Source organism: Micromonospora sp. NPDC050200 (genome assembly GCF_040656135.1).
Lineage (GTDB): Bacteria > Actinomycetota > Actinomycetes > Mycobacteriales > Micromonosporaceae > Micromonospora.
On sequence record NZ_JBFALG010000043.1, the window covers coordinates 1 to 57671 of the forward strand.

General features: G+C 73.8%; 46 protein-coding genes, 3 pseudogenes and 1 riboswitch. Of the genes and pseudogenes, 32 read left to right on the forward strand and 17 right to left on the reverse strand.

What is annotated here, in order from left to right:
* Positions 1-375: 375 nt before the first annotated feature.
* Positions 376-2745 (reverse strand): ABC transporter permease, encoded by a 2370-nt coding sequence (locus AB0I41_RS24550; RefSeq protein WP_357111856.1) that lies wholly within the window; start codon positions 2743-2745, stop codon positions 376-378.
* Positions 2742-3434 carry an ABC transporter ATP-binding protein gene (locus tag AB0I41_RS24555; RefSeq protein WP_357111859.1) on the reverse strand — a complete coding sequence of 231 codons (693 nt, stop codon included), beginning with the start codon at positions 3432-3434 and terminating at the stop codon, positions 2742-2744. The genes AB0I41_RS24550 and AB0I41_RS24555 overlap by 4 nt, the downstream gene beginning before the upstream one ends.
* 77 nt (positions 3435-3511) lie before the next feature.
* Between AB0I41_RS24555 and AB0I41_RS24560 the strand changes: the two genes are divergently transcribed.
* From AB0I41_RS24560 to AB0I41_RS24570, 3 genes are all read left to right on the forward strand, one after another.
* Positions 3512-4393, forward strand: a complete 882-nt coding sequence (locus tag AB0I41_RS24560; RefSeq protein WP_357111862.1) for a histidine kinase — start codon at positions 3512-3514, stop codon at positions 4391-4393.
* On the forward strand, positions 4390-5112 hold the full coding sequence (locus AB0I41_RS24565; protein ID WP_357111864.1) for a response regulator transcription factor: 723 nt from the start codon (positions 4390-4392) through the stop codon (positions 5110-5112). Before AB0I41_RS24560 ends, AB0I41_RS24565 begins: the two co-directional genes overlap by 4 nt.
* A gap of 358 nt (positions 5113-5470) precedes the next feature.
* Positions 5471-5977: a hypothetical protein gene (locus AB0I41_RS24570; protein ID WP_357111868.1), complete on the forward strand. Its 507-nt coding sequence runs from the start codon at positions 5471-5473 to the stop codon at positions 5975-5977.
* Positions 5978-6243: 266 nt separating this feature from the next.
* On the opposite strand, the gene AB0I41_RS24575 is transcribed toward AB0I41_RS24570, so the two are convergent.
* From AB0I41_RS24575 to AB0I41_RS24585, 3 genes are all read right to left on the reverse strand, one after another.
* Positions 6244-7074, reverse strand: a complete 831-nt coding sequence (locus AB0I41_RS24575; RefSeq protein WP_357111871.1) for an isocitrate lyase/phosphoenolpyruvate mutase family protein — start codon at positions 7072-7074, stop codon at positions 6244-6246.
* A gap of 66 nt (positions 7075-7140) precedes the next feature.
* Entirely contained in the window at positions 7141-8661 is a 1521-nt protein-coding gene (locus AB0I41_RS24580) for a YbjN domain-containing protein (RefSeq protein ID WP_357111998.1), read from the reverse strand.
* A gap of 80 nt (positions 8662-8741) precedes the next feature.
* Positions 8742-9221 carry a YbjN domain-containing protein gene (locus tag AB0I41_RS24585; RefSeq protein ID WP_357111874.1) on the reverse strand — a complete coding sequence of 160 codons (480 nt, stop codon included), beginning with the start codon at positions 9219-9221 and terminating at the stop codon, positions 8742-8744.
* 114 nt (positions 9222-9335) lie between these two features.
* On the opposite strand from AB0I41_RS24585, the gene AB0I41_RS24590 reads away from it, so the two are divergent.
* Complete coding sequence (locus AB0I41_RS24590; protein WP_357111877.1) at positions 9336-11795, forward strand: DNA translocase FtsK 4TM domain-containing protein; 2460 nt, start codon at positions 9336-9338, stop codon at positions 11793-11795.
* Positions 11796-11857: 62 nt separating this feature from the next.
* On the opposite strand, the gene AB0I41_RS24595 is transcribed toward AB0I41_RS24590, so the two are convergent.
* Positions 11858-12172, reverse strand: a complete 315-nt coding sequence (locus AB0I41_RS24595) for an SMR family transporter (RefSeq protein WP_357111880.1) — start codon at positions 12170-12172, stop codon at positions 11858-11860.
* 60 nt (positions 12173-12232) lie between these two features.
* A riboswitch (guanidine-III (ykkC-III) riboswitch) is annotated at positions 12233-12295 on the reverse strand.
* A 91-nt stretch (positions 12296-12386) separates the two neighbouring features.
* On the opposite strand from AB0I41_RS24595, the gene AB0I41_RS24600 reads away from it, so the two are divergent.
* The 7 genes from AB0I41_RS24600 to AB0I41_RS24630 all read left to right on the forward strand — a co-directional run bounded on the left by AB0I41_RS24600 (position 12387) and on the right by AB0I41_RS24630 (position 18710).
* Positions 12387-13310 (forward strand): ornithine cyclodeaminase family protein, encoded by a 924-nt coding sequence (locus tag AB0I41_RS24600; RefSeq protein ID WP_357111883.1) that lies wholly within the window; start codon positions 12387-12389, stop codon positions 13308-13310.
* 74 nt (positions 13311-13384) lie between these two features.
* Positions 13385-14884, forward strand: coding sequence for a 30S ribosomal protein S12 methylthiotransferase RimO (gene rimO, locus AB0I41_RS24605; protein ID WP_357111886.1), 1500 nt, complete (start codon positions 13385-13387; stop codon positions 14882-14884).
* 77 nt (positions 14885-14961) lie between these two features.
* A complete protein-coding gene (gene pgsA / locus AB0I41_RS24610) occupies positions 14962-15549 on the forward strand; it encodes a CDP-diacylglycerol--glycerol-3-phosphate 3-phosphatidyltransferase (protein ID WP_357111889.1) in 588 nt (195 codons plus the stop codon).
* 122 nt (positions 15550-15671) lie between these two features.
* A complete protein-coding gene (locus AB0I41_RS24615) occupies positions 15672-16235 on the forward strand; it encodes a CinA family protein (protein ID WP_357111892.1) in 564 nt (187 codons plus the stop codon).
* A 161-nt stretch (positions 16236-16396) separates the two neighbouring features.
* A complete protein-coding gene (locus AB0I41_RS24620; protein ID WP_357111895.1) occupies positions 16397-16843 on the forward strand; it encodes a helix-turn-helix transcriptional regulator in 447 nt (148 codons plus the stop codon).
* A 197-nt stretch (positions 16844-17040) separates the two neighbouring features.
* Positions 17041-17901 (forward strand): PspA/IM30 family protein, encoded by an 861-nt coding sequence (locus AB0I41_RS24625; RefSeq protein WP_357111898.1) that lies wholly within the window; start codon positions 17041-17043, stop codon positions 17899-17901.
* A gap of 23 nt (positions 17902-17924) precedes the next feature.
* Positions 17925-18710, forward strand: coding sequence for a hypothetical protein (locus tag AB0I41_RS24630; protein WP_357111901.1), 786 nt, complete (start codon positions 17925-17927; stop codon positions 18708-18710).
* A 59-nt stretch (positions 18711-18769) separates the two neighbouring features.
* Here the strand turns inward: AB0I41_RS24630 and AB0I41_RS24635 are convergent, their stop codons facing one another.
* The 5 genes from AB0I41_RS24635 to AB0I41_RS24655 form a co-directional block, all read right to left on the reverse strand.
* Entirely contained in the window at positions 18770-22474 is a 3705-nt protein-coding gene (locus AB0I41_RS24635; protein WP_357111905.1) for a hypothetical protein, read from the reverse strand.
* A gap of 75 nt (positions 22475-22549) precedes the next feature.
* Positions 22550-23365, reverse strand: a complete 816-nt coding sequence (locus AB0I41_RS24640) for a DNA-formamidopyrimidine glycosylase family protein (RefSeq protein WP_357111908.1) — start codon at positions 23363-23365, stop codon at positions 22550-22552.
* A 133-nt stretch (positions 23366-23498) separates the two neighbouring features.
* Positions 23499-23741 (reverse strand): CPCC family cysteine-rich protein, encoded by a 243-nt coding sequence (locus tag AB0I41_RS24645; protein WP_357111911.1) that lies wholly within the window; start codon positions 23739-23741, stop codon positions 23499-23501.
* A gap of 37 nt (positions 23742-23778) precedes the next feature.
* Positions 23779-24567, reverse strand: a complete 789-nt coding sequence (locus AB0I41_RS24650) for an SAM-dependent chlorinase/fluorinase (protein WP_357111914.1) — start codon at positions 24565-24567, stop codon at positions 23779-23781.
* Positions 24568-24848: 281 nt separating this feature from the next.
* Entirely contained in the window at positions 24849-29420 is a 4572-nt protein-coding gene (locus AB0I41_RS24655) for an ATP-dependent helicase (RefSeq protein WP_357112001.1), read from the reverse strand.
* Between the two features lie 221 nt (positions 29421-29641).
* Between AB0I41_RS24655 and AB0I41_RS24660 the strand changes: the two genes are divergently transcribed.
* The 10 genes from AB0I41_RS24660 (at position 29642) to AB0I41_RS24705 (ending at position 40141) form a co-directional block, all read left to right on the forward strand.
* Positions 29642-30016 carry a hypothetical protein gene (locus AB0I41_RS24660; RefSeq protein WP_357111917.1) on the forward strand — a complete coding sequence of 125 codons (375 nt, stop codon included), beginning with the start codon at positions 29642-29644 and terminating at the stop codon, positions 30014-30016.
* Between the two features lie 420 nt (positions 30017-30436).
* A complete protein-coding gene (locus AB0I41_RS24665; protein WP_357111920.1) occupies positions 30437-33274 on the forward strand; it encodes a Na+/H+ antiporter subunit A in 2838 nt (945 codons plus the stop codon).
* The gene (locus AB0I41_RS24670) at positions 33271-33753 is read left to right on the forward strand and encodes a Na(+)/H(+) antiporter subunit C (protein ID WP_357111923.1); all 483 of its coding nucleotides are present in this window, start codon (positions 33271-33273) and stop codon (positions 33751-33753) included. Before AB0I41_RS24665 ends, AB0I41_RS24670 begins: the two co-directional genes overlap by 4 nt.
* Positions 33750-35255 (forward strand): Na+/H+ antiporter subunit D, encoded by a 1506-nt coding sequence (locus tag AB0I41_RS24675; RefSeq protein WP_357111926.1) that lies wholly within the window; start codon positions 33750-33752, stop codon positions 35253-35255. The genes AB0I41_RS24670 and AB0I41_RS24675 overlap by 4 nt, the downstream gene beginning before the upstream one ends.
* Complete coding sequence (locus AB0I41_RS24680) at positions 35252-35842, forward strand: Na+/H+ antiporter subunit E (RefSeq protein ID WP_357111929.1); 591 nt, start codon at positions 35252-35254, stop codon at positions 35840-35842. Before AB0I41_RS24675 ends, AB0I41_RS24680 begins: the two co-directional genes overlap by 4 nt.
* Positions 35839-36102 carry a monovalent cation/H+ antiporter complex subunit F gene (locus tag AB0I41_RS24685; RefSeq protein WP_357111932.1) on the forward strand — a complete coding sequence of 88 codons (264 nt, stop codon included), beginning with the start codon at positions 35839-35841 and terminating at the stop codon, positions 36100-36102. The genes AB0I41_RS24680 and AB0I41_RS24685 overlap by 4 nt, the downstream gene beginning before the upstream one ends.
* A gap of 97 nt (positions 36103-36199) precedes the next feature.
* Positions 36200-36541 (forward strand): monovalent cation/H(+) antiporter subunit G, encoded by a 342-nt coding sequence (gene mnhG, locus AB0I41_RS24690; RefSeq protein WP_357111935.1) that lies wholly within the window; start codon positions 36200-36202, stop codon positions 36539-36541.
* 161 nt (positions 36542-36702) lie between these two features.
* Positions 36703-38061, forward strand: coding sequence for a hemolysin family protein (locus tag AB0I41_RS24695; RefSeq protein ID WP_357111938.1), 1359 nt, complete (start codon positions 36703-36705; stop codon positions 38059-38061).
* Positions 38058-39122, forward strand: coding sequence for a hemolysin family protein (locus AB0I41_RS24700; RefSeq protein WP_357111941.1), 1065 nt, complete (start codon positions 38058-38060; stop codon positions 39120-39122). Before AB0I41_RS24695 ends, AB0I41_RS24700 begins: the two co-directional genes overlap by 4 nt.
* Before the next feature lie 98 nt (positions 39123-39220).
* Positions 39221-40141 carry a sporulation protein gene (locus AB0I41_RS24705; RefSeq protein WP_357111944.1) on the forward strand — a complete coding sequence of 307 codons (921 nt, stop codon included), beginning with the start codon at positions 39221-39223 and terminating at the stop codon, positions 40139-40141.
* Between the two features lie 14 nt (positions 40142-40155).
* Here AB0I41_RS24705 and leuE read toward each other — a convergent pair whose 3' ends face one another.
* Positions 40156-40824 (reverse strand): leucine efflux protein LeuE, encoded by a 669-nt coding sequence (gene leuE / locus AB0I41_RS24710; protein ID WP_357111947.1) that lies wholly within the window; start codon positions 40822-40824, stop codon positions 40156-40158.
* Positions 40824-42068, reverse strand: coding sequence for a bifunctional pyridoxamine 5'-phosphate oxidase family protein/GNAT family N-acetyltransferase (locus tag AB0I41_RS24715; protein WP_357111950.1), 1245 nt, complete (start codon positions 42066-42068; stop codon positions 40824-40826). The genes leuE and AB0I41_RS24715 overlap by 1 nt, the downstream gene beginning before the upstream one ends.
* A gap of 38 nt (positions 42069-42106) precedes the next feature.
* Between AB0I41_RS24715 and AB0I41_RS24720 the strand changes: the two genes are divergently transcribed.
* From AB0I41_RS24720 to rny, 10 genes and pseudogenes are all read left to right on the forward strand, one after another.
* On the forward strand, positions 42107-43447 hold the full coding sequence (locus AB0I41_RS24720; protein ID WP_357111953.1) for an aminotransferase class I/II-fold pyridoxal phosphate-dependent enzyme: 1341 nt from the start codon (positions 42107-42109) through the stop codon (positions 43445-43447).
* Between the two features lie 289 nt (positions 43448-43736).
* Complete coding sequence (locus tag AB0I41_RS24725; RefSeq protein WP_357111956.1) at positions 43737-44468, forward strand: UdgX family uracil-DNA binding protein; 732 nt, start codon at positions 43737-43739, stop codon at positions 44466-44468.
* 20 nt (positions 44469-44488) lie between these two features.
* Entirely contained in the window at positions 44489-45631 is a 1143-nt protein-coding gene (locus AB0I41_RS24730) for an acyl-CoA dehydrogenase family protein (RefSeq protein ID WP_357111959.1), read from the forward strand.
* 74 nt (positions 45632-45705) lie between these two features.
* Entirely contained in the window at positions 45706-47049 is a 1344-nt protein-coding gene (locus AB0I41_RS24735) for an MFS transporter (protein WP_357111962.1), read from the forward strand.
* A gap of 4 nt (positions 47050-47053) precedes the next feature.
* Positions 47054-47254, forward strand: coding sequence for a DUF3046 domain-containing protein (locus AB0I41_RS24740; protein WP_357111966.1), 201 nt, complete (start codon positions 47054-47056; stop codon positions 47252-47254).
* A 185-nt stretch (positions 47255-47439) separates the two neighbouring features.
* Positions 47440-48054: pseudogene (gene recA / locus AB0I41_RS24745) on the forward strand (recombinase RecA); the annotation flags it as partial.
* Positions 48055-48360: 306 nt separating this feature from the next.
* A pseudogene (locus AB0I41_RS24750) lies at positions 48361-49158 on the forward strand (recombinase RecA); the annotation flags it as partial.
* Positions 49159-49590 (forward strand): annotated as a pseudogene (locus AB0I41_RS24755) (recombinase RecA); the annotation flags it as partial.
* Between the two features lie 15 nt (positions 49591-49605).
* Positions 49606-50301 (forward strand): regulatory protein RecX, encoded by a 696-nt coding sequence (locus AB0I41_RS24760; protein WP_357111969.1) that lies wholly within the window; start codon positions 49606-49608, stop codon positions 50299-50301.
* Between the two features lie 803 nt (positions 50302-51104).
* Positions 51105-52871 carry a ribonuclease Y gene (rny, locus tag AB0I41_RS24765; RefSeq protein ID WP_357111972.1) on the forward strand — a complete coding sequence of 589 codons (1767 nt, stop codon included), beginning with the start codon at positions 51105-51107 and terminating at the stop codon, positions 52869-52871.
* A gap of 92 nt (positions 52872-52963) precedes the next feature.
* Here rny and AB0I41_RS24770 read toward each other — a convergent pair whose 3' ends face one another.
* The 4 genes from AB0I41_RS24770 to AB0I41_RS24785 are packed head-to-tail and all read right to left on the reverse strand — an operon-like array spanning position 52964 to position 56382.
* Positions 52964-53947 carry an amino acid ABC transporter permease gene (locus tag AB0I41_RS24770; RefSeq protein ID WP_357111975.1) on the reverse strand — a complete coding sequence of 328 codons (984 nt, stop codon included), beginning with the start codon at positions 53945-53947 and terminating at the stop codon, positions 52964-52966.
* Entirely contained in the window at positions 53944-54651 is a 708-nt protein-coding gene (locus tag AB0I41_RS24775) for an amino acid ABC transporter permease (protein ID WP_357111978.1), read from the reverse strand. The genes AB0I41_RS24770 and AB0I41_RS24775 overlap by 4 nt, the downstream gene beginning before the upstream one ends.
* A gap of 42 nt (positions 54652-54693) precedes the next feature.
* Positions 54694-55569, reverse strand: coding sequence for a glutamate ABC transporter substrate-binding protein (locus AB0I41_RS24780; protein ID WP_357111981.1), 876 nt, complete (start codon positions 55567-55569; stop codon positions 54694-54696).
* Between the two features lie 57 nt (positions 55570-55626).
* Entirely contained in the window at positions 55627-56382 is a 756-nt protein-coding gene (locus tag AB0I41_RS24785; protein ID WP_357111983.1) for an amino acid ABC transporter ATP-binding protein, read from the reverse strand.
* Positions 56383-56579: 197 nt separating this feature from the next.
* On the opposite strand from AB0I41_RS24785, the gene selD reads away from it, so the two are divergent.
* Entirely contained in the window at positions 56580-57569 is a 990-nt protein-coding gene (gene selD, locus AB0I41_RS24790) for a selenide, water dikinase SelD (protein ID WP_357111987.1), read from the forward strand.
* Positions 57570-57671 lie beyond the last annotated feature (102 nt).

The window sequence follows — 57671 nt, forward strand, 5'->3', positions numbered from 1 at the left end:
TGCTCTTCCCTAGACAAGAAGATCATCGACCAAGGGCTGTTTCCGTGACCAGTCAGGGTCCCCAAAGGACCGTCGGAGGTTAAAGATCAAGTTAGGAGTGACTGTCTTGCGGCGAGGCAGGCCGAGCCACGCCAACCTCGGCGGCGAAGCCGACCAGGCAGATTCCCGGCTGTCCGGCCTCCTCACGACCAGCGGGCGCACGGTCTGCCGCAAGACCTCAAGGGCCTGAAGAGTGGAGTGCTGACTCGCCAGCCGCTACCGGAGCCATCCTGCACCAGCAGGCTGACAGAACCCGTTAGAAGAGTGCACTGCCTGCTCTCGACCCTGTCGGCTCGGGGCCTGCGGTATCGCGTCCGGAGGCCCCGAGTCGACGGCTCACTCGTTGTGGAGCACCTTGGCGATCGTGAGCCGGGCCGCGCCGCGGGCCGGGACCAGTGCACCGAGGAGCGCGATCACGACGCCGGCGAGGGCCATGAGCGCGAGCGTCGACGCCTGCCACACCTCCAGCACCGAGTGTGGGATGGCAATCCGGGCCGCGTCGGCGGCGGTCGGCACGATGTACCGGTGCGCGACGATCCCCAGGGGGATGCCGAGCACACCGCCGGCCGCGCCGACGACGGCCATCGACGTCAGCACCATCGTGACGACCTGGCGTGGCGTCATCCCGATCGACTTGAGCATGCCGAGGTCGCGGCGGCGTTCCCGGACGTTGAGTACGACCGTGTTGAAGACGCCGAGGGCCGCGACGGTGGACAGCAGTAGCGAGAGCACCGATGAGAAGCCGATCACGGTCACCGCGAAGTCGCTGAGTTGGGAGGTGTCCCACGCGTCGATCGCCGGGTCGGCCGCCTTGACCGCGGCGACGTACGCCGCGACATCGCCGCCACGCTTGAGCTGGACCTGGTAGTAAACCTCGTGTGGTTTGACGGCGCGGTCCGGCGCGAGGTCGGTGAGGACGCGCCAGTCCACGAACATGCCGGGCGGTCCGGGCGCGCCGTCCATCGTCTCGCCGATCACGGTCAGCACCGTCCGCCGTCCGCCGAGCTCCAGGGTGAGCTTGTCCCCGACGTTCAGTCCGCGCTCACGCATGAGTTCCGACGGCACGACTGTCTCGTCCACCCGCGTCATCCAGCGTCCGGCGGTGAGCTCGTCCTGGTAGCCCATGGACGAGAAGTCACCGCGGACGAAGTTGACGGTCAGCGGCTGGGTCTGCCCAATGGTGGGGACCGGCAGTTTGAAGACGGGGGTGACCCGAGCGACGTCCGGCAGCCCGCGCAGCAGCTGCTCGACCTGGGCGTCGGTCCGAGTGGTGGTGGCCTGCGGCCCCGTGGGCGGCAGCTGACCTTCGGGGGCGATCCGCGTCCGGCCGTCGGACGGCCGGACCCCGATCTGTCCCGAGGCCCGGTCTTCGATCGTGGAGATCCGGGTCAGCGTGTCGGCCAGCCCGGTCGCGAACGTCACGGTGGTCACGCCGAGCAGGACGGCCACGATGGTGAAGGCGGTCCGGCCCGGTCGCGCGAACGGTAGGCCCAGCCCGAGGGTGACCGGACGCGACAGCTGGACACCGGCGAGCCGGCGCTGGATCCGCGTCCCGTGCCCGGTCCGTGGGGAGCTGCCGGCGCTGATCGCCTCGGCGGCTGACAGTCGGTGTGCCCGGACGGCGGGCACGAACGCCGCCAGGGCGACGAGTGCCGGGACGCCGACCAGCCCGGCGACCCAGATCCAGACGCCGACGTTGATGCCGACGTCGAGCCCGAGGCCCTCGAACCCGTCGCTCAGCAGCGGCTGGGCGGCGAGGGTGCCGGCGACGGTGCCAAGGACACAGCCGATGAGGGCGGGTACCGACACCATGACGAGGTAGACGGCGACAACCTGGCGCGGTGTGAATCCGAGCGCCTTGAGGATCCCGATGTGCCGGAAGCTGGAGACGACCGCGCCGCTCACCACGTTGCCCACGATGACGACCGCGACGATCAGTCCGAGCATGCCGAACGTGGCGAGGAACGGCACGTACACGCCGATGTCCGAGGCGACCTTCTCCTTGACGACGAGGTACGGCTGCGCGGCGATCAGCGCGCCCGCTGGCAGGCCGGCCGCGACGGCGGCCAGGTCGGCCTGGACCGCGGCCTTCGTGGACACGTCACCGCTGAACCGGTAGAGCATCTGGGCCGACGTGGGGTGCAGCGCGGTCATCTGTTCCGGTGACACCCAGGCGTCGGCGGTCTGGCTGAGACTGTGGGCCCGGCCGACAACGGTGTACCGCTTGCCGCCGAGGGTCACCTCTCCGCTGTCCGGCGGAAATCCCCTCGAGTCTGCGCCGGGTTGGGGCTGGTTGAGGACGACCTCGCCGGGGGCCGTGGGCCAGCGCCCCTGCCAGAGGTTGAGGCGGTCCACCGAGCCGCCCGGGTCGGCGCGGCCCACGACGGTCAGCGGACCCTGTGGGCCCGGCCCGCCGCCGTCGGTGAGGTCGAGTGTGATCTGCCCGAACGGTCCCGCCGCGGCCGTCACGCCGGTTCGCTGGCCGGTGAGCTGCGCATCCGTGACCTTGGCCGGGTCGTACAGGGCGATCGCGTGTGGGCCCTGCTGCCTGGCGAAGGCGCGGTCGAACGGCGCCGAGGACGCCTCGAGCAGCGCCAGCGCCACGACGATCGTCGTGGTGGAGAGCAGGACGACCAGGCCGATGACGAACGTCTGCACCCGGCGTCGCCGGACCGCGGCCCGCGAGGCCCGCCACACGGCACTCATGCGCGTTCCAGACTGCGTTCGCGGGTGATCCGCCCGTCGGCCAGTTCGACCACGCGGCTGGCGCACCGCGTCGCGAGCCGCTCGTCGTGGGTGACGATGAGCAGGGTCTGCCCGATCTGGTTGAGGTCCAGCAGCAGGTCCATCACCTGCTCGCCGGAGCGGCTGTCCAGGGCGCCGGTCGGCTCGTCGGCGAGCAGCAGTGCCGGGCGGTTCATGAGGGCCCGGGCCACCGCGACGCGCTGGCGCTCGCCGCCGCTGAGGGTCGCCGGAAACGCGTTGCGCCGGTCGGCGATGCCGAGTTCGTCGAGCAGTTCCATGGCCCGCTTGCGTGCCGGGCCTGCCTTGGTACCGGTCAGCTGGGCGGCGAGCGCCACGTTGTCTATCGCCGGTAGGTCGTCGAGCAGGTTGAAGAACTGGAAGATCATGCCGATCCGGTGCCGCCGGAACAGCGCCAGCTTCGTTTCGTTCAGCCTGCCCAGTTCCTCGTCGTGGACGTGCACCGACCCTGATGTCGGCCGGTCCAACCCGGCGATCATGTTCAGCATGGTGGACTTGCCGCAGCCCGACGGGCCCATCACCGCCACCGCCTCACCGGTGCGGATCTCGAGCGACACGCCGTCCAGGGCGGTCGTGTCGCCGTACTTTTTGCGGACGTTGTCCAGCCGCACGACGCAGGTGTCAGTGGTCATGGCAGCACGCTATGGCCGCGGGTAGCGCCCAGTCGTCGGTCCCGGGATGTAAACCAGCCGGGGCTGTCATCCCAGGGATGTACCGGCTGGACACCGGGGATGATGTGGCGCCGGTCCGGGTCTGCGAAAATTCCTGGGTGGGATTGGGGGCGGTGTGGCTGGTCGGCGCGCTCGTCGCCGCCTGCGCGACCGCGGTATGGCTCGGTGTCGCACTCGTCCGGGCCCGGCGCGAGCACCGTCGGGCGCTGGAGGAGCGGGGCTGGCTCCTTGAACGGGAGCGGGAGAGCGCGACCCGTACCGCAGTCGACGCCGAGCGTGCCCGCATCGCCCGGGAGCTGCACGACATCGTCAGCCACAACGTGAGCCTCATGATCGTGCAGGCCTGTGCCGCACGCGAGGTACTCGCGGCCATGCCCGACGAGGCCGCAACGGCGCTGTCGGCAGTGGAGGGCGCCGGACGGACCACGATGACCGAGCTGCGGCACCTGCTCGGCCTGCTGGCGCCCGCGGCGGACGGCGACGATGGCACGGACGGGGCCGACCTGACGCCGCAGCCCAGCCTGAGCAGGCTCAGCCCGTTGATCGACCGAATCGCGTTCGCCGGCCTGCCGGTAGAGGTGCGGATCTCCGGTGAGCCCCGGCCGCTGCCGTCCGGGATCGACGTCACCGCGTACCGAATCGTGCAGGAGGCACTGACGAACGCGCTGAAGCACGGCACCGGAGGGAAGGCGGAGGTGACGATCCGCTACGCCGGGCACTCGCTGCGGGTGGAGGTGCTCACCAGGGGTCCCAGCGTGCTGACGGGCGACCAGCCTGCACCGCGCGGCGGAGACGGCGCCGGGCGGGGATTGCTGGGGCTGCGACAGCGCGTTGCGGTCTACGGTGGCGATCTCGACGCCCGCCGGCGGCTCGGCGGCGGGTACCGGGTCCGCGCCCGCATCCCGGTGGAGCACCCATGAAGGCTCAGCCCGACCCTGCCAGACCGCCCGGGTCCACGCCGCCGGCATCCCCCCGCGTGCTCATCGCCGACGACCAGGAGCTGATCCGTACCGGCTTCCGGCTGATCCTCACCGCCCGCGGCATCGACGTGGTCGGCGAGGCCGCCGACGGCGCCGAGGCGGTGGCGGCCGAGCGGCGGCTGCGCCCCGACGTCGTGCTCATGGACATCCGCATGCCGACGATGGACGGGCTCGAGGCAACCCGACGCATCCTGGACCACAGCCCCCGCTGCCGGGTGCTCATGCTCACCACCTTCGACCTCGACCGGTACGTCTACGGTGCTTTGGCGCTCGGCGCGAGCGGATTCCTTCTCAAGGACGTCACCGCCGACCACCTCGCCGCCGCCGTGCGCCTCGTCGACACCGGCGACGCCCTCCTCGCGCCCTCGATAACCCGGCGGCTCGTCCAGCGCTTCGCCAGCGCGGACCAATCGGCCGGCGACGGACCGACCCCCGCCATCCACCGGGATCTCGCCGCGCTGACGCCGCGCGAACTGGAAGTGCTGACGCTCCTCAGCCGCGGTCTCTCCAACACCGAACTGGCCCAGGCGCTGACCCTGAGCGAGGCGACGGTCAAGACCCACGTGGCGCGGATCTTCGCCAAACTCGCCCTCCGCGACCGTGCGCAGGCGGTCGTCCTGGCCTACGAGACCGGCCTCGTCACGCCCGGCGACACCTGATCGCACCCCACGCATGTGCGACGGCGTGATCGATGGCCCGAAACGGTCGCTATCGGCGGGCCTGTCGGCCTGGAACAGCCCCAGCCACTGGTCGCCCGACCGGCGCGCGTTCTTCGCCAGCCGGGGCTGCTCGCCTCCCACAAGGATTTCAGCTACTTCTCTCGGACAAGTCGTCCAGCGAGTGTCCTGTACTCGGCACGATCGGACGCGCCCAGATCCCGACCGTGCCGAACATGGCCTACAGGCGCGCTGCCGGTCAGCACGCCCGGTCGGCGGCAGAAGAGGACACTGCGACAACGACGGGCTCACTCGGGCCGTCTGGATTTCTATGCGGATGAGTGGCTGCGATGATCTACGGATGGAGTTCGTGCTCGATCCGCCGCACGGGATCGGCCCGCTGCGGCTCGGGATGACTGCCGAAGAGGCGCGAGCGGCGCTCGAGACGCTCGGGCCGCTGACGCCAACGGCCTTCGGTGAGCTGGCGCAGCACCTGCCAAGCGGGCTCGGCTTCAGTGTGGGTTTCGGAGTTGGGCCGGCCCGGGACAGGGTCAACGCGATCGAGGTGTGGCGTCCACACGAGCGGGACGTGGTGCGGTTCCGCGACGTCGATGTCTTTGGGCTGCCCGCGCTGGAGGTCGTGGAGCGGCTGCGTTGCCACGTCGATCTCGCTCCGAATGAGGATGACGACGGTTTTACCGCGCGGGACCTGTACCTGGCGCTGTGGCGGCCGTTCGCGGCGGACGACGACCCGGATGAGGAGCAGGGCCACTTCTTCCAATCGGTACTCCTGGCCCGGCCGGGCTACGACGACACGCCCGCCGAGGCAGCCGCACGGCTGGCCGCTGGCGGAGAATCTGGTTACTGATCCGATGATCGTCCCGACGGTCGTCGAGGTCTGACCACCGGCTCCGCACGCCGGTCCACCGTCCGCGGTGGACCGGCGTCGTCGTGTCCGGGTATGCCCCGCCGGCCACCGCCGCCCCGATCGCCCCGCCGGCCACCGCCGCTCCCAGGCGGAGCCCGACGGCCGCTGGTTCCTCGCGGTACACCCTGGCCTTCTCGACGAGCCGACCCCCACCGCGGCCCCCGACCACCACCGCTCGGTGGTCGGGGGTCGCTCCGCGTCCGCGCTCAGCGCAGCAGCGTGTTCAACTCGCCGTACGACGCGGCGGGCACCAGGGCCGTGTACGTCCCGCCGCCCAGCGCCTCGGTGGCGGCCCGCCGGACCAGTCCGTACGCGGCCTCCGCGAGCGACGAGCCGAGGCTGACCCGGGCCACGCCCAGCTCGGCCAGGGCGGTCACGGTGGGGGCGCCCGGGCCGGCGAGCACGTTCAGCGGCCCGTCCACGCCGGCCACCAGCGCGGCGATCGTCGCGACGTCGACGACTCCCGGCACGAAGATGCCGTCCGCCCCGGCGGCCAGGAACGCGTCGGCCCGACGCAGGGTGTCCGTCCGCCGTTGCGCCGGGCTGCCGACCGCCCGCAGGTAGGTGTCGATCCGGGCGTTGACGAAGAGCGCCACCCCGGCGGCGTCGGCGGCGCGGCGGGCGGCGGCGATCCGGGCGCACTGCTCGGCCGTGGGACGCAGCGCGGTCGGGTCGTCCGGGGTGGCGTCCTCGATGTTGATGCCGACCGCCCCGGCGGCCAGCACCTCGGTCACGGTCCGGGCGACCCCGTCGGGGTCGGGGGCGTAGCCGTCCTCGACGTCGGCGGTGACAGGCACCGTCACGGCCGCGGCGATCCGGGCGAGCGGGGTGAGCGCCCGCTGCCGGTCCAGCGCTCCGCCGTCGGCGGCGCCCAGCGACCAGGCGATGCCGGCGCTGGTGGTGGCCACCGCCGCCGCGCCGCACTCCTCGACCAGGCGGGCGGTGGCGACGTCCCAGGCGTTGGGCAGGACGAGCGGGGAGCCGGGCTGGTGCAGGGCGCGCAGGCGGGCGGCCCGCTGCTGTGGTGGCGTCGTCATGCGGCAAGTCCACCAGGGTCGGCGGCCCACGTCCGGCGGCTATCGGACCTCACCGCCGGGGCCCGGTCAGGGCAGCGCGGCGACCGCGTCCGCGTACGCGACGCCGGTGGCGACCGCCGCGTCGACCAGGACGCCCAGCTGCGCCGGGGCCACCCCGTGCTCCAGGTCGGTGGTGACGTCGCCGGCCAGCACCAGCTCGCCCTCGCCCAGGTCGTGCACGTACGCCTTCGGCAGCAGCCGGTCGTGGTTCCAGGCGTTGCAGAACTCGTACGCCTCGGTCAGCCGCCCCGCCGGCAGCCGCCGGGCCGCCACCACCCGGGCGTGCAGGATCTCGCCGCGCTGCCCGACCTGCCGGAACTGGATCACCGCCTCGTTCCAGCGCCCGACCACGATCCCGCCGTCGTCCACGGCGTAGACGTCGCCCCGGCGGTCCAGCACGGCGATGATCATCGACAGGCTCAACGGGGCCAGCTCGTCGGCCGCCGGGGCGAACGGCGTCGGCTCCGCCGCCGGGTCGCCGGCCTCCTCGTCCGGCAGCGGCACCGGCGTGGCGACGGGCCGCTCCGCCAGCCAGGAGGCGATCCGGCCGGACTGGTGCCCGGTGCCGTTACGCGCGTCGAAGCTGCCGGCCAGCCCGGTGGCCAGCGTCAGCAGATCGGTGCCGAGCGTCTCCACGTCCAGCTCGGCCACCGGCCGGCTGCCGTGCGCCGGTCGGTGCACCCGCCGCCCGGCCAGCCCCGCCTCGGCGGCGAGGGCGCAGACCAGCGCCCCGGCGGCGGCGAACTCCATCGCGGACAGGTCGTCGTACGGGTGGTCCAGCCGGGGCAGCTGCTCGGCGAGGATGTCCAGCCCCCGGGCGGGGTGCCCGGCCAGCGAGCAGAAGCGCAGGTGCGCGGCGAGGTACGGGAAGGCGCCCCGCTCCCGCCGGTGCCGCGGGTACGCCCGCAGGTGCGCCTGCCCGGCCCGCTCCGCCTCCCCGGTGCGCAGCCAGGGCAGCAGCGCCACGGCCAGGGCCCGCTCCGGCGAGTCGGTGCAGTCCACCGCGCCGTCGAGAACGGGACGCAACGTCGCCAGCGCCGCCGTGTCGTCGCCCCACCCGGCGAGCAGTTCCGCCCGCCGGGCGGGCAGGCAGCCGGGGCAGCCGGCGGTCGGGTCGGGTTCGGCGGCGGCCCAGTCGTCGTACCGGCGGCGGGCGGTCGGCTCGTCGCCGAGGTGGTCGGCGAGCCGGCAGCGCAGCTGGGCGACGAGCCCGGTCCGCTCGCCGGCCCGCCGGGCCAGGTCGTCGAGGAGGGCGCGGGCCTGGTCGAGGCCGACCCGCGGGGTGCCGATCGCCGCCTCGACCGCGTACCGCTGGTGCCGGCGCAGCAGCTCGGCGTCACCGGGGCGCTCCGCCAGCAGCCCGGGGGCCCGGTCGACGGCGGCCAGGCAGCGCCGCACCGGCTCGGCCAGCCGCCACCGCTCCCCGTGCAGCAGGTACGCCTCGACCAGCGCGAACCGGGCGTCCAGGCCGGAGTGCGCGTCGCCCAGCGCGTCGGCGCGGGCGGCGATCCGGTCCAGCTCGGCGAAGCGGGCCTCGCCGTCGGGCATGTCCCGGGCGTCGACCAGCGCCGCGACCAGCTCCGGTACGCGGGCGGCCAGTCCCCGCCCGACCGGCTCGCCCCGGCCGGTCACCGGGTCGTCCCGCCGGGAAGCTGGGCGACGGCGGCGGCCAGTTGGCAGCCGGTGGAGATGCCGCAGTCGATGAGCTGATCGAGCTGGTGCGGGGTGACCCCCCGTTCCAGGTCGGTGATCACCTCGCCGCAGACCCGGGCCACCCCCTCGTCGTCGACGTGCACGAACGCCTTGGGCCAGAGCCGGTCGTGGTTCCAGGAGTTGCAGAAGGCGTAGAGCGTCGGGACGTACTCGATGCCGAAGGTCGGCGCGGCCATGGTGCGGACCTGGAGCAGCTCTCCGGCCTCGCCGGGGCGTAGGAACCAGATGAGGTTGTCGTCCCAGCGGCCGACCAGGTCGCCGTCGGCGTCGGCGGAGAACGCGTACCCCCGGGTGCCGAGCACGGCGGCGATCAGCTCGCCGGTCAACGGCCGCAGGGCCTGCGGGTGCCCGGCCAGGGGGTCGTCCGGACCGTCCTCGAAAGCAGGCGACGCCATCGGGCATCCCTTCCTGAGGCGAATAACACGTCTGTGGGCGTGGTCCGTGCTGCGACGCGCGGACACGACCCGGAAAAGCGGCGATCTCCCGGGTCACGCCGTTACGGTGACTGTATGGCGGGCCGTACCTCTCAGGCGAGCCGGCGACGCGGCGCGTCGCCGCGCGGTACCACTAACAGTCGTGCCCGCCAGCCGGCGAAGAAGGCCACCAAGGCGACCGCCCGGCGGCGGCCGGCGGCCCGGCCCGGCCCGGCGGTCTACGTCGGACGCGCGGTCGGCGCACTGTGGATGGGGTTGGCGCACGGCGTGGGCTGGGCGGTCCGGGCCGCCGGCCGGCAGGCCGCCTCCGCCCGTGACCTCGACCCGGAGCACCGCCGCGACGGCGCCGGGCTGCTCCTGTTCGGCCTGGCCATCCTCAGCGGGGTGGGGATCTGGTTCGCCGGCGCCGGCCCGCTCGGGGCCCGGCTCGCCGACACCGTGCGGCTCTTCCTCGGCGCGATCGCGATCGTGGTGCCGGTGCTGCTGATGATCGGCGCCTGGCGGCTGATGCGTACGCCGGCCGACCCGGAACACCGCGGCCGCGGCCTGGTGGGCTGGGGCTCCATGCTGATCGCCACGGCGGCGATGCTGCACATCGGACAGGATCCGGTCGGCCCGGGGCAGCGCGACTACGCCGGCGGGTTGATCGGCGCCGGGGTCGGCGACGTGCTGGCGGCGGCGGTCACCGCCTGGGTGGCGGTGCCGCTGCTCATCCTGCTGCTCGTCTTCGGCCTGCTGGTGGTCACCGCGACCCCGATCAACAAGATCCCCGAGCGGCTGGGCCTGCTCGCCGGCACGCTGGTCGCCCCGCCGGCCGACCCGGAGGCGGAGGAGGAGACCCCGGCGAAGCCGGCCCGCCGCCGCCCGGCCAGGCGGACCGCGCCGTCGCCGATCGACCCGAACGACTTCGACGGCGACTACGACGGTGTCGACCTGCAGGACACCATCGTGCTGCCCCGCAAGTCCCCGGCGAAGGTGCCCGCCACCCGCAAGCCGGTCGAGCCGCCGGAGCACTCGCCGGTGCCCACCCGGGCCGAGCAGCTCGCGCTCACCGGGCTGGCCGGCGACTACACGCTGCCGCCGGCGAACATGCTCAGCGGCGGCGCCGCGCCGAAGACTCGGAGCAAGGCCAACGACGAGGTGATCGCGGCGCTGACCGGCGTCTTCGAGCAGTTCGACGTGGACGCCGCGGTCACCGGCTTCACCCGTGGCCCGACGGTCACCCGCTACGAGGTCGAGCTCGGGCACGGGGTCAAGGTCGAGCGGATCACCCAGCTCTCCCGCAACATCGCGTACGCGGTGAAGTCGCCGGACGTGCGGATCCTCAGCCCGATCCCGGGCAAGAGCGCGGTCGGCGTGGAGATCCCGAACACCGACCCGGAGAACGTCGCCCTCGGTGACGTGCTGCGCTCCCGGGTCGCCACCAGCGACCACCACCCGATGGTGGTGGCGCTCGGCAAGGACATCGAGGGCGGCTACGTGGTGGCCAATCTCGCCAAGATGCCGCACATCCTGATCGCCGGGGCCACCGGCGCCGGCAAATCGAGCTGCCTCAACACCCTGCTCGTCTCGATCCTGACCCGGGCCACCCCGGACGAGGTGCGGCTGCTGCTGATCGACCCGAAGCGGGTCGAGATGACCGGGTACGAGGGCATCCCGCACCTGGTCACGCCGATCGTGACCAACGCGAAGAAGGCGGCCGACTCGCTGGAGTGGGTGGTCCGCGAGATGGACATGCGCTACGACGACCTCGCCGCCAACGGGGTCCGGCACATCGACGACTTCAACCGCAAGGTGCGCAACGGGGAGATCAAGGCCCCGCCGGGCAGCGAGCGGGAGATGCGCCCGTACCCGTACCTGCTGGTGATCGTGGACGAGCTGGCCGACCTGATGATGGTCGCCCCGCGCGACGTGGAGGACTCCGTCGTCCGGATCACCCAACTGGCCCGCGCGGCCGGCATCCACCTGGTGCTGGCCACCCAGCGTCCCTCGGTCGACGTGGTCACCGGCCTGATCAAGGCGAACGTGCCGTCCCGGCTGGCGTTCGCCACCTCCTCGCTGGCCGACTCGCGGGTCATCCTCGACCAGCCGGGCGCGGAGAAGCTGCTCGGCCGCGGCGACGGACTCTTCCTGCCGATGGGCGCCTCCAAGCCGGTGCGGATCCAGGGCGCCTGGGTGACCGAGCGCGAGATCGCCGACGTGGTCAAGTTCTGCAAGGGCCAGCGCGAGCCGGAGTTCCGCCCGGACGTGCTGGCCCCCGCGCAGGACAGCAGGAAGAAGATCGACGAGGACATCGGCGACGACCTGGACCTGCTGGTGCAGGCGGTCGAGCTGGTGGTCACCTCGCAGTTCGGCTCGACCTCGATGCTCCAGCGCAAGCTGCGGGTCGGCTTCGCCAAGGCGGGCCGGCTGATGGACCTGATGGAGACCCGGGGCGTGGTCGGCCCGTCCGAGGGTTCCAAGGCCCGCGACGTGCTGGTCAAGCCGGACGAGCTGGAGGAGGTCCTGGTCGGCCTGCGCGGCGGCGAGGACTGACCGGTCCGGCCTCGGCGGCCGGGGAACCGGGCCGGGGCCACGGGACGCGGCGCCGGGGCAGGTCAGTGGAATAGTTTGAGGCCGACCACGCCGGCGACCACCAGCAGCAGGCAGCCGATCCGGGGGAGGCTGGCCGACTCGCCGAGCGCCACCATCCCGACCAGGGCGGTGCCCACCACGCCGATGCCGACCCAGACCGCGTAGCCGGTGCCGACCGGGATCTCGCGCAGCGCGTACCCCAGCCCGAGCATGCTGAGCACCAGGGTCACCACGAAGACGACTGAGGGGAGGGGTCGGCTGAAGCCGGCGCTGCGGTCGAGCGCGACCGCCCACGCGGTCTCCAGCAGTCCGGATACCACCAGCACGAACCAGGCCATGGATGTCACCTCGGAGGAGCGGGCCCCGGACCACCGGGCCGGGGACGAGTCGGTTGCGGTCGCGGGGCGTCTTTTCCTCACCGGGTACGCCCACCACTCGTCCGGGGCAGCCGAGGCCACCACTGCCGACGCTAACAGGGGCGGGGAACCGTCGAGGGTGATCTCCCCCACCATCGGTTGAGCTGAAGTCAACTTCAGGTTGAAGGCTGGGGGCATGGCCATGCTTGTCACCGACCGGGAGGTCGCCGCCGCCCTGGACGCGCCCGCGACCGTCGCCGCGATGCGGGACGCGCTGCTGGCCGCCCACGCCGGCCGGCTCGTCGCCCCGCCCCGGGCGGCCGCCCCGCTGGGCGGCGGCCGGATGGTGCTCACCGCCGGCCACCTCACCGGCGAGTGGTACGGCTTCCGCTCGTACGACACCTTCGGGCTGCCGGAGTCCGAGCAGCTGGTGGTCCTGCACGACGCGCGTACCGGGGCGGTGCGGGCGGTCGCGGTCGGCGAGGAGTTGGGCTCCCGGCGTACCGGGGGGCTCGGCGGGGTCGCGGTGGACGCCCTGGCGCGCCCGGACGCGGCCACCCTCGGGGTGATCGGCTCCGGCCGGCAGGCCTGGACGCAGGTCTGGGCCACCGCCGCGGTGCGCCCGCTGCGCGAGGTGGCCGTGCACAGCCGCTCGGCCGCCCGCCGGGAGGCGTTCGCCGCCCGGGTCCAGGCCGAGCTGGGCGTGCCGGCCCGGGCGGTGGACCAGGCCCGGGCGGCGGTGCGGGACCGGGACGTGGTGGTGCTCGCCACCACCAGCACGACTCCGGTGCTCGACGCCGCCGACCTCGCCCCGGGCACCCACGTCAACACCGTCGGCTTCAAGCAGGCCGACCGGCACGAGTTCGGCACCGACCTGCTGGACGCGGCCGACGTGCTGGTCACCGACTCGCCGGCCCAGGCGGCCGCGTACTCCCCGCCGATGCTCGCCGCCGTCGAGCCGTACGCGGGGCGGCTGCGTGACCTGGGCGCGGTGCTGGCCGGGGCGGTCCGGGGCCGGACCGGCGCGGACCAGGTCTCCGTCTTCTGCTCGACCGGTCTGGCCGGCACGGAGGTCTTCCTCCTCGACCGGCTGGTGCTCCTCGGCGCGGCGGCGGTCTGACCGGCCGGGGTGTGAGCCGGCCGATGCCGTGGCCCGCCGTTGCCGGCTCCCGCTCCGCCGCCCGGTACCCTCGGATGGTGTCTGCCACCTCCCCTGCCGCCCCCGACGGCCGCCGCGTCGCCCTGCTGACGCTGGGCTGTGCCCGCAACGAGGTCGACTCGGAGGAGCTGGCCGCCCGGCTGCACGCCGACGGCTGGCAGGTCACCACCGACGGCGAGGGCGCCGACGTGGTGGTCGTGAACACCTGCGGCTTCGTGGAGAAGGCCAAGCAGGACTCCATCCAGACCCTGCTCGCCGCCGCCGACACCGGCGCCAAGGTGGTCGCGGCCGGCTGCATGGCCGAGCGGTACGGGCGTGAGCTGGCCGACAGCCTCCCCGAGGCGCAGGCGGTGCTCAGCTTCGACGACTACCCGGAGATCTCCGCCCGGCTGAACGCGGTCGTCGCCGGCGAGGCGGTCGACGCGCACACCCCGCGCGACCGGCGCGAACTGCTGCCGCTCACCCCGGTCAAGCGGCGCGAGGCGGCGGTGTCGCTGCCCGGGCACGGCACCCCGACCCGGGTCGCGGCGGAGACCGACGAGCACACCCCGGCCCACCTGCGTCAGGTGCTGCGTCGCCGGCTCGACACCGGCCCGGTCGCCTCGCTCAAGCTGGCCAGCGGCTGCGACCGGCGCTGCGCGTTCTGCGCCATCCCCGCCTTCCGGGGCGCCTTCGTCTCGCGTACGCCCGACGAGCTGCTGGCCGAGGCGGAGTGGCTGGCCAAGACCGGCGTCCGCGAGCTGGTGCTGGTCAGCGAGAACTCCACCTCGTACGGCAAGGACCTGGGCGACCCCCGGGCGCTGGAGAAGCTGCTGCCGCAGCTGGCCGCGATCGACGGCATCGTCCGGGTGCGGGCGAGCTACCTCCAGCCCGCCGAGACCCGGCCCGGCCTGGTCGAGGCGATCGCCACCACGCCCGGCGTGGCGCCCTACTTCGACCTGTCGTTCCAGCACTCCAGCGAGTCGGTGCTGCGCCGGATGCGCCGGTTCGGTTCCACCGACCGGTTCCTGGAGCTGCTGGCGGGCGCCCGCGCCCTGTCGCCGGAGGCCGGCGCGCGGAGCAACTTCATCGTCGGCTTCCCCGGCGAGACCCGCGCCGACGTCGCCGAGCTGGTCCGGTTCCTGACCGCGGCGCGGCTCGACGCGATCGGCGTGTTCGACTACAGCGACGAGGACGGCACCGAGGCCGCGGGGCTGCCCGGCAAGGTCTCCGCCGCCACCGTCAAGCGCCGGTACGACAAGCTCAGCGCGCTCGCCGACGAGCTCTGCTCGCAGCGGGCCGAGGAGCGGCTCGGGTCGACCGTCGAGGTGCTGGTCGACTCGGTCGACGACGGCGTGGTCGAGGGGCGGGCGGCCCATCAGGCCCCCGAGGTCGACGGCTCGACCACGCTGGTCGCGCCGGTCGGCGGCGGGGTCGACCTGGCCGCGCTGCGTCCCGGCGACCTGGTCCGCGCGACGGTCACCGCGACCGAGGGTGTCGACCTGGTCGCCGTGCCGGATGAGATGATCTCGGCGGCGCCCGGCGCGGAACGGTGACGGCGGGCCCGGAGGAAGCGGGGGTGCCACGTGGTGCGGTGCCAGGTACGCCACGGCGGCCGGAGCAGGGTGCGGCCGTGACCGGTACGACGGAGTCGGCACCGGTGGTCGCCCGGGTGCCGGTGCTCAACGCGGCCAACGCGCTGACCGCGCTGCGGCTGGTGCTGGTGCCGGTCTTCGCGGTGTCGGTGATCGTCTCGGGGACGACCCACCCCCGCTGGCAGTTGGCCGCCTGCCTGATCTTCGTGGTCGCCTCGGCGACCGACCTGGTCGACGGCTGGATCGCCCGCCGGTTCGAGCTGGTCACCTCGGTCGGCAAGGTCGCCGACCCGATCGCCGACAAGGCGCTCACCGGCGCCGCCCTGGTGCTGCTCTCCTGGTACGACCGGCTGCCCTGGTGGGTGACCGCGGTGATCCTGGTCCGGGAGCTGGGCATCACCGCGCTGCGCTTCTGGGTGATCCGGCACGGGGTGATCGCGGCCAGCCGGGGCGGCAAGATCAAGACGGCGCTCCAGATCCTCGCCATCACCTGGTACCTCTGGCCGATGCCGGCCGCGCTCGCCGCCGTCGGCCCGTGGATCATGGCCGCCGCCGTGGTGGTGACGGTGTTCACCGGCTTCGACTACGTCGCCCAGGCTCTCCGCCTCCGCCGCCCCAGCCGCTGACCGGACCCTCCGGGCGCGCGGTTGCCGGCGACGCGCCGGCGATGTCACCGCAACAGCTCCATGATCGACGCCCCGGGGCGGAGGATGGGTAGGGCGCGGCACGCGGGGAAGGGAAGCGGGGAATGGATACGGATGCGAAGAACGAGCGGCCCGTCGGGAGCCCGGCGGCGGCCGTGGTGCACAGCCTGCACGAGCGGCACGAGACGCTGGCCACCGTCGAATCCCTCACCGGCGGGCTGCTCTCCGCGTCGATCGTGGAGATCGCCGGGGTCAGCGGGGTCTACCGGGGTGGCCTGGTGACGTACGCGACCGAGCTGAAGTCGGAGCTGGCCGGCGTACCGGCGGAACTGCTGGCGGAGCGCGGGCCGGTCGACCCCGACGTGGCGCGGGCGCTCGCCGAGGGCGGGCGGCGGCGCTGCGAGGCCGACTGGGGACTGGCCACCACCGGCGTGGCCGGGCCGGAGCCGCAGGACGGCAAGCCGGTCGGGCTGGTCTACCTCGCGGCGGCCGGACCCGCCGGCACGACCGTCCGCCGGCTCGACCTGGACGGTGGCCGGGACCACATCCGGGCCGCCGCGGTGATCGAGGCGCTGCGGCTGCTGGCCGAGCAGATCCAGGCCGCGGGCGACCCGACCGGCGCCGGCGTGGACGAGGGCGTCGCCGCCAGCCCGGCCGGCCGGCGGTGACGGGTGATCGGATTTGACGGGCGGGGTGGGATGTCGCCGGGGCGGGCAACGGGTACGGTTGCGGGAAGGCTCCGGCGCGCGACGCCGGCGGCGGCGCGGGGAACCGCGTCCGGCGCGGGGGAGTGCCCGGGCGACAGGGATTCCCGTCAGGGGGAGGTGCGATGGTTCTGCTACGCCGCGTGATCGGCGACGCACTGCGGGCGCGCCGACAGGGTCAGCATCGCACCCTGCGTGAGGTCTCGACCGCCGCCAACGTCAGCCTCGGCTACCTGTCCGAGATCGAGCGCGGCCAGAAGGAGCCTTCCAGCGAGCTGCTGGCCGCGATCTGCGACGCCCTCGGCGCTCGCCTGTCCGAGCTGCTGCGTGAGGTCAGCGACACGGTCGCCCTCGCCGAGCAGCTGCCGGGGGTGCTGGTGCCGATGCAGGACGAGCCGGCCGAGCCCACGCCGGCCCCGGTGGCCGTGCGCAAGCCCACCAACCGGGGCGTCCGCCAGGTCACCTCGGACGGCAAGGTGGCCGTCTCGGTCCGCCAGGAGTCGCCGCTGAAGGCCACCCTGCGCAGCACCCGGGTCCGTCCCGCCGAGCGGGACGTGGTCTGCGCCGCCTGACACCCCCGCCGTCCGCACCGCATGGCCGCGCTCGCGCCCGCCGCGTAGGGTTGATCGCAGGCCGTACGGCGCACTCCCGCGGTACCGATGCCCGACTGGCATCCGGCTGCCACGATGTGAGGACACCGCGCGGCCGCCGGGTCGGCCGGTCCGTTCCGGTCGAGGCGCAGCGACGCTACTGAGGGGATACCGCGGAGATGGCGAACCCGTTCGTCAAGGGCTGGCACTACCTTATGGCGCTCTTCGGTGCCAAGATCGACGAGCACGCCGATCCGAAGGTGCAGATCCAGCAGGCCATCGAGGAGGCGCAGCGCCAGCACCAGGCGCTGGTCCAGCAGGCGGCCGCGGTGATCGGCAACCAGCGCCAGCTGGAGATGAAGCTCTCCCGGCAGATGTCCGAGGTCGAACGCCACCAGGCCAACGCCCGGCAGGCGCTGGTCCTCGCCGACCAGGCCCGCGCCCGGGGCGACGAGACCGAGGCCGGCCGCTACGAGCAGACCGCCCAGGTGCTGGCCACCCAGCTGGTCTCCGCGGAGCAGGCCACCGAGGACCTGAAGACCCTGCACGACCAGGCGCTCGGCGCGGCCGCCCAGGCCCGGCGCGCGGTCGAGAACAACTCGATGATCCTCCAGCAGAAGCTCGCCGAGCGCACCAAGCTGCTCAGCCAGCTGGAGCAGGCCAAGATGCAGGAGAGCGTGGCCCGCTCGCTGGAGTCGATGTCCGCGGTCACCGCCCCCGGCAACACCCCCTCCCTGGACGAGGTGCGTGACCGCATCGAGCGCCGCTACGCCAACGCGATGGGCCGGGCCGAACTGGCCGGCAACTCCGTCGAGGGGCGGATGCTGGAGATCCAGAAGTCGGCGCTGGACAGCGCCGGCTCCTCTCGGCTGGAGCAGATCCGCGCGAGCATGGCCGGTGACCAGCTCGGCAAGCAGGAACGACCGGCCGTGCAGCAGCAGACCCAGCCGGCCGACCCGGCCGCCGCCGCCCGGCTCGACGAGATCCGGGCGAGCATGACCCGCGACCGTGGCACGGGGGACACCACCGCCGCCGGCTGAGCGGACGGCACGAGGAGGTACGGGTGGCGGACGAGCGAGCGCGACACTTCCGTCGGCTGCGCCGGTTGCGGCGTTCCGCCCGACGGTGGAGCGTCCTGGCCGGCGGGCTCGGCGGCGCGACAGCCGTGCTGACCCCGTACGCGGGGCTCGGGCTGCCCGACGCGGCCTGGGCCGGCGCGGCGGGCAGCGCGGTGGCGCTGGCCGCCTGGCGCTGGATCGACCTGCGGGCCCTCGCGGCCCGGCCCGCACCGCCCGCCCTCGACCCGGCCGAGGCCGCCGCCCGGTCCCGGGCCCGGCTGGTCGCCGCCGTGGAGCGCCTCCCCGTCGGCCCCGGCGTGCTGGCCGAGGTGCGCCGGGTCCGCTCCCGGTTGGCGCTGCGCGGCACCACCGCCGCCGAGGCGTGGGCCCGGCTGGACAAGGCGGCGCTCACCCTGGCCGGGATGGCGCCCCGACTGGCCGGGCTGGCCGAGCCGGCGGTGCTGGAGGCCGCCGCCGCCGACCGCTCGCTGCGTGACCTGGCCGGCCGGGTGGCCAGCGTGGAACGCGCCCTCAAGCTGGCCCCGCCCGAGGCCCGGTCCCCGCTCGCCGAGGCGCACCATACGCTGGTCGGCCAGCTCGACAGCGGGGTGGCCGCGTACGAGGGGCTGGTGGTCGCGGCGGCCGGCTACGTTGCCGAGGACGCCCGCCCCAGCACCGAGCACCCGGCCGCCTCCCGGCTGACCGAGGCGACCGATCTGCTGCACGGCGTGGCCTCGGCGCTGGCCGAGCTGCGTGCCGTCGGCGACCCGCTGCGCGCCCCCACCCGCTGACCGCCCCACCCGGGCGCGACGTCCGCGACCGGGACCTGTCGGCGCGCCCGGCGGCCGGCTCAGTCCGGTGTGGTGACCGGGACCGGCCCGGTGAACGGCGAGCCGCCGACCACGTTGAACGAGCGGATCCGGTAGTGGTACGTCACGCCCCGGGCCAGCCCGGTGTTGGTGAAGCCCCGGCCGGTGACGGTGAAGGTGGCCACCCCCCGGGTGAACGACGGGTCGAGCGCCCGCTGCACGGTGAAGCCCGCGCCCGGCCCGTTCGGCATGCCCGCCGCCCAGTTCAGCACCACCGTGGCGGTGTCCGGCGCGGGGGCGCTCGGGATGGCGGTCACCCCGGTCGGCGTCACCGGGGCCGGCGGGGTGGTCACCGTGGCCACCGTCGACCACGGGGACGCCGCGCCGAGGTACGTGGTGCGCACCCGGTAGTAGTACGTGGTGTCCGGGGCGACCGCCGGGTCGAGGTGGGTGTCGGCCACGCCGACGGCGGTGGTGGCCGGCCCGCTGGTGAACGTCGGGTTGGTGGCCCGCTGCACATCGATCCCGGTGGCGAAGGAGCGGTTGGTCCAGCGCAACGCGATCCGCAGCGGCGCGGCCGGCGGGACGGCCGCGGCGATCCCGGTCGGCGCGGTGAGCCCCACCGACGCGGGGGCGCTGTTGGACCAGGCCGAGCAGCTCACCGCGTTCTCCGCCCGGATGCGGTAGTGGTACGTGACGCCGGGGGTGACTGTCGCGTCGGTGTACCGGGTGGCGGTGGCCGCCACGGTGATCGTGGTGAGCCCGCCGGTGAAGGCGGCATCGGTGGCCCGCTGGAGCAGGTGACTGGTGGCCGGCGGGCGGCTGCCGTTGCCGGTCCAGGCCAGGGCGATCGCCGGCAGCGCGGTCGCCGAGCCGGGCGCCGGCGTGGCGGTGAGCCCACTCGGCCCCCGGGGGGAGACCCGCAGCACCAACGGCCGGCTCATCCCCAGGTCGCGCAGGCCGGCCGCGCCACTGGACCAGCGGTACTCCCAGCCCAGGTTGACCAGTTGGTTCACCACCGTCGCCGGCCGCCCGTCGAGCGGGCTGACCGTGGTGGAGCCGACCCGGGCGCCCGCCGGCCGGGTCGGGTCGAGCAGCCGCAGGCTGTCGCCGATCTTGAACGGCAGCGGGGGCACCACCGGGCGCAGCGCCAGCACCACGTCCTCGGCGGGGTTCACCCGGATCGTCTCCTTCCAGCCCAGCTCCCCGGCGTCGGGAAGCCGGATTGTGCCGTCCCAGCCGACCCGGCTGACCAGCTGCACGTCGCAGCCGCCGATCCGCACCACGTGCGTCTGCCGGCCGGTGCCGCTGATCCGCCAGACCTGGGTGCCGTCGGCCGCCGCGTCCGGCGGCCCCGCCGGGTCGGCGGCGACGAGCACCTCGGTCGCCGGGTCCGCCGGGCCCAGCGGCAGGGACGCCGGGCCGAGCGGCCCCGCGTACGGGTGGGCGACGCCGAGCCGCCCGGCCTGCCGCCCGTGTCCCGGCTCGAAGACCTGCCCGACCGTCTTCACCTCGATCGGCAGGGTCACCGGGGCGGCGGCGCCGGCCGGGGTGAAGCTGACCGTGGTGGCGTGCACCGGCACCTGGGTCCGGCGGGCGGTACCGGTGCCGAACGCCTGGTCGTACTCGGGCTGCGGCACGATCGGCGGTCGCTGGCTGGCCGCGTACGCCCCGGGCAGCCACTCGGCCAGCCGGCCCAGGTCGTACGGGTCGCCCGGGGTGCCGGCCACCCGGAACTGGAGCAGCGTGCGGGTGTTCGGGCCGTACCCGGGGCGGGTGCCGGCCACGCCGCCCTCGGCGCTGCGGTCCGGCGCGTCGGTGTGGTGGTCGTACCGGGGGTCGAAGCAGGGCAGCGGGGCCGGGGCGTCGTTGTAGAGGATCAGCGTGCCGCCGGGCGGGACGGTGGAGAAGTCCACGACCACGTCGGCCCGTTCGCCCGGGGCGAGCAGCAGGGCGTGCCCGTCCACGTTGAGCACGGTCGGGTCACGCCGGTCGTAGCGGTAGCCGACCGGCCGGTTCTGCACCACCACGGGCGCGGGGAGCAACCCGCACTCGTTGCCGATCCGGATCATGCGGGGCCCGGCCGCCCGGGGGTCGGGCACGCCCCCCTCCCGACCGTCGGTGGGCCAGTCGGCGGGCCGTCCCGAGGCGCGCACCGCCTCCACCATCGGCACCTCGCCGGCCCCGGCGTCGGCCAGCGCGCCGTCGGGCCGCCACATCGGGGCGTCCGAGCGGGCCCGGTAGAGCGCCAGGTTGAGGCTGCGGTCGGCGCAGGCGTTGAGGATCCGGAACCGGTACGCCTTCGGCCGCACCGTCAGGTACGGGTACGCGACGCCGTTGACCAGCGGGGTGTCCCCGTACGCCTCGGGCACCGCGGCCGGGTGCGGCACGCCCGGCGCCCGGGGCGGCTCCTCCGGGGCGGCGACCGGGTCGTGGTGCGGGTTGTCCACCGGGCCGGCCCCGACCGGGTCCCCGCCGCCGGCGCCGGGCGTCCACGGGCCGTAGTCCCACCGCCCGGTGGGGTTGCGCCCCGACGGGACGTACGGGTTCTGCCGGGGCTGGTAGACGTGCGGGTGCCAGAGGTTGCCCCGGGCCCCCCACCGGTCCCGGTCCCAGGTCGGGTCCTCCTCGGCCAGCTGGGCGTCGTCGGGGACGAAGGTCTTGTCCTGGATCACCAGCGGGAACTGCTCGGCGGGCAGCACTCCGTCGGCGACCAGCCGTTCCTCGGCCGGGTCGGTTAGCAGGTAGAGCGCCAGCTGCCCGGAGTAGACGGTCAGCCGGGACAGGCCGAGGGTGTTGTCGTGCAGCCACATCAGCCGGCCGCTCTGCTCGTTCGGGAAGTAGAGCGTGGTGGCCCCGAGGCCGGGGGGCGGCATGTCCGGCACGTGGCTCAGCCCCGGCCCGTTCGGGTACGGCGTGATCTCGCCCGCCGGGGTCACCCACTGCCACGGGTTCCCGGCGCTGGTCCAGCCGGTCCGCGCGCCGGCCAGGTGCAGCACCGCCCGGTTCTGCGGGTACGGGGCCGGCCCGTCCAGCGGCCCGGTGCCGGCCCCGTCCAGGCTGGTGTCGACCGGGAGGAAGAGTTCGCCGGCCCGCCCGGTGGGCAGCTGGTTGATGAACTTGACCCGCACCGGCCGTCCCCGCCGCGCGACGATCATCGGCCCCAGGTGGTACGGACGTTCCGGCGGGGCGACCGTGTTGTGCCCGTCGGGGTCGGTGCCGAGGTTGAGCTGCCGGTAGCCGCGCAGCCGGGTGGTGGGCAGGTCGCGGTGCAGCCGCTGGGTGTACTCGCACAGCCCGATCTCGTAGTAGTCGCAGCCGGGGTAGCTGATGGTGTCCGGCACCGCGACGGGCAGGTGCCCGCCCAGCCCGTTGCGCCCCAGCGGGCCGGGCAGCGGCAGCGCGTCGACGAACTTGCGGACGCCAGTGCCCGGGACCACCCGGCCGTGCCCGTCGAGCGCCGGCAGCGGGCTGTGCGCGAAGTTGGGCACCGGGCCGAAGCAGCGCGGGACGGCGGCCGGGTCCAGGCTGGCCGGTGCCGGCCCGGCCGGCTCGGCGGTCCGTGCCGCCGGCACCGTGGGTCCCCCGGCGCGGTCGGCGCGGACCGCGCGGACCGGCCAGCTGGAGCGCAGTCTGCGGAACAGGGCCATGGCTTCCCCCGGGGCTCGGGGCACGACGGCCGCCACCTCGACGTGGCGGGTGATCGCGCCCGGCAGTGACGAACGGTGAGCACTCAACCGCAGCATGCGACCTGGGAGGCCGGTTAGGAATTACCCAATCGTCCCAATCCGGTGCGTGTCTCGTCAGGCGGGAGCCGCAGGTCAGGGCAGCGACGGGTCGGGTGGGGGTTGACACACCGGGCACCAGTAGGTGACCCGCTCGCCCAACTCCTCCTTGCGGATGGCGGTGCCGCAGCGCCGGCACGGCTGCGCGCGCCGGCTGTAGACGTAGCTGGTCCCGCCCCGATGCAGCGAGCCGGTGGTGCTCTGCGTCCAGCGGCCCCGGTTGGCCGCCAGCAGCCGCTGGGCCAGCGCCACCGTGCCGGCCAGGTCGGGCACCGCGCCGACCGGGGTCCACGGCGAGACGCCGCGCAGGAAGAGCACCTCGCACTTGTAGAGGTTGCCGACCCCGGCGAGGTTGCACTGGTCGAGCAGTGCCTCGCCGATGGTGGCCTCCGGGTGCGCGGCGAGCCGGCGGACCGCCTCGGCCGGATCCCAGTCGGGGCCGAGCAGGTCGGGGCCGAGGTGCCCGACCAGGGAGTCCTCCTCGGCCGTGGGCACCAGGGCCAGCTCGTGCAGGTGGTAGCCGACGGCCACCGCGCCGGTGCCGCGCAGCACCGCCCGGATCAGGTGCGCGGGCCGGGCGGTCCAGCGTTCCCCCGGCGTATACGCCCGCCAGGCACCGTCCATCCGCAGGTGCGAGTGGAGCGTCCAGTGCCGGGTGTCGGACCGCCCCTCGGGCGCCGCCAGGCGCAGCAGCAGATGCTTGCCGCGGCTGGCCGACTCGCGCACCGTCCAGCCGGTCAGGTCGGTGGCGGCCATCTGCGGCACCCGGAAGTCGCTGCCGGTCAGCGTGGCGCCGGCCAGCGCCCGGTGCAGGACGCGGGCGGTGTTCCAGACGGTGTCACCTTCGGGCACCCCGCCATTCTCCCTCGTCCCCGCCGTCGCGCTCGCCGCACCGAGGACTGTGCCCGACGCCGCGCCCGGGACCGGCGGGGCGGCGGAGCCCGCCGGGCCGCGCGCTCAGGGCCGCTCGGTCAGGGCCGCCCGGTCAGGGCCGCTCGTCCGGGCGGGGTGCGCGGACCATGTCCTGGTAGCGGGGGTGGCTGGCGCCGTACACGGCGAAGTTCAGCCGGGCATGGGTGAGGCTGAGGTCGCCGTTCGGGCCGCCGCGCACCTCGTCGGCGTCGGCGTCGGCCTGACCGTCGTCGGTCCAGAAGCAGACCGGGCAGGTGCCCCCGCCGGTTCTGGAGGCGCAGCAGGGACAGGCGACCGGAACCCAGAGCTCACCCACCGGAGCAGCATTCCACACCGGGCCGCGCGGCGGCAGGTCAGTGTTCCCCGCCCACCGCGACCAGGTCGCCCGGCGCCACCCCGAGCAGGTCCGCCGCCCGGCCGCCGGGCACCGCCACCGCCAGCAGGCCGGCGGAGTCCACCATGAGCACCAGCGCCCCCGCCGGGGCGTCACCGAAGGTCCGCCCGCGTACGGCGGGCCGGCCGGCGACGCGCACGGCCCCGGGCAGGGCGCGCAGCAGGTCGGCGCCGGCGGCGAGCTGGACATTGCCGAAGTGGTCGACGGTCAGCACCTCGGCGGTGAACCCGTCGGCCTCCCGGCGCAGCACCGGCTCGGGCAGGCGGACCAGGGTGGCCGGGTCGACCGATGGCCCGGCGTCGGCCGGCGGGGCGCCGAGGGCGAGCCGGGCCGCGACCGGCGCGAAGACGTCCCGACCGTGGAAGGTGTGGGACACCTCCGGGGCCAGCCACGCCGGATTGGTCAGCTCCACCGCGGCGGAGACCCCGCCCAGGGCCGCGGCGGCGGGGAGCAGCAGGCCGTTGTCCGGCCCGACCAGCAGCCCGCCCGGGGTGACCAGCGCGATCCCGCGCCGCGCCGTGCCGACACCCGGGTCGACCACCGCCACGTGCACCCCGTACGGCAGGGCCGGCACCGTCTGGGCCAGCACCGCCGACCCCCGGCGTACGTCGGCCGCCGGCACCAGGTGGGTCACGTCGATGACCTGGACCGCCGGGGCGATCCGGGCGATCACCCCGTGGCAGGCGGCCACGAAACCGTCGGCGAGGCCGTAGTCGGTGGTCAGCGAGATCCAGGCGGTCGGCGTCATGGGGGGAGGGTCGCTGATCTGCGTGGCTGGGTCCACCCCGGCGAGACGTTTCCTCGTGAGCGTGATACCTCGGAGGCATTTTGATACCTCTGAGGTATCACGCTCACGGCGGCATCAGCCTCTGGCGGGCGTCCCGCCCCAAAGCGGCACACCGGCAGCGACCCGGTGACGACCTGCCGACGGGGGCGCCACCCCGGTCACGTTCAGGAGGCGGCCGATCCGCCCGGTCGCGGCGACGTCGGCCGACGCGGCGGGTGGTGGCCGGATGGGGCGCTGGACGCTCAGCCGCGTAGCCGCAGCCCGCGCGGTGTCGCCCGGAAGCCGGCGGCGGTGAGCGCGTCGCGCAGCGGTGAGGAGCGCACCGCCTCGCCGTCGGCCCGCTCCACCGACATCGCCCCCAGCGCGCCGGAGTGCACCGCGTCGGCCAGTGCCTTGCCGGCCGCGGTGAGCGCCTCGGCGTCGTCGGTGAACGACAGGATCGTCCGGCCGCCCCGCTCGACGTAGAGCACCAGATCCGCGTCGACCAGCACCACCAGCGCGCCGGCCTTGCGCCCGGCCCGGTGTCCGGTCGTCGGGGCGGCGCCGTCCCCGGAGTCCACCACCCGCTCCGGCCAGGGCAGCGCCGCCCCGTACGGGTTGGCCGGGTCGGTGGCGGCGAGCACCAGGGTCGGCCCGCCCCGGCCCCGTGCCCCGTCGGCCGGGTCGGCCAGGGCCCGGATCCGGTCCACCGCCCCGGGCACGGCGAACTGGGCGGCGCCCAGCCCCTCGACGAAGTAGCCGCGCCGGGCGGCGCCGCGCTCCTCCAGCGCGGAGAGCACCGGGTAGACCGCGGCGAAGCCGCCGACCACCTGCTCGGCCATCACCGCGCCCCGGGTCACCACCCCGTGCCGTTCCAGGAGCAGGTCGGCCAGCGCGGCGGAGCGTCGGGTGGAGTCGGTGTCCCGCTCAGGCAGGCGGGACCAGCGCCCGGCCACGGTGGGCGGGCCGCCGCGGGTGGGCAGCGTCACCCGGCCCGGACGGCGGTAGCGGGTGCGTGGCGCGGACGGCCGGGACCGGTGCGCCCCGCCGCCGCCGAGCACGGCCCGCAGCGGGGCGAGGGTGTCGTTGGTGAGGTGCCCGGCCCAGACCAGGTCCCAGATCACGCCGGTCAGCGCCCCGTCGTCGGTCGCGCCGACCCGGTCGGACAGCGAGCGGAAGAAGAGCGCCTGCCCGTCGGCGAGGGCGTCGAGCACCGCCTCGTGCAACGGGGTGAGGCTCAGCGCCTCGTCCGGCGGCGGCAGCAGCAGCGGCGCGACGTCGGCGTACGCGAGGGTGACCCAGCCGTCCCCGCCGGAGATCGCCCCGGAGCCGGCCCAGAGCACCTCGCCGCTGGCGCAGAGCTCGTCGAGCTGGGCGGGGGAGTAGTCGGCGACCCGGGCGGGCAGCACCAGCCGTTCCAGCGCGGACGCCGGCACCGCCGCCCCCTGCACCTGCTCGATGGTGGCGGCCAGCGCCTCCACCCCCCGCGCCGACGAGCCGACCTGCTGCCAGCGGGGCAGGAACGCGGCCAACGCCCGGGGCGGCACCGGCTCGATCTCCCGGCGCAGCGCGGCCAGGCTGCGGCGGCGCAGCAGCCGCAGCACCTCGGCGTCGCACCACTGGGTGCCGACGGTGTCCGGGGCGAACTCACCGGAGACGACCCGCCCGGGGGCGGCGAGCCGGCGCAGCGCCTGCTCCACCACGAACACGCCGAGCCCGAAGCGGGCGGCGCAGGTCGCCGCGGCGAACGGCCCGTGGGTGCGGGCGTACCGGGCCACCAGGTCGCCGAGCGGGTCGGCCACCGGCGCCAGGTACGCCTCGGCCACCCCGACCGGCAGCGCCACGCCGAGCGCGTCGCGCAGCCGGGCGGCGTCCTCGACGACCACCCAGCGTTCCTCGCCGGCGACGCGGACCCGCAGCACCCGGCGGGCGGCCTCCAGCTCGGTGAGCCACGGCACCGGCGCGCCCCGCTCGGCCAGCTCCGCCGCGGAGAGGTCGCCCACCACCCGGAGCAGCTCTACGACGTCCTCCGCGTCGCGGGGTCGGCGCTGCTCGGTCAGCCAGCGCAGCTGCCGTTCGGTCTCGGCGAGCACCGCCGGGTCCAGCAGCTCGCGCAGGTCGACCCGGCCGAGCAGCTCGCCGAGCAGGGCCGAGTCGAGCGCGAGCGCGGCGGCCCGGCGCTCGGCCAGCGGGGCGTCCCCCTCGTAGAGGAAGGCGCCGACGTACCCGAAGAGCAGCGAGCGGGCGAACGGGGACGGGCGGTCGGTCTCCACCTCGACCAGGCGCACCCTGCGGGCGGTCAGGTCGCGCATCAGCTCGGCCAGGGCCGGCTGGTCGAAGACGTCCTGGAGGCATTCCCGGGCGGCCTCCAGGGTGACCGGGAAGTCGGCGTACTCACGGGCGACGTCGAGCAGTTGCGCGGCGCGCTGGCGCTGCTGCCACAGTGGCTGGCGACGGCGCGGGTCGCGGCGGGGCAGCAGCAGCGACCGGGCGGCGCACTCGCGGAACCGGGACGCGAAGAGCGCGGAGGTGCCGACCGACTCCTCGACCAGCTGGGCGATCTCGTCGGGCTCGAAGACCACCACGTCGGCGCCGGGCGGCTCCTCGGCGGTGTCGGGCAGCCGCACCACGATGCCGTCGTCGGAGGGCATGACCTGGGCGTCCACCCCGTACCGCTCGGCGAGTCGGCGGCCGATGGCCAGCGCCCACGGCCCGTTGACCCGGGCGCCGAGCACGCTGTGCACGGCGAGCCGCCAGTCGCCCAGCTCGTCGCGGAACCGTTCGACCACCACGGTGCGGTCGTCCGGCAGCGAGCGGGTGGCGGCCTTCTGCTCGCGCAGGTACGCCATCAGGTTGCCGGCGGCCCAGTCGTCCAGCCCGCCGGCGCGCAGCGCGGCGACCGCGGTCTCGTCGCTCTGCCGCAGCAGGGCCCGGACCCGGGCGCCGATGGCGCGGCCGAGCTCCACCGGCCGGCCGAGCTGGTCGCCCTTCCAGAACGGCATCCGGGCGGCCTGGCCGGGGGCGGGGGAGACCAGCACCCGGTCGGGGGTGATCTCCTCGATCCGCCAGGAGGAGGAGCCGAGCAGGAAGACGTCGCCGACCCGGGACTCGTAGACCATCTCCTCGTCCAGCTCGCCGACCCGGGCGGCGCGTTCCGCGCCGGCCAGGAAGACCCCGAACAACCCCCGGTCGGGGATGGTCCCGCCGCTGGTCACCGCGAGGCGCTGGGCGCCGGGCCGGCCGGTGAGCACGTCGGCGGCGCGGTCCCAGACCAGCCGGGGGCGCAACTCGGCGAAGGCGGTGGACGGGTAGCGCCCGGAGAGCATGTCCAGCACGGCGTGCAGCGCGGAGTCGGGCAGCTCGGCGAAGGGGGCGGCCCGGCGTACCACCACGGCGAGGTCGCCGACCCGCCACGGCTCCAGGGCCACCATCGCGACGACCTGCTGGGCCAGCACGTCGAGCGGGTTGCGCGGGTGGTGCAGCTCCTCGATGGCGCCCTCGGCCATCCGCTCGGCGACCACGGTGCAGGAGAGCAGGTCGCCCCGGTGCTTGGGGAAGACCACGCCCCGGGAGACCGCGCCCACCTGGTGCCCGGCCCGGCCGACCCGTTGCAGGCCGGCGGCGACGCTGGGCGGAGCCTCGATCTGCACCACCAGGTCGACCGCGCCCATGTCGATGCCGAGCTCCAGGCTGGAGGTGGCCACGACGGCGGGCAGCTGCCCGGACTTGAGCGCCTCCTCGATGTGCTTGCGCTCCTCGCGGGACACGCTGCCGTGGTGGGCGCGGGCGATCACCGGCGGCACGCCGGCCGCCGCGCCCGACTGGGCCATCACCTCGGCCGGCGGCCGGTCGGCCCGGACCGGCCCGACCGGTCCACCGGGCCGCGGCGTGCCGTCGGGGCCGGTCGCCGGGGTGGCCGGCTCCTCGGCGGCGAGCTCGTTGAGCCGGGCGCAGAGCCGTTCGGCGCTGCGCCGGGAGTTGGTGAAGACGATGGTCGAGCGGTGCGCCCGGATCAGCGAGAAGACCCGCTCCTCGACGGCCGGCCAGATCGACGCCCGGCGCGGCCCCGGCCCGCCCAGGTCGTCCTCCGGCTGCTCCTGCTCGCCGAGGCGGGTCATGTCCTCCACCGGAACCTGGACGCTCACCTCGATCGTCTTGGCGCTGGCCGGCTGCACCACGTCGACCGGACGGGCGCCGCCGAGGAACCGGGCGCACGCGTCGATCGGCCGGACGGTGGCGGAGAGGCCGATCCGCTGCGCGGGCCGGTCCAGCAGCTCGTCGAGGCGTTCCAGGGAGAGTGCGAGGTGCGCGCCGCGCTTGGTGCCGGCGACGGCGTGCACCTCGTCGACGATCACCGTCTCGACGCCGCGCAGCGAATCCCGGGCGGCCGAGGTGAGCAGCAGGAACAGCGACTCGGGCGTGGTGATGAGGATGTCCGGCGGGGTGCGGGCGAAGGCCCGCCGCTCGTCGGCGGGAGTGTCGCCGGTACGCATCCCGACGGTGATCTCCGGTGGCGCGACGCCGAGCCGGGTGGCCGCCTGGCGGATGCCGGCGAGGGGGGCGCGCAGGTTGCGCTCGATGTCGACCGCGAGCGCCTTGAGCGGGCTGACGTAGAGCACCCGGCAGCGCTGTCGCGCCTCGGTGGGGGGCGGCTCCTTGGCGAGCCGGTCCAGCGACCAGAGGAAGGCCGCGAGCGTCTTGCCGGAACCGGTCGGCGCGACGACCAGCGCGTGGCGCCCGGCGGCCACGGAGCGCCAGGCGCCCGTCTGCGCCGGGGTGGGCGCGGCGAAGGCGGCCGTGAACCATTCCCGGGTCGCCACGCCGAAGCCGGCCATCACCCGCGCGCCGTCGGCACCGCCCACCTGCTCAGTCACGCCTTCCATCCTGCCCGGTCGGGGTGACATCCCGTCCGGCCGGGACGCGGTCTGTCCGGCTGCGACTGATTACGAGGGGGATTAGCCGCTTGACGTGTGTTAAGTCTTACTTAACTGCTTGCTCGCGGCCAGCAACATAAAGTAACTTCACTCGCAACGCAGCGCCGGGTGGAGGGGATCGGATGACCGTCGAGGAGCACGGCTCCACGCCCGCCACCGACGTGCTCATCCGCAAGGTCGACAGTCACCTCGCCGCCGTCCGGGGCAGTCTGCGCGGCCCTGAGCTGGAGCTCGCCGAGCGGCTCGCCCGTTCCCTGCGCGAGCTGGTCATCTCCACCTCCCAGGCCAGCGCCGCCGACCGGGGGCAGGTTCGCGCCGCGGTGCACTACTTCGTCCTGCGCCGGGAGAGCCGGGGCAATCTGCTGTCGGTGCGCTCGCTCGCCGCCGCCCAGCGCGTGGTCAACAAGGTCGTCCTCCAACTCGGCCGGCCCGACCTGCTGGTCGAGACCCGCCGGGACGCGCCGTCCGTCCCGGCCGGCGACGTCGCGCTGCGCTGACCGTCGCCGACCGGCGCGGGCCGTGGCCTTGACAGGCGCGGGCCCTTGGCCGATGGCGGGCGCGGGCCCTTGGCCGATGACGGCGGCCAGGGCCTTTGACGGGCGCGGTCCCTGGCCCTGACGGCGGTCCCCGGCCTTGGCGGGCGCGGCCCCTGGCCCTGACGGCGGTCCCCGGCCTTGACGGGCGTCGACGAACCGCCCGCGCTCCGCGCCGTCCCACCCGGGCGCGCCTGCCGGCGGCTGAGTCGTCCACGACATCAGCTCCACAGCGACCAACGAGGAGACCGGACGCCGCTCTGGAGCCGTGCGGAAACGGGCGATTTCGGTAAAATAGCCCATCGGTCGGCGATCTGGCGTCTGATCGGGGCTGACCGGGACGTTCCCGCCCGGCACGCGCCGCCAGTTCGACGGGGAGGACGCGTGCTCGTACTGCTGCTCCTCCACCTGGTGGCGGCCCTCGCCGCGCCGCTGCTGGTGCGGTGGTGGGGTCCGCGCGCCTGCTACCCGCTCGCGCTGGCGCCGGCCGCCGCCTTCGGCTGGGCGCTGACCCGTACGCCGACCGTCCGTGACGGCGGCGCGGTCGTCGAGACGTACCGCTGGATCGGCCAGCTCCACCTCGACGTGGCGCTGCGGCTGACCACGCTGTCCTGGCTGATGACCCTGCTGGTCGGCGGTGTCGGTGCGCTGGTCCTGGTCTACTGCGGCCGGTACTTCGCCCGCGACTCGGCCGGCCTGGCCGGGTTCGTCGCGGTGCTGGTCGCCTTCGCCGGCGCGATGCTCGGCCTGGTCCTCGCCGACGACCTGTTGCTGCTCTACGTCTTCTGGGAACTCACCACCGTCTTCTCCTACCTGCTGATCGGCCACAGCACCGAGCGGCGCGCCAGCCGGTGGGCGGCGGCCCAGGCGCTGACCGTCACCACCCTGGGCGGCCTGGCCATGCTGGTCGGCTTCCTGATCCTCGGCGGGCACGCCGGCAGCTACCGCTGGTCGGTGATCGCCGGCGCGCCGCTGCCCGGCGGGGGCGCGCTGGTCGCCGCGGTGCTGCTGATCCTGGCCGGGGCGCTGGCCAAGTCGGCGATCGTGCCGTTCAACGCCTGGCTGCCGGTGGCGATGGCCGCGCCCACCCCGGTCAGCGCGTTCCTGCACGCCGCAGCCATGGTGAAGGCGGGCGTCTACCTGATCGGGCTGCTCGCCCCGGTGCTCGCCGAGGTCGGGCCGTGGCGACCGGTGGTGCTCACCCTCGGCCTGGTCACGATGGTCGTCGGTGGCTGGGCGGCGCTGCGGCAGTGCGACCTGAAGCTGCTGCTGGCGTACGGCACGGTCAGCCAGCTCGGCCTGCTGGCGGTGGTGATCGGCGCCGGCAGCCCCGACGCCGCGCTCGCCGGGGTGGTGATGTTGCTGGCGCACGCCCTGTTCAAGGCGGCGCTCTTCCTCGTCGTCGGCATCATCGACCACGAGGTCGGCACCCGTGACCTGCGAGAGCTGTGCGGGCTGGGCCGGCGGGCGCCGGTGCTGGCCGGGATCGCCGCGATCGCCGCCGCGTCCATGGCGGGGGTGCCGCCGCTGCTGGGCTTCGTCGCCAAGGAGGCGGTCTTCACCGCGTTCGCCGAGCGGCCGATCGTCCTCGCCGGGCTGGTCGTCGGCACCGCCCTCACCGTCGCGTACAGCATCCGGTTCCTCTGGGGCGCCTTCGCCACCCGGCCGGGCGTCGCGCCGGCCGAGGCCGACCCCGCGCCCGTACCGATGCTGCTGCCGCCGGCGCTGCTCGCCGTGGGCGGGCTCGTCGCCGGCCCCGCCGCGGCCCGGCTGGACGGGCCGCTGCGCCCGTACGCGGAGCTTTTCGGATCGCCGCACGAGCACCTGGCGTTCTGGCACGGCCTCACCCCCGCGCTCGGGCTGTCGGCGCTGGCGCTGGCCGGCGGCGTCGCGCTGCACGCGGTGCGCGGCCCGCTGGCGCCGGTGCTGGTCCGGCTGCGCTCGCCGGTCGGCGGCAACCAGGGGTACGAGTGGGTCACCCACCGCTTCGACCGGCTCGCCATCAGGGTCACCGGCGCCACCCAGCGGGGTTCCCTGCCGCAGTACCTGGGCGCCGTCCTGCTCGCCCTGGTGCTGGTTCCCGGCGCGGCGCTGCTGGCCGCCCGCCCCTGGCGGGAGCGGATCGCCTTGTGGGACAGCCCGTTGCAGCTGGTGGTCACCCTGGTCATCGCGGTCGCCGCGCTGCTCGCGGTCGGTGCCCGCCGGCGGCTGACCGCGATGCTGCTGGTGGGGGTGACCGGCTACGGCAGCGCGATGCTCTTCGTGCTCTACGGCGCACCCGACCTGGCGCTGACCCAGTTCCTGGTGGAGACGGCGACCATCGCCGTCTTCGTGCTGGTGCTGCGCCGGCTGCCGGAACGCTTCTCCGCCCGGCCGCTGCGCCGCGGCCGGTGGGTGCGCCGGCTGGTCGGTGTCGGCGTCGGGGTGGTCCTCGCCGGCCTTGCCCTGGTCGCCGCCGGCTCCCGGACCGCCACGCCGATCTCCCGGGCCTTCCCCGACCTCGCGGTCGTGCCCGGGTACGGCCGCAACGTGGTCAACGTGACCCTGGTGGACATCCGGGCCTGGGACACCATGGGTGAGATCTCGGTGCTGGTGGTGGCCGCGACCGGGGTGGCCAGCCTGGTCTTCGAGCGGTCCCGCACCGGCCCCCGGCCGCGTCGCGGCGAACCGTCGGGGGCGCCCCGGCGGGACACCCGGCCGGTCTGGCTCAGCGGCGGCCCGACCCTGCCGGAGCGGCGCCGCTCGATCGTCTTCGAGGTGGTCACCCGGCTGATCTTCCACACCGTGGTGCTCTTCTCGTTCTTCCTGCTCTTCGCCGGCCACAACGCGCCCGGCGGCGGCTTCGCCGGCGGCCTGGTGGCGAGCCTCGCGCTGGCTGTGCGCTACCTCGCCGGCGGCCGGTACGAGTTGGCCGAGGGCGCCCCGGTTGGCGCGGGCACGGTGCTCGGCGCCGGTCTGGCCATCTCCGTCGGCAGTGGCCTGGTGGCCCTGCTGGTCACGGGGAACGTGCTGGAGAGCACCAAGGTCGACCTGCCGCTGCCCTGGCTGGGCGAGCCGTACCTGGTCACGTCGCTCTTCTTCGACATCGGCGTCTACCTGGTCGTGGTGGGGCTGGTGCTGGACATCCTGCGCAGCCTCGGCGCCGAGGTGGACCGGCACATCGAGGCGGCCGGCGAGTCCGAGCGGGGGTTCGTCGTCGACCGGGAGGGGGAGCCGGGGTGAGGGAGGGCGGCGCGGGGCCGACCCTGGTGCTGGTGCTCGCCGTCGGCGTGCTGGCCGCCACCGGGGTGATCCTGCTGCTGGAACGCAGCCTGACCCGGATCCTGCTCGGCGTGATCCTGCTCGGCAACGGGGTGAACCTGCTCATCCTGCTCGGCGGCCGGTCCGGCGGGGCGCCGTTGGTGGGCACCGGCCCGGTCGCGGAGTTCAGCGACCCGCTGCCCCAGGCCATGGTGCTCACCGCCATCGTGATCACCTTCGGGCTGACCGCGTTCCTGGCCGCGGTCGCGTACCGGAGCTGGTATCTCAGCGGCGACGACGAGGTGCAGGACGACCTGGAGGACCGCAAGATCGTGCAGCTCGCCGAGCGCAACGAGGTGCTCACCGCCGACCTCGGCGGCGAGGGCCCGGACGCCGACCCGGAGCAGGTGGACCCGGAGCCCGCCCGACGCCGGCTGCGCGGACCCGGTGGCGGGCGGTGAGGCAGCTCGTGTCGCTGCCGGTGGTGGTGCCGCTGCTCGGCGCCGCGCTGACGCTGATCCTGGCCAACCTGCCCCGGTTGCAGCGGACGGTCAGCGTGGTCGCGCTCACCGGCAACCTGGTCGTCGCGGTGGCGCTGCTGGTCGAGGCGTACCGGCACGGGCCGGTGGTGACGCAGCTGGGCGGGTGGCGGGCGCCGGTGGGGATCGTGCTGGTCGCCGACCAGTTGGCCGCGTTGATGCTGGTGGTCTCCTCGGCGGTGACGCTCTGCGTGCTGTTGTACTCCATCGGCCAGGGCCGGAGCGAGACCAGCGAGTCCGCGCCGGTGAGCATCTACCACCCGACCTACCTGGTGCTCACCGCCGGCATCACCAACGCCTTCCTGGCCGGGGACCTGTTCAACCTCTTCGTCGGCTTCGAGATGCTGCTGGCGGCGAGCTTCGTGCTGATCACGCTGGGCGGCACCGGGACGCGGATCCGCACCGGCCCGACGTACGTCGTGGTCAGCATCCTCTCCTCGATGATCTTCCTGATCGCGGTCGGCCTGGTCTACGCGGCAACCGGCACCCTCAACCTGGCCCAGCTCGCCACGCGCCTGGACGCGCTGCCGGACGGCGTACGGCTGGGGTTGCAGCTGATGCTGCTGCTCGCCTTCGGCATCAAGGCGGCGGTCTTCCCGGTCTCCGCCTGGCTGCCCGACAGCTACCCCACCGCGCCGGCCCCGGTGACCGCGGTCTTCGCCGGCCTGCTCACCAAGGTCGGCGTCTACGCGATCATCCGGACCGAGACGCTGCTCTTCCCCGGCGGGCAGGTCTCCGGCCTGCTCTTGGTGGTGGCCGGACTGACCATGATCGTCGGCGTGCTCGGCGCGGTGGCACAGTCGGACATGAAGCGGCTCTTCTCCTTCACCCTGGTCAGCCACATCGGCTACCTGATCTACGGGGTGGCGCTGAGCACGGCCGCCGCGCTCAGCGGCGCGATCTTCTACGTGGTGCACCACATCACCATCCAGACCACGCTCTTCCTCGTCGCCGGGCTGGTCGAGGAGCGCGCCGGCAGCACCGACCTGCGCCGGCTCGGCGGCCTGGCCCGGATCGCCCCGCTGCTGGCGGTGCTCTTCTTCGTCCCGGCGATGAACCTCGCCGGCATCCCGCCCTTGTCCGGCTTCCTCGGCAAGGTCGGCCTGCTCCAGGCCGGCGTGGCGGTCGGTGGGCCGCTGCCCTGGGTGCTGGTCGCCGCCGGCACGGTGACCAGCCTCCTGACCCTCTACGCCACCTCCCGGGTGTGGAACATCGCGTTCTGGCGGGCGCCCCGGCTGGCCGTCGCCGAACCGGTGGTCCGACTGCCCCACCTGATGGTGGGCGCCACCGCCGCCCTGGTGGTGCTGGGGTTGGCGTTCACCCTCGCCGCCGGCCCGCTGTTCCACGTCACCGCCGACGCCGCGGCCGACCTGCGGCTGCGCACCCCGTACGTGCGGGCCGTCCTGCCCGGTGGCGCCCCGTGACCGCCCCGGGCGCCACGAAACCCCGGCCCCCGCGGCGGCCCGGTCGCCGCCGTGACCAGGCGATCGCCCTGGGCTGGCTGGTCGGCGTCTGGAACCTGCTCTGGGGCGAGTTCTCCTGGGGCAACCTGCTCGGCGGGGCGCTGGTCGGCGCGGCGGTGCTGCTGTTCTTCCCGCTGCCACCGGTCACCTTCGGCGGCCGGCTCCGGCCCCGGGCGCTGCTGGTACTGCTGGTGACCTTCGTCGTCGAGCTGGTCAGCGCCAGCCTGCACGTCGCCGCGATCGCCGTACGCCCCGGCTACCGGCCGCGCGGGGCGATCATCGGGGTACGCCTGCGGGTGCGCACCGACCTCAACCTGGCGCTCACCGCCGAGTTGCTCTCCCTGGTCCCCGGCACCCTGATCCTCGAGGCCGACCGGAACGACGGCGTCCTCTACGCGCACGTCCTCGACGTACGGCGACCGCAGGACCTGGCCGACAGCCGGGACCGGATCCTCGCCGTCGAGGAACGCGTCGTCCGGGCGGTCGGCTCCGACGCCGAGCTGCGCCTGCTCTCCACCGATCCCGCCGACCGGAGGTCTGCGACATGACCGTCGTCCTCACCGTCGTCCTGACCGTGCTGCTCTCGGTCACCGCGCTGCTGGCGCTGGCCCGGATCTACCGGGGCCCGTCGCTGCTGGACCGGGTGGTCGCCGCCGACCTGCTGCTCGCCACCATGCTCGGCGCGGTCGGGGCGGAGGCGGCGGTCAACCGGCACGCCACCACGCTGCCCGTGCTGGTGGTGCTCGCCCTGCTCGGCTTCGTCGGCTCGGTGGCCCTGGTCCGCTTCGCCGTCCGGGAGGAGGCGTGAGGCCCGCCCGCCCGGCGCGCGTGCCTGCCGCCACGACGACGCCGACCACCGGCGGCCCGGCGTGGGTGGCGCACCGCGACGCCACCGGGGAGGCGTCGTGAGCGTGGGTACGCTCGCCGACTGGCTGGCGGCGGTCGCCCTGGTGGCGGGGGCGCTGCTCAGCCTGGCCGCCGGGATCGGGGTGCTGCGCTTCCCGGATGTGCTGGACCGGATGCACGCCGCCACCAAGCCGCAGGTGCTCGGGGCGCTGCTCCTGCTGCTCGGGCTGGCGCTGCGGCTGCGCACCCCGGCCGACCTTGGCATGATCGCGCTGGTCGGCATGTTCCAGCTGGCCACCGCGCCGGTCGCCGCGCAGATGATCGGGCGGGCCGCGTACCGGTCGGGGCGGGTGGACCGGGCCCTGCTCGACCGGGACGAACTCGCCGACCAGCGGAAATAGGGGATGAGCGACGGCTTTGTCCCCACCTTCAGCGGGCGTTCAGCGACCGCCGATAGAATTGCCGGCATGATCGACTCTTCTGCCCAGGAGGGCAGCAGTAGCCAGCCGGGACGTGCCCGGCATCCCTTCGCCCCGACGTCCCCGGGAGCCCTGAGCGACCCGTGTTGATCGTCGTCGGTCTCGTACTCATCATCGTTCTCACCGCCGCCACCGGCTACTTCGTGGCCCAGGAGTTCGGCTACGTCGCGGTGGACCGCGGCCGGCTCAGGCAACAGGCCGACGCGGGCGACCAGGCGGCCGCCCGGGCCCTGGCGGTCACCGGTCGGCTCTCCTTCATGCTCTCCGGCGCCCAGCTCGGCATCACCGTGACCGCCCTGCTGGTCGGTTACGTCGCCGAGCCGTACCTGGGCGCCGGGCTGGCCGGGCTGCTCGGCGGCGTCGGCGTCTCCACCGCGGTCAGCCTCCCGCTCTCGGTGGTGCTGGCCCTGGTCATCGCCACCGTGGTGCAGATGGTCCTCGGTGAGCTGGCCCCGAAGAACCTGGCCATCGCCCGCGCCGAGCCGCTGGCCCGGGCGCTGAGCCGCTCCACCCTGATGTACCTCAGGATCGCCGGCCCGCTGATCACGCTCTTCGACCGCGCGGCGGTGCGGCTGCTGCGCCGGGTCGGCATCGAACCGATCGAGGAGCTGCCCAGCGGCGCCACTCCGGCGGACCTGGAGCAGATCATCGCCGAGTCCCGGGAGGAGGGGCACCTCGACGCCGAGATGTCCGACCTGCTCGACCGGGGGCTCGACTTCCGGGAGCTGACCGCCGGGGAGGCCATGGTGCCCCGGGTCGACGTGCACACCGTACGGGCGCACGAGCCGGTCAGCCGGGTCGTGGAGCTGCTCGACACCGGCCACTCCCGCTTCCCGGTGCGCGGCGCCGAGGGCGTGGACGACCTGGTCGGCGTGATCGGCATCGCCGACGTGCTCGGCGTCCCCCCGACGCAGCGGGCCACCACCCCGGTCAGCGCGGTGGCCGTACCCCCGTTGCTGGTGCCCGAGACGCTGCCGCTGCCGACGGTGCTGGACCGGCTGCGGTCCGGGCACCGGCAGCTGGCCTGCGTGGTCGACGAGTACGGCGGCTTCGCCGGCGTGATCACCCTGGAGGACATCGCCGAGGAGCTGGTCGGCCCGATCCGGGACGAGGACGACCCGCCGGAGCGCGCTCCCGCCCGGCAGGAGGACGGCTCCTGGGTGGTGCCGGCCCGCTGGCGGATCGACGAGGTCGCCGACAGCACCGGCATCGCGCTGCCCGAGGCCCCCGAGTACGACACCCTCTCCGGGCTGGTCATGCGGGAGCTGGGGCGGGTGCCCGAGGTGGGTGACCGGCTGGAGATCAGCCTGTCCGCCGACGGTGAGGAGCCGCGCGAGCGGCCGAGGGCACTGGTCGAGGTGCTCGCGGTGGACCGGCACGTGGCCGACTCGGTGCGGCTGCGGATGGCCGGCGAGGCCCCCGGCGGGGAGGTGGCGGCATGAGCCCCGGCGTCGCCCTGCTGGTCTCGGTGCTGCTGCTGGCGCTCAACGGCTTCTTCGTGGCTGCCGAGTTCGCGCTGGTGGCGAGCAAGCGCTACCGCCTCGAACAGGCCGCCGCCGGTGGCGGCCGGGCCGCCCGCGCCGCCCTGGACGGTGTACGCGAACTGTCGCTGATGCTGGCCGGCGCGCAGCTCGGCATCACGCTGTGCACCCTGGGGCTCGGCGCGCTCGCCGAGCCGGCGATCGAGCACCTGCTCAGCCCGCTGCTGCACGTGGTGGGGCTGCCCGAGGCGGCCAGCCACGCGGTCGCGCTGGTCTTCGCGCTGGCGCTGGTGACCTTCCTGCACCTGGTCGTCGGCGAGATGGCCCCGAAGTCCTGGGCGATCACCGACGCCGAGCGCTCGGCGGTGCTGCTGGCGCTGCCGTTCCGGGCGTTCGCCCGGGTCGCCCGGCCGGTGCTGTCGGCGCTCAACGCGCTGGCCAACGCGATGCTGCGGCTGGTCGGCGTGCAGCAGCAGGACCAGCTCGCCCAGGTGCACGGCCCGGACGAGCTGCGCATCCTGCTGGAACAGTCCCGGGAGCACGGGCTGCTCGGCGCCGAGCAGCACCACCTGCTGACCAGCATGCTGGAGTTGCAGGGCACCACCGTGGCCGACGTGATGGAGCCCTTCGACGAGATCGTCACGGTCCGCCGGGACGACACCGCGGAGCGCGTCGAGCAGGTCAGCCGCGACAGCGGCCGGTCCCGGCTGGCCGTGCTCGATTCGGGCGGCGAGGTCTGCGGCCTGGTCCACGTCCGGGAGGCGGTGCGGGCGGTCACCACCGGCCGACCGGCGACGGCGGGCGAGCTGATGACCCGGGCGTTCACCCTGCCGGGGACCTCCTCGGTCACCGAGGCGGTGGCCGCGATGCGCGCCGACCAGGCCCAGCTGGCGCTGGTCCGCAACGGTGGCGGCCCGACCCGGCCGATCGGCTTCGTGGCGCTGGAGGACCTGCTGGAGGAGGTCATCGGCGAGTTCGACGACGAGACCGACCCGGTGCCGCGCGGGCGGCGCCTGCGCTGACGCCCCACCGCGCGGGGTGCCCAGGAGTGCGGGGGCGGACAGCGGGAATCCGCAGGCCGGAGCCGATGACCGGAAGGCGACGACGGGGGAGCGGCGGAATGCGGCTGACCGGGGTGTCACGGGAGTCCGTTTGGACCGGGCTCTCGGTGAGCACCACCCTGACCAACCCGAGCACCCGCCCCGGGCTGCGGCTGCCGGGACGGGTGACGCTCACCGCCGGGCCGGACGACGTGCCGATCCGGCACATCCGGCTCGGCCTGGTCGCCCAGGTCGAGCCGGACGACCCGGGCGAGCCCCGCCGCCTGGTGCAGTACCACCAGGTGCCGATCGCGGGCCGGTTCGTGGTGCCGGCGGGACGACGGCGGGCGGTCGACTTCGCCGTGCCGCTGCCCTGGGAGACGCCGGTGACCATCTTCGGCGGGGTGCCGCTGATGACCCTGCGCACCGGGTTGCGTACCGAGGTGTCGGTGGACCCGGAGCTGGAGCAGGGGGCCATGGTGCCGGTCTTCGTCCACCCGCTCCCCACCCAGCAGCACGTCCTGGCCGCCCTCGACACGCTCGGCTTCGTGATGCGGCAGGCCGGTCTGTCGCAGGGCCGGCTGCCCGGGGTGGAGCAGGCGCTGCCGCTGCACGAGCGCCTCGGGTACTGGGTCGCGCCCCTCTACGCCGGGCCGATCACCGAGCTGGAGGTGATCTTCGTGGCGAACTCGGCCGGCCTGGAGGTGATCCTCTGGCTGGACCGCCGGCTGTCACTGACCGGGATCACCCACCAGAGCATCAGCCGGTTCCGGATCTGGCACGCCGGCGCCGAGCAGCGGGACTGGGTCGCCACCGTCGACGGCTGGCTGCGCGAGGCGATCAACCGGCACGCGGCGGCCGCCTCGCACGCCCACTGGTCCGCCCGGATCGGCGAGTCGGCGCACGTCAGCCGCCGGCCCGACGTGCCGGTCGCGCCCGGCTACGGACTCGGCGGCACCGCCGGGAGCGGAGGCGTCGGCGGGGGCGGCGACGGGACCTGACCTGCCGCCCGGTGTCAGACTGAGGCGGTGGCGAGCTTGAGGCTGAAGCCGAGGAAGAGCACCGCGACGCCGGTGGTGGCGCCCGCGGCCAGCCGCCGGCGGCGCCGGAACTGCGCCGCCAGGAACGTGCCCGCGAAGATCAACGCGGTCAGGTACAGCGCGCTGGTGACCTGGGCGATCAACCCGAGCAGCAGGAACGACAGCGCCGGCCAGGCGTACCCGGGGTCGACGAACTGGATGAAGAACGAGATGAAGAAGAGGATCGCCTTCGGGTTGAGCAGGCTGACCACCAGCGCCCGCCGGAACGGGCTGCGCATCGCCGCCGGCTCCGCGGCGTCGATCAGGCGCGGTGCCTCCGGGTCGTTGCGGTCGCGCCAGCGCCGCCAGACGCCGCGCAGCATCGTCACCCCGACATACCCGAGGTACGCCGCGCCCGCGTACTTGATCACCAGGAAGAGCGGCGGGTACGCCTTGAGCAGCGACGCCACCCCGGCGGCGGAGAGGAACATCAGCACCCCGTCGCCGACGAACACCCCGCCGGCGGCCCGGTAGCCGGCTCCCACGCCCCGCTTGGCGGCGGTGGAGAGCACGAAGAGCGAGTTGGGCCCCGGCAGCAGAATGATCGCCACGGTTCCCAGCACGTACGTCCAGATGTCGGTGATGCCCAGCACGCCCGCCATCATCAGGCCACGGCTGCCGTACGGAGAAGTCTTTCCCGGAGCGTGAGCTGTGCGTTCGGCCACTCATCGACGGTCATCGCGTACAGCACGGTGTCCCGCCAGGAGCCGTCCGGGCGCTGCCGGTGCCGCCGCAGCACCCCCTCCCGGGTGGCGCCCAGGCGCTCGATCGCCGCCTGCGAGCGGCTGTTGCGGATGTCGGTGTGCCAGACCACCCGGACCGCGCCGAGCTCGTCGAACGCGCGGGTGAGCAGCAGCAGCTTGGCCTCGGTGTTGATCCCGCTGCGCCACCAGGGCCGGCCGAGCCAGGTGTAACCGATGGCGACCGACCGCCGCTCGGGGTCGATGTCGTAGTACGAGGTGGTGCCGACCACCGCCCCCGTCCGCGCGCAGCGCTGCACCCAGGGCACCCGTTCGCCCCGGTGCCCGGCGGCCAGCGCGCCGGCGACGATCTCCGTCATCGCGGCCGGGTCGGTGGGCAGCGGGTGGCCCAGGTGCGCCCACACGTCGGGCTCGGCGGTGGCGGTGAAGAGCTCGTCGGCGTGGGTCAGGTCCAGCGGCTCCAGCAGCACGTGCCCGCCCCGCATGGTCGCCGCCTCGCGCCACGGCGAGCCGGCCGCCCGCAGGTACGCCGGCACCGGCATGGTCATGCCCGCGTCCGGCTCCGCCAGCCCGGCGGTCAGCCGCAGTGGCACCACCCCGGCCCAGTACGGCAGGTCGAGGTCGGCGGGGTCGTCGCGGACCCCGCCGGTGCGGGAGCGCAGCGACACCTCGCGCAGCGGCAGCGCCAGCACGGCGGTCTCGGCCAGCTCCCGGCGGCTCGGCGGGCGGCTGTCCGCGCTGCGGCCGGCGCCGACCTTCTCCACCAGGGCGGTCATCATCCGCGCCTTCTCGGCGTCGTCGGTGACCAGGTGGGCGGTGCCGTGCGCGACCACCGACCGGTAGTTGGCGCTGTGGTGGAACTGCGAGCGGGCGTAGACCAGCCCGTCGAGCAGGGTGACGGTGACGCAGACCCGCAGCCCGGCGTCGCCGCGGGCGGCGAGCAGCGGCCGGCTGCCGGTGGAGCCGTGCAGGTAGAGGGTGTCGCCGACGCGCACGTGCAGGGTGGGCAGCAGCCGGGGCTCACCGTCGACGTTGAACCCGAGCACGCAGTGGAACGCCTCGTCGAGCACCGCGTGCACGGCGGCCGGGTCGTAGCTCATCCGGTCGCGGGAGCGGCTGGCGGTGGTCCGCGCGGTCGGGGCGTACATGTGACATCCCACCTTTGTTCTAGTACAATCCTGGAACTGTGGCAGCACATTATCAGATCACCGGGTCCACGTCCGCCGTCATTTCGGCCAGCGTGGAAACCGGCATCCGGTCCGGCACCCTGCCCGCCGGCAGCCCGCTGCCCGCCGTCCGGGCGCTCGCGGCCGAGCTGGCGGTCAGCCCGGCCACCGTCGCCCGGGCCTACCAGGAGCTGCGCCAGCGCGGCCTGGTCGTCACCGCGGGTCGGCACGGCACCCGGGTGCGCCCGCGGCCCCCGGTCGCCAGCCGCCGCTCCGCGCTGCACCCGCCGCCCGCCCCCGGCACCCGCGACCTCTCCCAGGGGCAACCCGACCCCCGGCTGCTGCCCCCGCTCGGCCCGCACCTGGTCGCGCTCGCCACCGAGATCGGCCCACCCGTCGGGTACGCCTCGACCGCCGTGCTCCCCGCGCTCGCCGAGGCGGCCCGGGACCGCCTCGCCGCCGACGGCGTGCCGGCCGAGGAGATCACCGTGACCGGGGGCGCGCTGGACGGCATCGAGCGGCTGCTCGCCGCCCACCTGCGGCCCGGTGACGCGGTGGCGGTGGAGGATCCGGGCTGGGCCAACCTGCTCGACCTGGTCGCCGCGTTGGGGCTGCGGCCGATCGGCGTACCGGTGGACGACGACGGGCCCACCGAGGCCGGCGTGCGCGACGCCCTGACCCTCGGCGCCCGGGCGCTGGTGGTGACCAGCCGCGCGCAGAACCCGACCGGCGCCGCCGTCTCCGCCGACCGGGCCGGCGCCCTGCGGGAGCTGCTCGCCGGCCGCCCCGACCTGCTGCTGATCGAGGACGACCACGCCGCCGAGCTGGCCCGGGTGCCGCTGCACCCGCTCGCCGGAGCGACCCCGGCGTGGGCCTTCGTCCGATCGGCGAGCAAGCCGTTCGGGCCCGACCTGCGGCTGGCGGTGCTGGCGGGCGACGAGGCCACCGTGGCCCGGGTCGCCGGCCGGGCCCGGGTCGGCGCCGGTTGGGTCTCCACCGTGCTGCAACGGCTGGTCCTGGCGCTCTGGCGCGACCCGGCCACCGCCGAGCTGGTGCGCCGGGCGGGGGAGAGCTACGAGCGGCGCCGCTCGGGGCTGCTGGCGGCGCTCGCCGCCCGGGGCCTGACCGGGCGCGGCAGCAGCGGCATCAACATCTGGTTGCCGGTGCCGGACGAGACCAGCGCCGTCACCGCCCTGCGCGACGCCGGGTGGTCGGTGGCGCCCGGCGCGCTCTACCGGATCGCCGCCGAGCCCGGGATCCGGATCACCGTCAGCGCCCTCGACGACGTCGACCTCGTGCCCTTCGCCGACGCGGTGGCGCGGGCGGTTCGGCCGGCCGCCTCGGGCGGATTCACCGCATGACCCGGCCTGGCGGGCGAGCGGCGGGGGTGACCGCCCCGATCCTGGCCGCGCATGGCCGGCCGTCCGGCGGGTAACCGCGGCCCGGAGGTGGACGGTTATGGCGTCACCGAAGTCGAGGACAGGGCTGTGGATCGGCATCGCGATCGCGGTGATCGTGGTCGTGATCGTGTTGATCGCGATCGCCAGGGGTGGTGGTGGCGGTGGCGGAGGGTACTGACGCCGTCGACGCGAGCTGACGCGGCCCCGCCACACCCGGCGTCGCCCGCGAATCAGGTATATAAAGGTCGCCATGGCCGAGACCGACACCGCGCCCGGTGCGCAGCAGTTCATTCCGCCGCAGGCCGACACGATCGACGAGCTGCGCGCCGCCGCCACCGGTTGCCAGGGCTGCGAGCTCTACCGGAACGCCTCGCAGACCGTCTTCGGCCGGGGCGACGAGACCGCCCGGGTGGTCCTCGTCGGCGAGCAGCCCGGCGACCTGGAGGACCAGAAGGGGCTGCCCTTCGTCGGGCCGGCCGGTCGGCTGCTCCGCAAGGCCGTCGATGACGCCGGGATCGATCCGCAGCACATCTACCTGACGAACGCCGTGAAGCATTTCCGCTTCGAGCTGCGCGGCAAGCGGCGCATCCACCAGAGCCCGGACCGGGTGCACATCACCGCCTGCCGGCCGTGGCTGGTCGCCGAGTTCGCCCGGCTGCACCCGGAGATCGTGGTGGTGCTCGGCGCCACCGCCGCCAAGGCGCTGCTCGGCCCGTCGTTCCGGGTGACGAAGCAGCGCGGCGAGCTGCTGCCCTGGCCGGCGTCGGCGCAGCGCCCGGAGGACTTCACCCGGGTGCCGGTCGACAGCGAGGGGAAGGTCGCCGACGCGCCGGCCGCGCGGCTGCTGGCCACCATCCACCCGTCCGCCGTGCTGCGCGCCGACGACCAGGACGTCGCGTACGCGGGGCTGGTCAAGGACCTGACGGTCGGCGCCCGCGCCCTGGCCGCAGCCGTACGGCCGACCGCTGGGCAGGGCGGGTGAGCGGTGCCACACTGGCCGCCATGGAGCAGCATCTCTACGAACCGGTCCACGAGGAGTTCCGCGACCTGTGCCGGGAGTTCCTGGCCCGCGAGGCGGTGCCGCACCACGCCCGGTGGGAGGCCGACGGCCTCGTCGACCGTGCGGTGTGGCGCAAGGCCGGCGCGGCCGGGCTGCTCGGCACGGACGTCGACACCGACCACGGCGGCGGTGGCCAGCGGGACTTCCGGTTCAACGCGGTGCTGGTCGAGGAGATCGTCGGGTCCGGCTGTTCCGGGCTCGGCTTCGGTCTGCACAACGACGTGGTGGCGCCGTACCTGACCGAGTTGACCACCGACGACCAGCGCAAGCGCTGGCTGCCCGGCTTCTGCTCCGGTGACCTGGTCACCGCCATCGCGATGAGCGAGCCCGGCGCCGGGTCCGACCTGGCCGGGGTACGCACCAGCGCGGTCCGTGACGGCGACAGCTGGCTGCTCAACGGGCAGAAGACCTTCATCACCAACGGCGAGCTGGCCGACCTGGTCATCGTGGTGGCGCGGACCGCCCCGGACCAGGGCGCGCACGGGGTGAGCCTGATCGCGGTGGAGACCGGCACCCCCGGCTTCACCCGGGGCCGGCGGCTGGCGAAGGTGGGCCTGAAGGCCAACGACACCGCGGAGCTCTTCTTCGACGACTGCCGGGTGCCGGTGGGGAACCTGATCGGCACCGAGAACCACGGCTTCTACCACCTGATGGCCAACCTGCCCCGGGAGCGGCTCAGCATCGCCGTCGCGGCGGTCGCGGCGGCGGAGAAGCTGCTCGCGGTGACCCTCGATTACGCCCGCTCGCGGGAGGCGTTCGGCCGGCCGATCGGGAAGTTCCAGCACAACCGGTTCCTGCTGGCGGAGATGGACACCGAGGTGACCATCGCGCGCACCTTCGTCAACCACTGCGTGACCGAGTTCAACGCCGGCCGGCTGTCGGTGACCGACGCCGCCAAGGCCAAGTGGTGGACCACCGAGCTGCAGAACCGGGTCGCCGACCGCTGCGTGCAACTGCACGGCGGCTACGGCTACATGCTGGAGTACCCGGTGGCGAAGGCCTGGCTCGACGGGCGGGTGCAGACCATCTACGGCGGCACCACCGAGATCATGAAGGAGATCATCGGCCGGGGGCTCGGCCTGTAGCGAAACCGGTTCCCCCGGGACGGGGCCGGTTTGCAAGGATGGGGCCGCGTCTGACCCCTTACCGAGGAGGCCGCATGGCCACCGACCTGACCGCGCCGGACCGTACCCGGCCTGATGTCGCGCCGATCCAGCGGCGGACCCTGCGCCTGCTCTTCACCACCCAGATCATCGGCGGGATCGGCGTCACCATCGGCATCTCCGTCGGTGCGCTGCTCGCCGCCCGGGTCGCCGGCACCGCCGTCGCCGGCCTGGCGCAGAGCGCCGCCGTGGTCGGCGGGGCGCTGCTCGCCGTCCCGGTCACCCGGATCATGAACGGGCACGGCCGACGCCCCGGTCTGGCCGTCGCCTACCTGGCCGGCGCGGCCGGTGCCGTGCTGGTGGTGCTCGCCACGATCACCGGCTTCGTACCGCTGCTCTTCCTGGGCATGCTGCTCTTCGGCGGCGGCACCGCGGCGAACCTCCAGGCCCGCTACACCGCGGTGGACCTCGCCGAACCGGCCCGTCGGGGCCGGCAGTTGTCGCTGATCGTCTGGGCCACCACCATCGGCGCGGTGGCCGCGCCGAACTTCGCCTCGCTGGCCGACCACACCACCAGCGGGTGGGGGCTGCCGCCGCTGGCCGGCCCGTTCGCGTTCAGCGCCGCCGCGTTCGTGCTCGCCGCCGTCGTGCTCCTGGTGCTGCTGCGGCCCGATCCGCTGCTCACCGCGCGCCGGCTGGCGGCGGCCGACGCCCCGGTCGCGCCCGCCGTCGCGGACGTCACCCCGCCGGCGGACGCCGTCGCCACGCCGGCGGAGACCGCCCGGCGCGGCGACGGGATGCGCGCGGCCTGGCGGGTGGTACGCGGGCGCCCGGCCGCCCGACTCGGCATCGCGGCGGTGGCGGTGGGCCACGTGGTGATGGTCGCGGTGATGTCGATGACGCCGGTACGCCTCGGCGAGTCGCACGGCGACGCCGACGTGCTGCGGGTGGTCGGCATCGTGCTGAGCCTGCACATCGCCGGCATGTACGCGCTCAGCCCGGTGGTGGGCTGGCTCACCGACCGGCTGGGTCGGCGTGCGGTCGTCCTCGGTGGGGTCGGGCTGCTGCTGGCCGCGTGCGCGGTTGCCGGCACCGCCGGGCACGACACGCCCCAGCTCTCGGTCGGCCTGGTCCTGCTCGGGCTGGGCTGGTCCGGCACCATGGTGGCCGGCTCCACCCTGTTGTCGGAGTCGGTCCCGGCGGCGGTCCGGCCGAGCGTGCAGGGGTTCTCCGACCTGACGATGGGGCTGGCCGGCGCCGCCGCCGCCGCGCTCAGCGGGTTTGTCATGCGGGCGGCGGGATATCCGGTGCTGACCCTGCTGGCGGCGATCGCGGTGGTGCCCCTGGTGGCGCTAGCGTTGCGTCCGGTGCCGGTGGGGGCACCGGACGAGGAGGACTGATCACGTGCGGCTGACCGACTTCTGGGTCCGGCTGGAGGAGGCCTTCGGGCCGGGTTACGCGGCCAGCATCGCCCGCGACCAGGTGTTGTCCCAGCTGGGTGGGCGGACCATCGAGCAGGCGTTCGCCTCGGGCGAACAGACCCACGTGGTGTGGCGGGCCGTCGTCGCCGCCTATCCCGACCGGGTGCCCGCCCGGCTACGTTGAGCAGCGCCTTCGTCGCTCCCGCGTGTCGCTTGCCCGCTCGTACACCTGTTCGGCTATTGTCCACAGCGGGGTGCTCGTCCACAGCTCACGGCCTCCTCGGCTGGTTTTCTGTCGGACCCAGCGCCTAGCGTGTCCGCGTGACGCGAAGCTCAGGAAAGACGCCGGCGAAGGCAGGGGTGGCAAACATGGCCGCAGGGCCCGACCGGGAGAAGGCACTCGACCTTGCTCTCGCTCAGATCGACAAGCAGTTCGGCAAGGGTTCGGTGATGCGGCTGGGGGAGCGGCCGGTCATCCAGACCGCCGTGATCCCGACCGGTTCGATCGCGCTCGACGTGGCGCTCGGCGTGGGCGGTCTGCCCCGCGGCCGGGTCGTCGAGATCTACGGTCCCGAGTCCAGCGGTAAGACCACGGTCGCCCTGCACGCGGTGGCCAACGCCCAGCGGGCCGGCGGCATCGCCGCCTTCATCGACGCCGAGCACGCGCTCGACCCGGAGTACGCGAAGGCCCTCGGCGTCGACACCGACGCCCTGCTGGTCTCCCAGCCGGACACCGGCGAGCAGGCGCTGGAGATCGCGGACATGCTGGTCCGCTCCGGCGCGATCGACATCATCGTGATCGACTCGGTCGCCGCCCTGGTGCCGCGCGCCGAGATCGAGGGCGAGATGGGCGACAGCCACGTGGGTCTGCAGGCCCGGCTGATGAGCCAGGCGCTGCGCAAGATCACTGGTGTGCTCAACAACACCGGCACCACGGCGATCTTCATCAATCAGTTGCGCGAGAAGATCGGTGTGATGTTTGGATGTGGATCTTGGAACACCAAGGTCACCCTCGCGGACGGATCCCAGGAGCTTCTCGGCAAGATCGTCACTGAGAAGATGGATGTCGAGGTGCTCTCCTACGACGGAGAGTTGGGCTGTCTCGCTCCGCGCCGGGTGGTCAACTGGTTCAACAACGGCACGACTGATGAGTTCCTGCGCTTCAAGGTCGAACGTGCAGGCGGCGGCGCTGGCCGTGGCCAAGCGGTCATGTCGATGACCCGCAATCACCTGATCATGACCCCAGGGGGCTGGCGCGAAGCCGGTGAATTGCTTCCCGGGGATCGTGTGATGCTCGCTCAACCACACGTGTTGAGCCCGCAGCAGTGGCAGGTCGTGCTTGGTTCGCTGATGGGCGATGGCAATCTCTCGGCTCCTGTCCGTCGAGACGGGGAGAGCGGCCGGTTCCGGATGGGGCATGGCGTAAAGCAGGCCGCGTATCTCGACTGGAAGGTGGGCCTGCTCGGCAACATCCGCCACAGTCGGACGTCCAATGACAAGGGTGCGGTTTTCGCCGACTTCACGCCGCTCGCCGAGCTCGGTGAGCTGCGCCGAGCGGTCTATCTTGGAGACGGCAAGAAGCACCTGAGCTGGGATTACCTCAAGCAGCTGACTCCGCTAGCTCTCGCCGTGTGGTACATGGACGACGGCTGCTTCACGCTGCGGTCGAAGGGGCTGCAGCAGCGGACGAAAGATGGCAGCGGTCGGATCGAGATCTGCGTCGAGGCGATGAGCGAGGGCAGCCGACAGCGGCTCCTCGAATACCTGCGGGACTCCTGGCGCCTTGATGTGAAGCTCACCAGTAGGGGCCAGCGCGAAATCAGCGTCCTGCAGTTCACCACTGCGGCTTCGGAGAAGTTCCAGAAGATCGTTGCGCCGCACATCCCGGAGTGCATGGAGTACAAGCTCCTGCCGAAGTTCCGGGGCCTGTGCGAGGTCAGTCCGCAGTTCACGGAACCCACGATGTACCCGCTGCCTGCTCGGATCCTCGAGATCGAGGCCAGGCGCGACTACAAGAACATGGACCGGTTCGATATCGAGATCGAAGGTTCGCACAACTACCTCGCTGACGGGATTCTGGTGCACAACAGCCCGGAGACCACCACCGGTGGTCGGGCGCTGAAGTTCTACGCCTCGGTCCGGCTCGATGTGCGCCGCATCGAGAGCCTGAAGGACGGCACCGACGTGGTCGGTAACCGGACCAGGGTCAAGGTCGTGAAGAACAAGGTCGCCGCGCCGTTCAAGCAGGCCGAGTTCGACATCATGTACGGCAAGGGCATCTCCCGTGAGGGCTCGCTGATCGACGTCGGCGTGGAGCAGGCGATCATCCGCAAGTCCGGCGCCTGGTACACCTACGACGGTGACCAGCTCGGCCAGGGCAAGGAGAAGGCCCGCGAGTTCCTCCGGGAGAACCCGGACGTGGCCGCCGAGATCGAGAAGAAGATCCTGGAGAAGCTCGGCGTCGGGATCGGCGCGGGCGACGCCGCCGGCGGCCCGGAGCTGCCGCCGGTCGACTTCTGATCGGCCGCTGACTAAGTGGCAGGACGACGCGCCCGCACGGGGCGGGGCTGGGACGCCAGCCCGCCCCGGGCGGGTGACGACATCGCGCCCCGGCCTCGGCGGGGTCGTCGCGGCCGGTCCGCCGAGACCGATCCGGAGGCGACCCCGGCCCCACCGCGCGACGAGGCCGAGGTGGCCCGGGAGATCTGCCTGCGGCAGCTGGCGGTGCGTCCGCGTACCCGGGCCGAGCTGGCCGGGGCGCTGGCCAAGCGGGGCATCTCCGACGAGGTCTCGGCCGACGTGCTCAACCGGTACGACGAGGTCGGCATCATCGACGACGCCGCCTTCGCCCGTGCCTGGGTCTCCAGCCGGCACACGGGTCGGGGCCTGGCCCGTCGGGCGCTGGCCAACGAGCTGCGCCAGCGCGGCGTGGACGGCGACGTGGCCAGCGAGGCGCTCGGCGAGCTTGACGAGGAGACCGAGGCGGAGACCGCCCGCGCCCTGGTGGAGCGGAAGCTGCGCACCGCCCGGGGCGAACCGGACGCGGTGTTCCGCCGGCTGGTCGGGATGCTCGCCCGCAAGGGCTACCCGCCGGGCGTGGCGATCCGCGCGGTGAAGGACGCGCTCGCCGCGCAGAGCGCCGAGGCGGCCGAGTTCGCCGAGCAGATCGACGCTGACGCCCTGGCCGAGGCCGAGGGGGAACTCGACCGGGACACCCGCGCCACCGACTGACCCCGCGACGCCCCCGCGCTCCGCCGCCTCTGCCGGTGGGGCCACGGACAGCAACATCCGCCGGGAGACGGATGCACTCGTGAGCGATATGCCTGAGAGGCACAAAACATGCCTGTCAGGCATATCGCTCATCGGGACACAGGCGTCCGGCTCTCGCGAAACCGCCGCGCGGCGCCACCGGCCCGGACCGCGTCATGGCAGGCCGTCACGGTGCCGCCGACGCGGCCACCACATTCGCCCGACCGGGGCCGTGAGCAGCTCCGGAGGTTGACGCGCGGCTCCGTTGCCCGGGTTGTTTGTCCGCTGCTGTCCGTCATGCCGTCACCAACGGGTGACGAATCAACTTCGCTCCGTCGGGGGGTTTGATCATGAGTTCTTGACCGAACGGCCCCTCGCGACCTAGCCTCGCCCTACAGGCTCACATTGCCCGACCAGCGCAGGCTAAGCGCACAACATAGATCGCGTAACAGAACCGCATCACTTTGGCCAGCTCCACCGGCCTTTGACGGTCGCTCCGGACAGCCGGTCCGGAGCCGATCCGACAACTGCACCCGGCTGTCGGCGATGCCCGAGGGGCACCGCCGACGGAGAGCTGTACCCAACGGCCAGCCGCTCGGTCGGGCGTCCAGGGTCGTAGAGGCGCGTGCCCGTCGGCACGGTCCTCTGCGGCGTCGACGTTCAGGGGAGGCGGCCATGGCGGGGCGGCACAGGGACCACGGGTCCCGAGGGGGTGTCGGCGGTCGCGGCTCCGCCGGTGGAGTACGGCGGTCCGGCCTCGCCGGCCGGTGCGACGGGGTCCGCGCATGAGCGCCGTGGAGGTGGTGCTGCTCGTTGTCGTGCTGCTCCTCGCCCTGGTCGTCGTCGGCGCCGTGCTGTTCGGCGTACGCGTGGTGCGGCGCCTCGGCGCGGCCCCGGCCCCCGAGGACCCGGCCTTCATCGCCGAGAAGGACCGCCAGGAGCAGTCCCTGGCGGCGCTGCGCACCGCCGCCAGCGAGGCGAACAGCACCATCGACGTGGCGAAGTCCGCCGCAGCCGCCGCCCGCACCGAGGCGGCCGCAGCGAAGGCCGAGGCGAAGGCGGCGCGGGCGGAGGCCCGCCGGGTGCTCGACGACGCCCGCGCCGAGGCGGACACCGTCCTGGAACGGGCCCACCGGCAGGCCGAGGTCGACGCCGAGCAGTTGCGGACCACGGCCCGGCGCAGCGGCGAGCGGGAGGTGGCCGTCCTCGCCGCCACGACCCGGGAGCAGGCCGCCGAGGTGGAACGCCGGGCGGCCAGGATGGACGAGCGGGAGCGGCTGCACACCGAGGAGGTGGAGCGCCTCGCCGAGCGGGAACGGCAGCTCACCGCGGCCAGCGCCGAACTGGCGAGGCGGGAGGCCGGGCTCGTGGAACGGGAGACCGCGCTGGCCGCCGCCGAGGAACAGCGCCGCCGCGAGCTGGAACGGGTCGCCGGGCTCACCGCCGACGCCGCGCGGGCCGAGCTGATCGAGGCGATCGAGACGCAGGCCAAGCGGGAGGCCGCGCTGCTGGTCCGGGACATCGAGTCCGACGCCCGCAGCACCGGCGAGCAGCGCGCCCGGCACATCGTGGTGGACGCCATCCAGCGGGTGGCCAGCGAGCAGACCGCGGAGAGCGTGGTCAGCGTCCTGCACCTGCCCGGGGACGAGATGAAGGGGCGGATCATCGGCCGGGAGGGGCGCAACATCCGCGCCTTCGAGTCGGTCACCGGGGTCAACCTGATCATCGACGACACCCCCGAGGCGGTGCTGCTGTCCTGCTTCGACCCGGTACGCCGGGAGGTCGGCCGGCTCACCCTGGAGAAGCTGGTCCTCGACGGCCGGATCCACCCGCACCGGATCGAGGAGGTGCACGACCTGGCCCGCCAGGAGGTGGAGGAGCTCTGCCACCGGGCCGCCGAGGACGCCCTGGTCGAGGTCGGCATCACCGAGATCCACCCGGAGCTGGTCACCCTGCTCGGCCGGCTGCGCTACCGGACGTCGTACGGGCAGAACGTGCTCAAGCACCTGGTGGAGACCGCGCACATCGCCGGGATCATGGCCGCCGAGCTGCGGCTTGACGTGCCCACGATCAAGCGTTGCGCGTTCCTGCACGACATCGGCAAGGCGCTCACCCACGAGGTGGAGGGCTCGCACGCCATCATCGGCGCCGACCTGGCCCGCAGGTACGGCGAGAGCGAGGACGTCGTACACGCCATCGAGGCGCACCACAACGAGGTGCCGCCGCAGACCATCGAGGCCGTGCTCACCCAGGCCTCCGACGCCTGCTCCGGCGGGCGGCCGGGCGCCCGGCGGGAGAGCCTGGAGGCGTACGTCAAGCGGCTGGAGCGGATCGAGGAGATCGCCGCCGGCAAGCTCGGCGTGGAGAAGGTCTTCGCCATGCAGGCGGGCCGGGAGGTCCGGGTGATGGTCAAGCCGGAGGACGTCGACGACATCGGCGCGGCGGTCCTGGCGCGGGACGTGGCCAAGCAGATCGAGGAGGAGCTGACCTACCCGGGTCAGATCCGGGTGACCGTGGTCCGCGAGTCCCGGGTCACCGAGATCGCCCGCTGACTCCGACGCCGGCCCCACCGTTACCGGGGGCGGGCGGAAGGACGAGGGCCGGCCCGGATGTCCGGGCCGGCCCTCGCGTCGTCAGTGGCGGGTCAGTTGCCGCCGCCGGCACCGCCCCCGCCGCCCTCGGCCTGCGAGACGAGCGCGGCGACCGGCGGGTTCTGCGCCGGGGTGCCCGCGGTCTTGCGGCCCTGGGAGAGCCGGCGCTGGAGGTACTGCGCCAGCTTCGACAGCGAGTAGTTGACCACGATGAAGAGCGCGGCGATCACGACGTACACCTGGATCGGGTTGCCCAGCACGCCGATGATCTGCTTGCCGATGTTGAGCGTCTCCTCGTAGCTGATGATGAAGCCCAGCGAGGTGTCCTTGAGCACGACGACCAGCTGGCTGATCAGCGCCGGCAGCATGATCCGGAACGACTGCGGCAGCAGGATCATGCGGGTGGCCTGCAACGGCGAGAGGCCGATCGCGGCGGCGGCTTCCGCCTGGCCGCCGGGCAGCCCCTCCATGCCGGAGCGGAGGATCTCCGCGATGACCACCGAGTTGTAGACGGTCAGGCCGATCACCAGGTACCAGAGGGTGTCGAACGAGACGCCGAACTCGGGGAACCCGCGGGCCACGAAGAAGATGGTGAGGACGACCGGGAGGCCGCGGAACACCTCGACGCAGACCCGGGTGACCGCCGAGAGCAGCAGGCTCAGCCCGCGCAGCAGGTACGCCACCGGCACCGCCAGCCCGGTGAAGCGTCGCCGGGTCAGGCTCTTGAGCTGGATCCGCAGCACGGCGAGCAGGGTGCCGACCAGCAGCGATGCGACGATGGACAGCGCCGCCGCGATCAGCGTGTTCTTGAAGCCGAGGCCGATCCGGTCCCACACCAGGGAGAAGTTCTCGTTGGAGGGGTCGACCAGCGGCCCCCACAGCTCCATGGAGAACTGGCCCTTGTCGTCCAGCGGCTGGTAGATCAGGAAGTACGCCCCGACGAGCAGCACCACCGTGGCGACCAGGCTGCTGATCAGCGTGATCCGCCGCTGGCGGGGGCCGGGGACGTCGTAGAGGACGCTGGTCTGCTGACTCATCGGGCCACCGCCTGTCGCTTCTCCAGCCGGTCCAGCAGGGCGCCGAGCGGCACGGTCATGATCAGGTATCCGATCGAGATGCCGATGGCGACGGGGATGAAGGCGTAGCCCTCGGCCGAGGTGAGCTGGTCGGCGGTCTGCGAGAGGTCACCGACCACGCCGAAGAAGCCGACCAGCGCGGAGTTCTTGATCATCGCGATGATCACCGAGCCGAGCGGCACCACCGAGGCCTTCCAGGACTGCGGCAGCACCACGTAGCGCAGGTTCTGGCCGAAGGTCAGGCCGAGCGACCGGGCGGCCTCGGCCTGCCCGGCCGGCACCGCGTTCACCCCGGACCGCAGTGCCTCGCAGACGAACGCCGCCGTGTAGAGCACCAGGGCGATCAGGGCGAAGCGGAAGTACGGCAGGTCGGTGCCGAGCCGGCTGAACAGCGCGTCCAGGCCGGGGATGCGCAGGAAGTCGGCGTTGGACCCGAGGGCCGGCAGGGCGAAGGCGGAGAAGAACATCACCACCGTCAGCGGCATGTTCCGGAAGACGTTCACGTAGCCGGTGCCCACCGCGCGCAGCGGCGGCACCGGTGAGATGCGGAGCACCGCCACGACGGCGCCCAGGATCAGGGCGCCGATCGCGGCGAGCACGCAGATCTGGAGGGTGAGCCAGAAACCACCCGCAAAGACGTCGAACTTGTCGATGAGCACGTTCACGGGTCGGTGTTCCTCCCCACCCTCCAGATCGCGAGGATCAGATCAGTAGCGGTTGACGGTCGGGGCGCTGCCCAGCTCTGCGCCGAACTTGCCGGCGGTGTCGTCCCAGGCCTTCTTCCAACTACCGTCGGAGAAGGCCTTCTCCAGCGTGTCGTTGATGAAGGTACGGAACGCGGCGTCCTCCTTCTTCACCCCGATGCCGTACGGCTCCTTGGTGAAGTTGTCGCCGGCCAGCTTGAACGACGCCTCGTCCTTGGCGATGTAGCCGAGGAGGATGACGTTGTCGGTGGTGACCGCGTTCACCTGGCCGCCCTTGAGGGCGTCGCGGCACTTGTCGTAGGTGTCGAAGAGCACCAGCTGGGTGGCGACGTCCTTGACGTACTGCTTGATCGTCTCGGCCGGGGTCGAGCCGGTGACCGAGCAGACCTTCTTGGTGCCGTCCTTGAAGGAGTCCGGGCCGGTGATCGTGGTGTCGTCCTTCTTGACCAGGATGTTCTGGCCGGCCTCGTAGTACGGGCCCGCGAAGGCGATGCGCTCCTTGCGCTTGTCGTTGATCGTGTATGTCGCCGCGACGAGGTCGACGGTGCCGTTGACGATGACGTCCTCACGGACCTTCGACGGCGTCTCGACGTACTCGATCTTGTCCTCGGGGATGCCGAGTTCCTTGACGATGATCTTGGCGACCTCGACGTCGAAGCCCTCCGGCTTGCCCGACAGGCCCTTCTGACCGAAGCCCGGCTGGTCGAACTTGGTGCCGATCTTGATCTTCTGGGCCTTGTTGAGCTTCTCCATGGTGCTGCCGGCGGCGAACGACTTGCTGCCGGCGCCGGTGCCCTCCTCGGAGTCGCCACCACAGGCGGCCATCCCGAACGCCAGGGTGGCGGCCGCCGCGAGCGCCGCTACGCGCTTCATACGCATACACATCTCCTTCATCAACGGAGCCCGCCGGGGGACGGCGTGCTCCACAACCGACGTCTAGTGAGTGAGGATCTTGGAGAGGAAGTCCCTGGCCCGCTCGCTGCGGGGGTTCGCGAAGAACTCGGTGGGCGGGGCGTCCTCGACGAGCTGCCCGTCGGCCATGAAGATCACCCGGTTCGCCGCGTGCCGGGCGAAGCCCATCTCGTGGGTGACCACGACCATGGTCATGCCGTCGCGGGCCAGCGAGGTCATCACGTCCAGCACCTCGCCGACCATCTCCGGGTCCAGCGCGCTGGTGGGCTCGTCGAACAGCATCGCCTTCGGCTGCATGGCCAGCGCGCGGGCGATCGCGGCGCGCTGCTGCTGGCCGCCGGAGAGCTGGGCCGGGTACTTGTCGGCCTGGTTGGCGATGCCGACCCGGTCGAGCAGGGCCAGGCCGCGCTCGCGGGCGACGGCCGGCTTCTCCCGGCGCACCTTGATCGGGCCGATGGTGACGTTCTCCAGGATCGTCTTGTGCGCGAAGAGGTTGAACGACTGGAAGACCATGCCGACCTCGCTGCGCAGCTTCGCCAGCGCCCGGCCCTCGGCGGGCAGCGGCTGCCCGTCGAAGGTGATGGTGCCGGAGTCGATGGGCTCCAGCCGGTTGATGGTCCGGCAGAGCGTCGACTTGCCGGAGCCGGACGGGCCGATCACCACGACCACCTCGCCCCTGCCGACGGAGAGCGACACGTCGTCCAGCACGTGCAGTGGGCCGAAGTACTTGTTGACCCCGTCCAGCACGATGAGCGGTTCGCCCGTCGTCACGTCGTACACCGTCCCTGTCGTCTGTCCCCGAAGCGGGGTCGGTCGACCCCCGGTTGGGCAACTGTAGGCGGGGGGATGTGGCGGAAAGCAAGCTGGTGGGTCACGGAGCGGTAACACCGGTCCCGGCCGTGCCCGGGAGTCCGAAATTCGTCACCGTACGGCCCTTTTGAGTGGCGGCGGCGGGGCCACGCGGAGATCATGTGGGGATGATCGACGGGGTCCGCCTGACCGATTACGCCCGTGGCGGCGGCTGTGCCTGCAAGATCCCGCCCGGCGAGCTGGAGGCGATGGTGGCCGGCCTGGGCCCGGCCGGCGGCACCGCCGACCTGCTGGTCGGGCTGGACCACGGCGACGACGCCGCAGTGGTCCGGCTGGACGAGCGGACCGGGCTGGTCAGCACCGCCGACTTCTTCACCCCGGTCGTCGACGACCCGTACGACTGGGGCCGGATCGCCGCCGCCAACGCGCTGTCCGACGTGTACGCCATGGGCGGCACCCCGCTGGTCGCGCTGAACCTGCTCTGCTGGCCCCGCGAGGTGCTCCCGCTGGAGTTGGCCCGCGAGGTGCTGCGCGGCGGGCAGGACGTGGCCCGGGAGGCCGGCTGCCACCTCGCCGGCGGGCACAGCGTCGACGACGACGGCCCCAAGTACGGCCTCGCCGTCACCGGGGTGGTCCGCCCCGAGGAGCTGATCACGCTCGACGCCGGCCGGGCCGGCCTGCCGCTGTCGCTGACCAAGCCGCTCGGCGTCGGGGTGCTGAACACCCGGCACAAGCGGACCGGCGAGCGGTTCGCCGAGGCGGTCGCCTCGATGGCCGCGCTCAACCGGGACGCCGCCCGCGCGGCGGTCGCCGCCGGCATCCGCTGCGGCACCGACGTCACCGGCTTCGGGCTGCTCGGGCACGCCTCGAAGTTGGCCCGGGCCAGCCGGCTCACGGTCGCCATCGACACCACCCGGGTGCCGTACCTGCCCGGCGCGCGGGAGGCCGTCCGCGACGGGTACGTCAGCGGCGGCACCCGCCGCAACCTCGACTGGGTGGCCCCGTGGACCGACTTCGGGTCGACCGGCGAGGCGGAGCGGCTGCTGCTCGCCGACGCGCAGACCTCCGGCGGGCTGCTGGTCGCCGGGGAGGTCCCCGGTGGCACCGTGGTCGGCGAGCTGCTGCCCCCGGGCGAGCACCGCCTCGTGCTCCGCTGACCGCGACCCAGACGGTGGCCGCGACCGCGACCGTGACCCAGACGGTGGCCGCGACCGCGGCACCGGTTCAGGCGGTGCAGACCGCGGGGAACCCGCCGACCG

Excerpts from the sequence above, each read along its gene's own strand:
- AB0I41_RS24715 (WP_357111950.1), bottom strand. The coding sequence starts at position 42,068 with ATGTACGCCCCGACCGCGCGGACCACCGCCAGCCGCTCCCGCGACCGG.
- AB0I41_RS24575 (WP_357111871.1), bottom strand. The coding sequence starts at position 7,074 with ATGACGACGCCACCACAGCAGCGGGCCGCCCGCCTGCGCGCCCTGCAC.
- AB0I41_RS24550 (WP_357111856.1), bottom strand. The coding sequence starts at position 2,745 with ATGAGTGCCGTGTGGCGGGCCTCGCGGGCCGCGGTCCGGCGACGCCGG.
- AB0I41_RS24565 (WP_357111864.1), top strand. The coding sequence starts at position 4,390 with ATGAAGGCTCAGCCCGACCCTGCCAGACCGCCCGGGTCCACGCCGCCG.
- AB0I41_RS24700 (WP_357111941.1), top strand. The coding sequence starts at position 38,058 with ATGAGCCCCGGCGTCGCCCTGCTGGTCTCGGTGCTGCTGCTGGCGCTC.
- AB0I41_RS24570 (WP_357111868.1), top strand. The coding sequence starts at position 5,471 with ATGGAGTTCGTGCTCGATCCGCCGCACGGGATCGGCCCGCTGCGGCTC.
- AB0I41_RS24590 (WP_357111877.1), top strand. The coding sequence starts at position 9,336 with ATGGCGGGCCGTACCTCTCAGGCGAGCCGGCGACGCGGCGCGTCGCCG.
- AB0I41_RS24595 (WP_357111880.1), bottom strand. The coding sequence starts at position 12,172 with ATGGCCTGGTTCGTGCTGGTGGTATCCGGACTGCTGGAGACCGCGTGG.
- AB0I41_RS24555 (WP_357111859.1), bottom strand. The coding sequence starts at position 3,434 with ATGACCACTGACACCTGCGTCGTGCGGCTGGACAACGTCCGCAAAAAG.
- AB0I41_RS24600 (WP_357111883.1), top strand. The coding sequence starts at position 12,387 with ATGGCCATGCTTGTCACCGACCGGGAGGTCGCCGCCGCCCTGGACGCG.
- AB0I41_RS24585 (WP_357111874.1), bottom strand. The coding sequence starts at position 9,221 with ATGGCGTCGCCTGCTTTCGAGGACGGTCCGGACGACCCCCTGGCCGGG.
- selD (WP_357111987.1), top strand. The coding sequence starts at position 56,580 with ATGATCGACGGGGTCCGCCTGACCGATTACGCCCGTGGCGGCGGCTGT.
- AB0I41_RS24560 (WP_357111862.1), top strand. The coding sequence starts at position 3,512 with ATGTACCGGCTGGACACCGGGGATGATGTGGCGCCGGTCCGGGTCTGC.
- AB0I41_RS24780 (WP_357111981.1), bottom strand. The coding sequence starts at position 55,569 with ATGCGTATGAAGCGCGTAGCGGCGCTCGCGGCGGCCGCCACCCTGGCG.
- AB0I41_RS24620 (WP_357111895.1), top strand. The coding sequence starts at position 16,397 with ATGGTTCTGCTACGCCGCGTGATCGGCGACGCACTGCGGGCGCGCCGA.
- AB0I41_RS24725 (WP_357111956.1), top strand. The coding sequence starts at position 43,737 with ATGGCCGAGACCGACACCGCGCCCGGTGCGCAGCAGTTCATTCCGCCG.
- AB0I41_RS24635 (WP_357111905.1), bottom strand. The coding sequence starts at position 22,474 with ATGCTGCGGTTGAGTGCTCACCGTTCGTCACTGCCGGGCGCGATCACC.
- AB0I41_RS24770 (WP_357111975.1), bottom strand. The coding sequence starts at position 53,947 with ATGAGTCAGCAGACCAGCGTCCTCTACGACGTCCCCGGCCCCCGCCAG.
- AB0I41_RS24625 (WP_357111898.1), top strand. The coding sequence starts at position 17,041 with ATGGCGAACCCGTTCGTCAAGGGCTGGCACTACCTTATGGCGCTCTTC.
- rimO (WP_357111886.1), top strand. The coding sequence starts at position 13,385 with ATGGTGTCTGCCACCTCCCCTGCCGCCCCCGACGGCCGCCGCGTCGCC.
- AB0I41_RS24615 (WP_357111892.1), top strand. The coding sequence starts at position 15,672 with ATGGATACGGATGCGAAGAACGAGCGGCCCGTCGGGAGCCCGGCGGCG.
- AB0I41_RS24660 (WP_357111917.1), top strand. The coding sequence starts at position 29,642 with ATGACCGTCGAGGAGCACGGCTCCACGCCCGCCACCGACGTGCTCATC.
- AB0I41_RS24685 (WP_357111932.1), top strand. The coding sequence starts at position 35,839 with ATGACCGTCGTCCTCACCGTCGTCCTGACCGTGCTGCTCTCGGTCACC.
- AB0I41_RS24580 (WP_357111998.1), bottom strand. The coding sequence starts at position 8,661 with ATGCCCGACGGCGAGGCCCGCTTCGCCGAGCTGGACCGGATCGCCGCC.
- rny (WP_357111972.1), top strand. The coding sequence starts at position 51,105 with ATGAGCGCCGTGGAGGTGGTGCTGCTCGTTGTCGTGCTGCTCCTCGCC.
- AB0I41_RS24650 (WP_357111914.1), bottom strand. The coding sequence starts at position 24,567 with ATGACGCCGACCGCCTGGATCTCGCTGACCACCGACTACGGCCTCGCC.
- AB0I41_RS24730 (WP_357111959.1), top strand. The coding sequence starts at position 44,489 with ATGGAGCAGCATCTCTACGAACCGGTCCACGAGGAGTTCCGCGACCTG.
- leuE (WP_357111947.1), bottom strand. The coding sequence starts at position 40,824 with ATGATGGCGGGCGTGCTGGGCATCACCGACATCTGGACGTACGTGCTG.
- AB0I41_RS24735 (WP_357111962.1), top strand. The coding sequence starts at position 45,706 with ATGGCCACCGACCTGACCGCGCCGGACCGTACCCGGCCTGATGTCGCG.
- AB0I41_RS24705 (WP_357111944.1), top strand. The coding sequence starts at position 39,221 with ATGCGGCTGACCGGGGTGTCACGGGAGTCCGTTTGGACCGGGCTCTCG.
- AB0I41_RS24655 (WP_357112001.1), bottom strand. The coding sequence starts at position 29,420 with ATGGCCGGCTTCGGCGTGGCGACCCGGGAATGGTTCACGGCCGCCTTC.